This window comes from Fructilactobacillus sp. X8R1C1 (assembly GCF_059900945.1).
Window position 1 is genome coordinate 1 of sequence record NZ_JBWXVH010000005.1, and the last position, 57,671, is coordinate 57,671.

44 protein-coding genes (1 of these 44 running past the window's edge) are annotated in these 57,671 nt (G+C 38.5%); 15 read left to right on the top strand and 29 right to left on the bottom strand.

Translation table 11 applies throughout. The features are described from left to right. The 11 genes from AC6UD1_RS05385 to AC6UD1_RS05435 form a co-directional block, all read right to left on the bottom strand. A partial coding sequence (locus AC6UD1_RS05385) for a KxYKxGKxW signal peptide domain-containing protein (RefSeq protein WP_500707476.1) occupies positions 1-4,749 on the bottom strand: 4,749 nt, incomplete at its 3' end. Between the two features lie 181 nt (positions 4,750-4,930). After that, positions 4,931-5,887, bottom strand: a complete 957-nt coding sequence (locus AC6UD1_RS05390) for a helix-turn-helix domain-containing protein (protein WP_500707477.1) — start codon at positions 5,885-5,887, stop codon at positions 4,931-4,933. 5 nt (positions 5,888-5,892) lie between these two features. Further along, positions 5,893-6,081 (bottom strand): hypothetical protein, encoded by a 189-nt coding sequence (locus tag AC6UD1_RS05395; protein ID WP_500694576.1) that lies wholly within the window; start codon positions 6,079-6,081, stop codon positions 5,893-5,895. A 20-nt stretch (positions 6,082-6,101) separates the two neighbouring features. Next, entirely contained in the window at positions 6,102-6,956 is an 855-nt protein-coding gene (locus AC6UD1_RS05400; RefSeq protein ID WP_500707478.1) for a hypothetical protein, read from the bottom strand. Further along, complete coding sequence (locus AC6UD1_RS05405; protein ID WP_500706342.1) at positions 6,934-8,400, bottom strand: glycosyltransferase; 1,467 nt, start codon at positions 8,398-8,400, stop codon at positions 6,934-6,936. Before AC6UD1_RS05405 ends, AC6UD1_RS05400 begins: the two co-directional genes overlap by 23 nt. Before the next feature lie 34 nt (positions 8,401-8,434). Then, positions 8,435-9,163, bottom strand: a complete 729-nt coding sequence (gene asp3 / locus AC6UD1_RS05410) for an accessory Sec system protein Asp3 (RefSeq protein ID WP_500707573.1) — start codon at positions 9,161-9,163, stop codon at positions 8,435-8,437. Positions 9,164-9,176: 13 nt separating this feature from the next. Beyond that, a complete protein-coding gene (asp2, locus tag AC6UD1_RS05415) occupies positions 9,177-10,736 on the bottom strand; it encodes an accessory Sec system protein Asp2 (RefSeq protein WP_500707479.1) in 1,560 nt (519 codons plus the stop codon). Positions 10,737-10,741: 5 nt separating this feature from the next. Further along, positions 10,742-12,337: an accessory Sec system protein Asp1 gene (gene asp1 / locus AC6UD1_RS05420; RefSeq protein ID WP_500707480.1), complete on the bottom strand. Its 1,596-nt coding sequence runs from the start codon at positions 12,335-12,337 to the stop codon at positions 10,742-10,744. 15 nt (positions 12,338-12,352) lie between these two features. Beyond that, complete coding sequence (locus tag AC6UD1_RS05425; RefSeq protein WP_500707481.1) at positions 12,353-13,555, bottom strand: SecY family transport protein; 1,203 nt, start codon at positions 13,553-13,555, stop codon at positions 12,353-12,355. Positions 13,556-13,575: 20 nt separating this feature from the next. Beyond that, a complete protein-coding gene (gene secA2 / locus AC6UD1_RS05430) occupies positions 13,576-15,909 on the bottom strand; it encodes an accessory Sec system translocase SecA2 (protein ID WP_500707482.1) in 2,334 nt (777 codons plus the stop codon). Positions 15,910-15,968: 59 nt separating this feature from the next. Further along, complete coding sequence (locus AC6UD1_RS05435; RefSeq protein WP_500707483.1) at positions 15,969-19,289, bottom strand: BspA family leucine-rich repeat surface protein; 3,321 nt, start codon at positions 19,287-19,289, stop codon at positions 15,969-15,971. Between the two features lie 553 nt (positions 19,290-19,842). Between AC6UD1_RS05435 and AC6UD1_RS05440 the strand changes: the two genes are divergently transcribed. From AC6UD1_RS05440 to AC6UD1_RS05455, 4 genes are all read left to right on the top strand, one after another. Continuing rightward, positions 19,843-20,583, top strand: coding sequence for an ion channel (locus AC6UD1_RS05440; RefSeq protein ID WP_500707484.1), 741 nt, complete (start codon positions 19,843-19,845; stop codon positions 20,581-20,583). Between the two features lie 297 nt (positions 20,584-20,880). Then, complete coding sequence (locus AC6UD1_RS05445) at positions 20,881-21,015, top strand: hypothetical protein (RefSeq protein ID WP_500694145.1); 135 nt, start codon at positions 20,881-20,883, stop codon at positions 21,013-21,015. A gap of 168 nt (positions 21,016-21,183) precedes the next feature. Continuing rightward, positions 21,184-23,916: an LPXTG cell wall anchor domain-containing protein gene (locus AC6UD1_RS05450; RefSeq protein WP_500707485.1), complete on the top strand. Its 2,733-nt coding sequence runs from the start codon at positions 21,184-21,186 to the stop codon at positions 23,914-23,916. A gap of 160 nt (positions 23,917-24,076) precedes the next feature. Beyond that, the gene (locus tag AC6UD1_RS05455) at positions 24,077-24,751 is read left to right on the top strand and encodes a hypothetical protein (protein WP_500707486.1); all 675 of its coding nucleotides are present in this window, start codon (positions 24,077-24,079) and stop codon (positions 24,749-24,751) included. 1 nt (position 24,752) lies between these two features. Here AC6UD1_RS05455 and AC6UD1_RS05460 read toward each other — a convergent pair whose 3' ends face one another. Further along, positions 24,753-25,403 carry a hypothetical protein gene (locus AC6UD1_RS05460; protein ID WP_500707487.1) on the bottom strand — a complete coding sequence of 217 codons (651 nt, stop codon included), beginning with the start codon at positions 25,401-25,403 and terminating at the stop codon, positions 24,753-24,755. Positions 25,404-25,532: 129 nt separating this feature from the next. On the opposite strand from AC6UD1_RS05460, the gene mazE reads away from it, so the two are divergent. From mazE to AC6UD1_RS05480, 4 genes are all read left to right on the top strand, one after another. Continuing rightward, on the top strand, positions 25,533-25,772 hold the full coding sequence (gene mazE / locus AC6UD1_RS05465; protein WP_500707488.1) for a type II toxin-antitoxin system PemI/MazE family antitoxin: 240 nt from the start codon (positions 25,533-25,535) through the stop codon (positions 25,770-25,772). Positions 25,773-26,220: 448 nt separating this feature from the next. Beyond that, positions 26,221-27,069, top strand: a complete 849-nt coding sequence (locus AC6UD1_RS05470) for a MetQ/NlpA family ABC transporter substrate-binding protein (RefSeq protein ID WP_500707489.1) — start codon at positions 26,221-26,223, stop codon at positions 27,067-27,069. Positions 27,070-27,083: 14 nt separating this feature from the next. Next, entirely contained in the window at positions 27,084-28,298 is a 1,215-nt protein-coding gene (pepT, locus tag AC6UD1_RS05475; RefSeq protein WP_500707490.1) for a peptidase T, read from the top strand. Between the two features lie 355 nt (positions 28,299-28,653). Continuing rightward, positions 28,654-29,277 (top strand): hypothetical protein, encoded by a 624-nt coding sequence (locus tag AC6UD1_RS05480; protein ID WP_500694152.1) that lies wholly within the window; start codon positions 28,654-28,656, stop codon positions 29,275-29,277. A gap of 97 nt (positions 29,278-29,374) precedes the next feature. Here AC6UD1_RS05480 and AC6UD1_RS05485 read toward each other — a convergent pair whose 3' ends face one another. Both AC6UD1_RS05485 and AC6UD1_RS05490 read right to left on the bottom strand, forming a co-directional pair. Next, complete coding sequence (locus AC6UD1_RS05485) at positions 29,375-30,022, bottom strand: PD-(D/E)XK nuclease superfamily protein (RefSeq protein ID WP_500694153.1); 648 nt, start codon at positions 30,020-30,022, stop codon at positions 29,375-29,377. Positions 30,023-30,081: 59 nt separating this feature from the next. Beyond that, positions 30,082-31,107 carry a DNA adenine methylase gene (locus tag AC6UD1_RS05490; protein WP_500694154.1) on the bottom strand — a complete coding sequence of 342 codons (1,026 nt, stop codon included), beginning with the start codon at positions 31,105-31,107 and terminating at the stop codon, positions 30,082-30,084. A gap of 371 nt (positions 31,108-31,478) precedes the next feature. Between AC6UD1_RS05490 and tdc the strand changes: the two genes are divergently transcribed. The 3 genes from tdc to AC6UD1_RS05505 all read left to right on the top strand — a co-directional run bounded on the left by tdc (position 31,479) and on the right by AC6UD1_RS05505 (position 36,600). After that, entirely contained in the window at positions 31,479-33,380 is a 1,902-nt protein-coding gene (tdc, locus tag AC6UD1_RS05495; protein WP_500707491.1) for a tyrosine decarboxylase, read from the top strand. Between the two features lie 18 nt (positions 33,381-33,398). After that, on the top strand, positions 33,399-34,808 hold the full coding sequence (gene tyrP, locus AC6UD1_RS05500) for a tyrosine-tyramine antiporter (RefSeq protein ID WP_500694156.1): 1,410 nt from the start codon (positions 33,399-33,401) through the stop codon (positions 34,806-34,808). 403 nt (positions 34,809-35,211) lie between these two features. After that, positions 35,212-36,600: an SLC45 family MFS transporter gene (locus tag AC6UD1_RS05505; protein ID WP_500694157.1), complete on the top strand. Its 1,389-nt coding sequence runs from the start codon at positions 35,212-35,214 to the stop codon at positions 36,598-36,600. A gap of 146 nt (positions 36,601-36,746) precedes the next feature. Here AC6UD1_RS05505 and AC6UD1_RS05510 read toward each other — a convergent pair whose 3' ends face one another. The 4 genes from AC6UD1_RS05510 to tyrS all read right to left on the bottom strand — a co-directional run bounded on the left by AC6UD1_RS05510 (position 36,747) and on the right by tyrS (position 43,017). Beyond that, entirely contained in the window at positions 36,747-38,423 is a 1,677-nt protein-coding gene (locus tag AC6UD1_RS05510) for a glycoside hydrolase family 13 protein (RefSeq protein WP_500707492.1), read from the bottom strand. Between the two features lie 70 nt (positions 38,424-38,493). Further along, the gene (locus tag AC6UD1_RS05515) at positions 38,494-40,170 is read right to left on the bottom strand and encodes a glycoside hydrolase family 13 protein (protein WP_500707493.1); all 1,677 of its coding nucleotides are present in this window, start codon (positions 40,168-40,170) and stop codon (positions 38,494-38,496) included. 27 nt (positions 40,171-40,197) lie between these two features. Continuing rightward, positions 40,198-41,562 carry an SLC45 family MFS transporter gene (locus AC6UD1_RS05520; RefSeq protein ID WP_500707494.1) on the bottom strand — a complete coding sequence of 455 codons (1,365 nt, stop codon included), beginning with the start codon at positions 41,560-41,562 and terminating at the stop codon, positions 40,198-40,200. A gap of 201 nt (positions 41,563-41,763) precedes the next feature. Further along, a complete protein-coding gene (gene tyrS / locus AC6UD1_RS05525) occupies positions 41,764-43,017 on the bottom strand; it encodes a tyrosine--tRNA ligase (RefSeq protein ID WP_500707495.1) in 1,254 nt (417 codons plus the stop codon). 535 nt (positions 43,018-43,552) lie between these two features. Between tyrS and AC6UD1_RS05530 the strand changes: the two genes are divergently transcribed. From AC6UD1_RS05530 to rbsU, 3 genes are read left to right on the top strand one after another with little or no spacing between them, the layout of a single operon-like run. Continuing rightward, positions 43,553-44,746 (top strand): galactokinase, encoded by a 1,194-nt coding sequence (locus AC6UD1_RS05530; RefSeq protein WP_500707496.1) that lies wholly within the window; start codon positions 43,553-43,555, stop codon positions 44,744-44,746. Between the two features lie 14 nt (positions 44,747-44,760). Next, positions 44,761-46,230, top strand: a complete 1,470-nt coding sequence (gene galT, locus AC6UD1_RS05535) for a UDP-glucose--hexose-1-phosphate uridylyltransferase (RefSeq protein WP_500707497.1) — start codon at positions 44,761-44,763, stop codon at positions 46,228-46,230. A 12-nt stretch (positions 46,231-46,242) separates the two neighbouring features. After that, positions 46,243-47,160, top strand: a complete 918-nt coding sequence (rbsU, locus tag AC6UD1_RS05540; protein ID WP_500695984.1) for a ribose/proton symporter RbsU — start codon at positions 46,243-46,245, stop codon at positions 47,158-47,160. 561 nt (positions 47,161-47,721) lie between these two features. Here rbsU and AC6UD1_RS05545 read toward each other — a convergent pair. The 7 genes from AC6UD1_RS05545 to AC6UD1_RS05575 form a co-directional block, all read right to left on the bottom strand. Continuing rightward, complete coding sequence (locus AC6UD1_RS05545; RefSeq protein ID WP_500707498.1) at positions 47,722-47,964, bottom strand: type II toxin-antitoxin system Phd/YefM family antitoxin; 243 nt, start codon at positions 47,962-47,964, stop codon at positions 47,722-47,724. Positions 47,965-48,118: 154 nt separating this feature from the next. Next, the gene (locus AC6UD1_RS05550; protein ID WP_500707574.1) at positions 48,119-49,111 is read right to left on the bottom strand and encodes an NAD(P)-dependent oxidoreductase; all 993 of its coding nucleotides are present in this window, start codon (positions 49,109-49,111) and stop codon (positions 48,119-48,121) included. An 11-nt stretch (positions 49,112-49,122) separates the two neighbouring features. After that, complete coding sequence (locus AC6UD1_RS05555) at positions 49,123-50,196, bottom strand: AEC family transporter (protein ID WP_500707499.1); 1,074 nt, start codon at positions 50,194-50,196, stop codon at positions 49,123-49,125. 402 nt (positions 50,197-50,598) lie between these two features. Then, the gene (locus AC6UD1_RS05560; protein ID WP_500707500.1) at positions 50,599-51,240 is read right to left on the bottom strand and encodes a hypothetical protein; all 642 of its coding nucleotides are present in this window, start codon (positions 51,238-51,240) and stop codon (positions 50,599-50,601) included. Positions 51,241-51,307: 67 nt separating this feature from the next. Next, positions 51,308-51,793, bottom strand: coding sequence for a hypothetical protein (locus AC6UD1_RS05565; RefSeq protein ID WP_500707501.1), 486 nt, complete (start codon positions 51,791-51,793; stop codon positions 51,308-51,310). Between the two features lie 12 nt (positions 51,794-51,805). After that, a complete protein-coding gene (locus AC6UD1_RS05570; RefSeq protein ID WP_500694168.1) occupies positions 51,806-51,961 on the bottom strand; it encodes a hypothetical protein in 156 nt (51 codons plus the stop codon). Positions 51,962-52,102: 141 nt separating this feature from the next. Further along, entirely contained in the window at positions 52,103-54,010 is a 1,908-nt protein-coding gene (locus AC6UD1_RS05575) for a thiamine pyrophosphate-dependent enzyme (protein ID WP_500707502.1), read from the bottom strand. Positions 54,011-54,233: 223 nt separating this feature from the next. Here AC6UD1_RS05575 and AC6UD1_RS05580 point away from each other — a divergent pair, with 223 nt between their 5' ends. Further along, positions 54,234-54,431, top strand: coding sequence for a hypothetical protein (locus AC6UD1_RS05580; RefSeq protein WP_500694170.1), 198 nt, complete (start codon positions 54,234-54,236; stop codon positions 54,429-54,431). Positions 54,432-54,526: 95 nt separating this feature from the next. On the opposite strand, the gene AC6UD1_RS05585 is transcribed toward AC6UD1_RS05580, so the two are convergent. The 4 genes from AC6UD1_RS05585 to AC6UD1_RS05600 all read right to left on the bottom strand — a co-directional run. After that, the gene (locus tag AC6UD1_RS05585) at positions 54,527-54,964 is read right to left on the bottom strand and encodes a hypothetical protein (protein WP_500707503.1); all 438 of its coding nucleotides are present in this window, start codon (positions 54,962-54,964) and stop codon (positions 54,527-54,529) included. A gap of 80 nt (positions 54,965-55,044) precedes the next feature. Continuing rightward, on the bottom strand, positions 55,045-55,599 hold the full coding sequence (locus tag AC6UD1_RS05590; protein WP_500707504.1) for a hypothetical protein: 555 nt from the start codon (positions 55,597-55,599) through the stop codon (positions 55,045-55,047). Between the two features lie 194 nt (positions 55,600-55,793). Continuing rightward, entirely contained in the window at positions 55,794-56,630 is an 837-nt protein-coding gene (locus tag AC6UD1_RS05595; protein WP_500707505.1) for a MetQ/NlpA family ABC transporter substrate-binding protein, read from the bottom strand. 407 nt (positions 56,631-57,037) lie between these two features. Further along, positions 57,038-57,671, bottom strand: the 3' portion of a protein-coding gene (locus AC6UD1_RS05600) for a YibE/F family protein (RefSeq protein ID WP_500707506.1). 137 nt of this gene lie beyond the right edge of the window; 634 of the gene's 771 nt are visible here — the last part of the coding sequence; its start codon lies beyond the right edge, outside the window; the stop codon is at positions 57,038-57,040.

A 57,671-nucleotide genomic window follows, 5' to 3' on the forward strand; every position in this document is an offset into this window, starting at 1 on the left:
TGAGGTGCTAGTTGACTCACTGCCACTCAATGAAGTACTGCCGCTCTTGCTTGTAGATTCACTCAAGCTATCACTTGCACTTACAGAGTCACTCTTAGTAGAATCGCTTTCGCTCATTGAGGTGCTAGTTGACTCACTGCCACTCAATGAAGTACTGCCGCTCTTGCTTGTAGATTCACTCAAGCTATCACTTGTACTTAATGAATCGCTTTTAGTTGAATTACTTTCACTCATCGAAGTACTGGTAGATTCACTGCCACTTAAGGAAGCACTGTCGCTCTTACTATTAGAAGTACTTTGGCTATCGCTCGTGCTTAATGAGTCACTCTTAGTTGAGTTACTTTCGCTCATTGAGGTACTGGTTGATTCGCTACCACTTAGTGAAGCAGAGTCACTCTTGCTTGTGGATTCACTATCACTCAATGAAACAGAATCACTCTTACTTGTAGAAGCACTCAAGCTATCGCTCGTGCTTAATGAGTCACTCTTAGTGGAATCACTTTCACTAATTGAAGTACTGGTTGATTCACTATCACTTAAGGAAGCGCTGCCACTCTTGCTAGTAGAAGTGCTGTGGCTGTCACTCATACTTACAGAGTCACTCTTACTTGTAGAGTTTTCATCGCTAGTACTAGTGGATTTGCTTTCGCTTGTCGAGTTACTCAAGCTATCACTTGTGCTAATGGAGTCACTCTTAGTGGAGTCACTTTCACTGATTGAAGTGCTTGCTGATTCACTGTCGCTTAACGAAGTACTGCCACTCTTGCTAGTAGATTCGCTTAAGCTGTCACTAGTACTTACGGAATCACTATCACTCATCGAAGTACTAGTTGACTCACTACCACTCAATGAGGTACTGCCGCTCGTACTTGTAGAATTACTTAGTCTGTCACTAGTACTTACGGAATCACTCTCGCTCATTGAAGTGCTAGTAGATTCACTGCCACTCAATGAAGTACTGCCACTCTTGCTTGTGGATTCGCTTAGGCTGTCGCTAGTACTTAACGAATCACTCTTACTTGTGGAGTTTTCATCGCTAGTACTAGTGGATTTGCTTTCGCTTGTCGAGTTACTCAAGCTGTCGCTAGTGCTCAATGAAACAGAATCGCTCTTGCTTGTGGATTCACTTAAACTATCACTTGTGGAAGTACTTTGACTGCCACTTGTACTCATCGAGTTTCTCAGGCTATCACTGGTTGATTCACTACCACTTACTGATAAGCTGGCGCTGGTACTAATTGATTCACTGCCACTAGTACTCAATGAAGCACTATCACTATCGCTTGTTGAAATGCTTTGGCTATCACTGGTACTTAACGAATCACTCTTACTTGTGGAGTTTTCATCGCTAGTACTAGTCGATTCACTATCACTCAATGAAACAGAGTCGCTCTTACTTGTAGATTCACTCAAACTATCACTAGTACTTATGGAGTCACTCTTTGTAGAATCGCTTTCGCTCATTGAGGTGCTCTTTGATTCACTGTCGCTTAGTGAAGTACTACCGCTCTTGCTTGTGGATTCACTTGCGCTTAATGAATCACTCTTGGTTGAGTTGCTTTCGCTCACTGAAGTACTAGTTGATTCACTTTCACTTAAGGAAGTGCTATCACTCTTGCTAGTAGAAGTGCTCTGACTGTCACTAATACTTACGGAGTCACTCTTGGCTGAATTGCTTTCACTCATTGAAGTGCTATTTGATTTACTGTCGCTTAACGAAGTACTGCCGCTCTTGCTTGTAGATTCGCTTAAGCTATCACTGGTACTTAAGGAATCACTCTTACTTGTGGATTCACTTAAACTATTGCTTGTACTTATAGAGTCGCTCTTGCTTGTGGACTCACTCAAGCTATCACTAGTACTTACAGATTCACTCTTACTAGTTGAATTGCTTAGGCTGTCGCTTGTACTTACAGAGTCGCTGCCACTCTTACTGGTAGAGTTACTCAAACTGTCAATTGTTGAGTTACTTTCACTTACTGAAGTACTATCACTATTGCTAGTGGAGCCGCTTAAGCTACCACTAGTTGAGTTGCTCAAACTATCGATCTTGCTAGTTGAATTGCTTAAACTATTACTCTTACTGGTAATCTCACTTGTAGAAGTACTATTGCTTTCACTAGTACTTACCGAAGTACTATTACTTTCACTAGTCATTTCGGTAATAGATCCAAATTGAAGATAGTTTGGTTGATTTTGACCATTTAATAAATCATAAATTTCTTGTCGATCTTGATAATGATTAGTAATCGTCGCAACATTTTCAACCTTACCATCTTTACCAATGTCAAAAGTCATTGAATCAGCTGGTGAATCAAGAACTGAAGGAAAATATGAATTCCCAATTTTTACTGTGGCATTTAGAACACTAAACTTAGTTCCAGAACTAGCAATTAAACTTTTAGCATTGGTATTACCCGTTAAATCAAATACAGCATTCTCGGGATCGTCAATGTTAATTGTGCCATTTTTCCCACCATTATTTAATAATACGACTTGTTGGTTACCTGTTGCCACTAATGATAGTTGTCCATTACCTTGAACAGTTACATCTCCGCCATTGTTAAAGTACAGTAGACCTTGACCATAATTAACCGTTTTCCCAGATTGATTATAAGTAATATTGAAACTTGCACCATTACTGATTAAAACATTAGAGCCACTATCAAGGAAAACCAATCCTGACTTAGAAGAACTACCCGGATTAATATTTCCATTAGCAATAACGTTCATAGAGCCGTTATCATTAATTTCGGTATTTCCACGGGAATATATAGCACCAACTCGAGAATTAGAAGATGTATTACCGTTTAAAGTAATGTTTAAAGTGGCACCCTTGTCGATATTAATATTTCCGCCATTAGTGGTAATCCCATAAACCGTTCCATTAATACTGTTTTCATTGGAACCACCATTATTGTTAGGAATTAAGGTAACAGTTGCCCCATCTTCTAATGTGAAATCACCATTGGTGGAACTACCCTTACTTAATTCGATAACATTATCACTATAACTAGTTCCAGTGAAATTGGAGTTAGCGCCAAAGGTAATTGAACCAGCTTCAATTACCTGTTGACTACCAGCTTTCGTTTGAATTGGGGTATTAGAAAATTTATTAGTGTAAGAAGGAACCGACTGAGCGGTAACGTTACCGTAGATCGTAACGTCAGTAGGACCACCAGAACCATTTCTTCCGTAAATAAACTGAGCACCAGTGTAATTGACATTATTAACAATGTATGTGGTTGATTGACTCATAAAACCATACCAACATTGGCCATAAATGTCTAAATTGTCATATTCAACGGTCGTATTATTAACGTTACCGCTCCAATCATTAAAGGTATAACCCCTTAAATCAATCGTGTAATGGTGCCCGGCAGCTGAACCAATCTTTAAATTACGTGGGTTGTTGACCGTTACGACAACTTCTTGCCCACTACTAAAGTTCTTCAAATCAGCAAAATTAATATCATTATCAATGACAATGTTAGTAGCGGTACCATATCTTAAAGCATTGTATAATTCATCTGCAGTTGCCACATGAACCGTTGTGGTATCTTGTTGTGATGCTAGTACCACGTTCGGATTAGCGACTGGTTGCTTCTCATTGGTTGAATTTTGGGCACTAGTAGATTGTTGGTCAATCTGGCTAGTGGAAGTACTGTTGCTTTCTGACGTTGATGTCGAAACGTTTTGACTGGTTGATTCACTGTTGTTAGCCAAGACGTTTTCACTGTCAGATAGAACGTTATCAGCCAAAGTTGAAGTACTGTTAGCATCGCTATTCTTATTGCCACTTAAGTCCTTGATATTAACGGACATGTTGTTATTTTCACCAATGGTACTTAGGGCTGCCAAAGTACTATTATTAGGTGTCAAACCGTTGGCTAAACCAACACTAATGACTTGGTTTTGTGAATCAACGGTAACGGTAGCGTCGTTTGGCACAACGGCCTTAACTTGGTTATAAACATCTTGGTTAGTTGTCTCACTTGCTTTAGTGGAATCATTCATCTTACTAATGCTACTGCTGTCACTGTTAAGCTGCGGCGCAGCCGTGATTGACTGACTGTTGTCTAAGGCCTTGTTAATAGTTGACTCACTATTAAGCTGTGAGCCTGATTGTAAGACTGATGGCTTAAGTTGATCACTAATCGTTTGACTATCAGCTGAAGTTGAGTCAACTGAGCTAGTACTGGTAGAACCTACTGCTTTACCATTAGTATCAGCCTTAATTGACTCACTGTCAGAACTAGGAACAGCCTTAGTAGTGTTAGAGTTCTGTTCGGATTGATTCTCAGTCTTAGTCTGACTGTTGGCCGTCGTCGAACCAGAATCGGAACTAACCTTGTTTTCACTAGTGGAATTAGCAGCGGTCATGGAAGCTGACGTAGACGTTGACAAAGCTTCACTCATACTAGTGGAGATCTGGTCAATCTTAGCTTGCGAATCCACCTGACTCCCGGCTGCAGAAGACGTGGTTTGTGACGTTGATGAAATTGTTGCGGAGTTTTTATTCGGTAAAACATCCGCATCCTTATTTTCTTTACTAGTATTATTACCACTTGTCGTAACTGAATTAGCTGAAACAGAAGCAATTCCAATGTTAGCACCCAGTAATCCACCAATTAGTGAAATTCCGGCAACCATCCATTGTTTACCAGCTTTATACATTTTGTAATGCGTTCTAGCATCATCTCTTAGTGCTAGACGAATGTTTTGCTTTTTATTTCCTTTTCCTCTCATAAGATCTTTCCCCCTTAAATTTGTGAATAATCTAAATTGAGATGGTCTTACTATATATCCAAATGAAATTATTTAGCCCATATTCCCAATAATGGGACGATTTTTTCACTAAATAACCAAATTTTATTTAAATAAACAAAAACAGCTGAATTTGCCGTCAATCCAGTCGTTTTCGTCTCACTTAATATTCACTTTTAATGAACTTTTGGATTCCTTTCCAATAGTCATTTTCATAATTAAAAACGGACTTACTTTGTAAAATTTGTTGTGAAAATTCTGGACAAGTAACCTGATTGGTTATTAAACTATAAGTTTGCTCGTAACAGTTATACAGATGACCATCCATGGAACCAGATCCACTTGTATTAATTGCTTGATAAACCTGCTTTAAAAATTTAATTGCTTGATCTGATTGTCGGTTAAGGCAAAAATTAATCACAAAATCAATCGCAAAGCCCCAGTAAACGTATATTCGGTCTAAATCAGTGCTCTTTAATCCGCTTAAGACCTTCTGTAATACCAGAAAGTCACTATCAATTTTTTTCTTTGGAAATAGTGAGCGCTTCAAATTCAGGTCCAAAACGTTTAAATAAATATCAAAATCAGTTAGGTCATCACAATCTTTAAAGTACTTCTCGTTACTTTTAAAGAACGTGGACACATCCGGCTTTTGTCGCTCCGCAATTTGACTAATGATCTTAGTGTACGTATAGACCTTAAAAAAGGGCGATGCTAGCTGTAACCGGTACTTATCGAGATTATTTAAAATCACTTGAAGTTTACTAGGACTGTAGTCATAAGTATCATAAAAAGAAGCGAGGGCCAGTGTATCGATTAATTCATCCGTTGACGGAGTTAATAATGCCAGAAATTCTTCATCAGAAATTCCCAATAATTTTTTAATTCCAAAAATATATTCAAATGGGATATCAATCTCATAATTAATCCAACGATAGTAACGTGAAGTACTTAAACCCACTCGATCTAAAAATGAACTTATTTTCACTTTATGTTGCTGAATCAATTCAGCAATTTTCCCCCGGTCCATACTAACGGCAGCGACACTATTTTGTGGAATTTCTTTATTTCGACAATGCAGATCGACATAATATGCGACTCCTAATGAAGGAAGATTCATTTTTATTACCCCGCTAAAGCTATAAAACTATAGACCAGACTAAGAATCACCACGAATACCATAATCACTGAAACAATAATCATAATTACTTTCCCGGTGCTTTTAGTATCCGAAGCATCAACAACGTATTTTTTCTCTTCATCAAACCGTAATCTAATATCCTGCTGCAACTCTTTCAATTTAATTTTTGGCATTTTATCACCTGCTTTAAAAACTAATCCACTACTACTTTTTTCGTCGGAACACCTTTTTCCTTTAATTCCTCTAAGAATTTCTCGTTCATATGCACGTCTTGGATGTAGGAAATTTCATCCGTCAAAATATCCAACAAATTTTGCTTAACGTTGCCGTCATCATTAAGGGGCGATTCATCCAAATAGAGGGTGTTATGCGATTTAGACTGCGATAACGCCCACAATTCCACTCCCATGTAACTAATGCCGACTGAATCTTTTGGCGTTAAGTATTTTCCAACCGTATCGGCATAAAATTCATCCAAATTTCTAAACTGTTTTTGGGTCTTTAACGAACCAAAATCTTCAACGGTCACCCAATTTAGCTGCTTTTTGTAAAAATAGAAACACAACGCTGGGACGCCGGCATCATTATAAAAATCGATCCGTTGGGGCTGCCCTTTGGTGTAGATGATGTTGCTGAACTTCTTGCCGTCACTGGCGAATTCTTCGATGTAGTCTAATTCGTCATTTGGGAAAACGTAATCAACCTCTTTAACGTGGCGGCGCGTGTTCGGCCACAAGATGACGTGCCCAATTGGATTACCATTTACGATGATATTAATCGTGAAATCAGCGTTCATATAGATCTCGGCCCCATCAACCGTGGGCACCCGGTTAAAAAACAAAAACGCTTTGGGATCCATATCTAATGTTCGACCAGTAATATAATCGACAACGTTAAAACCACTGATTTGATTTGTTAGTAGGGAATCACGAAAATTAGAGGCTGGCGCTAGCGTAATCACCTGGCCCTTCCTCTTTTGAATTCGGTCTCGTTGGTGTTGCCAAATTGGATTTTGGTCGTTTATTTTATTGGTTAGTTCGTAATGCATCAACAAACTCCTTCCATTTATTCGCAATGACATGATTTTGAAAGGGAGCCATCGAACTGACGGTGGCCCTTTGGACTTTTCCATAATCGGACTTTAATAACCGGTTAATCCCCTTCGCCAAACTATTCACATCAAAATCCACGTTTTTATCGCCCCGTTTGAAATCTTGTAAAAATCCATTGACCCCATCTTTTATCATTTCCATCGCGCCAAAACGGGCTTTGTAGGCAATTACTGGTAATCCGGCACTTAACGCTTCCACCGTGGTTAACCCAAATCCTTCTGAAAATGATGCTGAGACAAAGGCATCATATTTGGGATAAATATCATCTAAATGATGGGATAGCCCCTTTAATTTAATGTAGTCTTCCGCTTTTTCTTTTTTGATGGTTTTCTCAATCAAACCCTTCTCACCACCGGCACCGTAGATATCTAAAGAAACTGCAGTCCCTTGTTTATGTACCTTAGCAACTGCAAGTACTAACATATCAATGTGCTTTTCCCCAGCTAATCGCGAAGCAGTAATTAATTTGAGCGAATGCAATTTTTTAGCTCGCTGTTTTGGTCTGGTTTTGCCAGTCCCTTTGTCATCCACGCCACCAACTGGGATGGTAGTAAATTTCTCTTTTTGATTCGGAAAATCCTTCACTAGATCATCAGTTTGCATTTTGGTGGCACTGATAATGCTGTCGATATTATCAAGGTGCGTTAACGAATATTCGTAGTAGTTATTCCACAGTGGGTAACGGGGATCGTTGCGATCGGACAAATGATCCGCATGGACCACTTCCACCACTTTACTTTGGGGCATCTTGGGATAGAGTAAGGCCGCTTCACTCTCTTCGCCACGATCCAAAAACCAATTGTTAGAGTGGTTGTAGGCCCGATCCACTTGTTCAAAAAAGTAGCGCTGCAATTGAACTTCATTTGCAAAATAGAACTGCTTGCCATCCTGATTGAAGAGGTGAATATTTTTGATCAGAGTCTCTTTATGACCGTTATCATAAAAGTCAAACGTGACCTTTTTCTCGCCCGTCTTACTGGAGTAAATTTCAATCTTAGACAGACTCATAATTAACAAGTCATGTTTTTTATTAGGAAACTTCACCATGGTTTCAATAATCTTCATCCCCGAAGTCGTCTGGATTTTCAGCATGCGGGTGGTGTTGGTACCATCAATCACCGTTTCGTGTTGATATGGATAGAACTTTTTGACCCCATGCCGTAAATAATCATTTCCTAGCACAAAATATTCGTACATATTGATAACTTGGTCATTTCTTAGATTCCAGGTATCCATGGCCTCGTGTAAATTGTTAATTAATTGCACAAAAATATACCGATATGGCAGTTCCATTTCATCAAAACGGCGTGCTCGATAAAACTGCGCATGTTCCACTCCAGAATTACCAATTCCCATGGCACGATTAATAAAAAAATTCATTGGTTGTTTCCTTTTTACTTGTTCTTTCATCATTTCATTCCTTTACTTGGTTAATTTTAGAAAGAGGATAGCCGTATGGTCTGACCTCGGTTGCCATTTTTTTCAGCTGCTCATCTTGATTAATGGCCTCAAACAACTTCTTCATCGCGGCATCAGCTTTATCTTGATCATTAATTTCACCAGTAGAAAGCCGACAAAAGATTTGGGCCCGATTCGTTTTAACGGGAACCGTCCAACTCCCGGAATCACGGCGTCCAAGGTAGATATCGAGCTTCTTAGCGTTCGGATATATAAACTTGGTTAACTTCAAATTGGGGCTCACTTTAAAATTCAGATCCTTAAAATTATCGGCTTCGCCTAATATGAGGTATCTAAACGTGATTGACTGATTTGCTTTCACCACCAACGAGATTTTGTACTCGGAAGCGTGTTCTGGATACTCAAAGTCGCCCTCATGTCCGTTGATGATAATTTCCTTCATAAAATCATGGGATTGATCGTAGATTGTGACTTTAAAATAAACCGAGTCAACTGGTTTCGCCGTATAATCACTAACGATGTGATATTTGTGATTTCCAAGTAAGATTGGCAACTCGCCTTGCATTCGCACGTCCTGAAAATTCATTTGTGAGTTCCAGGTATAAATGCTAGTGCCTGGAGACAATAATGGAGATGAATAAGTTACTTCAGTTGGTGAGTATGTGACTTGAGCTCCATATCGCTCCATTGGATTAAGATATCTTCCCCACGTTAAAACGGTCATTGCTTCCAATTTCTTAACTCCTATCAAACTTTTCCTGCATCAGATTATGGTATTGTCTGACAAACCAATTTACGATCCCGTTGGTGTCATCATTATGGCGCCCGATTAACCCCTTACTGATCACCTTTACGGCCTGCTCCTGCTGCTTGAAATAATTAAACAGCTCACCATAGGCCTCTTTGTCGTAATCATCCTGTTTCATATAAGCGACGGCAAAAATGGTTTTGGAAAAGTCACCGGTCTTAAAATGATTCCAAAAGTATTGATTAAAATGCTTTTGGGCCGTTTCATCGGTCTTGCCTTCGTGCGTTAGTAACAAATCCAGCGAGGTCAAAAAATCAAAGGGGCGGTGCAAGCAGGAGTTTTTAGCGATTGTCCCCAAATTTACGAGGGGTTTTCCCACAATCACGGCGGCAGGCTTTAGGTCAGTTGCGTAGTATAAAGCTGCCGTCGTCCCCATTGAGATTCCCGATAAAACCAGGTCATCGCTAGAAAAATGTAACTTTTCCAGGCACTTTTTAATTGTTATAATTAGTTGTTGTTCCAGTTCTTTACTGCCAATGTAGAAGGAACCACCCTCCATCCGCTCATCGGCAATCAACAAATAGGGCGAGGAGCTAATGTTACTCATCATCCGACCTCCTTCAAATCCCTCAGCGGTTCGGTATCCACTGAAGTAGACGTTTAGGGGCGGTTTTAAATCACCGGGATTAAAATAGGCGGCAATCTCGCCCTTATAATTCTGCTGGTCAGTCAACGTTTTTGAGCCCACCATGTAAGTTCCCAGATTTCGCCGGCGTCTTCTGACGTGAATTCTCCTTAGCGTAAACGACTCAATTGCACCCTTTAAAAACACCGAAACGTACAAATTAGAACGTTGTTTAGGCGTCTGATAGGTAAAGGGTTGGTCTAGGTCGGATCCGGAAACGGTGTACTGTTTAATAACGTTGTCGGTTCGAGCGTCTAAAAAATATAATTTAAACGTCACCTTCCCTGACCCTTGTAGTTTATATTCGGGCCAAAACTCCATTAAGGTGTTGGTATCTTGTTCGAGGGTCATTTGAAAATTAATGGCTTGAACCTGATGCGACAACGTCAAGTGGTCAAAACTGACCTGACCCGAACCGGTTTGGGTGGTGTGAGGCAGTAATTCGGACATAATCTCAACCTTGTCCTTATTCAATCGACTACCAAACTGACCACCAAAATAGACTTGTTCAATTAATTTAGTTACTTCATCAGAATCAGTTAAATTGACACTTTGTGCATTTTTATAGTTGAGGGTCTTCTCAATTTCATCAGAAAAATTATCGCCCTGCTGGTAAATAATGTTATTAGCGGGAAGCACCTTAATTAACTTCGGCATGATATAAACCAGCGATTGTTTGCCTAGGATAAAAAGCGTATTGCTGTACTTGGGATTCAACTTTTCGTCATCTAAGATGGTTTGTTGCATCTCAAAGACATCCTTAGGATCGTCCAGTGAAAAATACTGATACTTAAAGTTGTCATCTAACGTTTTATTTAAATTTAGCTTTTGACCACCTAGTTGGATGAGTCCCTTTTTAGCCATGAACTTCACCTCATTTCTTTAAAAATGGCCTTGATTCTGGCGACAATCTCCTCGCTAGAAAACCTTTCGATTTTGCTAATATTGGCAACCAATGACTGGTTCCAACGGTCCAAATTATCCAAAAAGTAATTAACCGCTTTGACGAGGCGTAAATCATCGTTAATGATGATTCCATTTTCATCATCAGTTACATAACCAGTTTGAACCGTGTTGATCTGAGGAATGCCAGCGCTAATCGCACTAATCTGCAGATAGGGACTTGGCAAGCGATCCAAATCAACCAGAATACGAGCCTTGTGAATATTTTGCTGGTAGAAGGCTGGGTCCTGATTAGAGTAAATCTGAATCCGATCTAAAGCTTCACTGGCACCAACTAATTTTTCCCAGTTAGCTTGCTGCTCCTTTGCCTTCGCCTTTTTTCGTAGTTTGGACGTTAATTCATGCTCTTTTTTTAGCTTCAGGTACTTTCTGACCCACAAAAACTCGGCTGATTTTAAGGAAACCCCAAAATACGTTTCAATTTCCGTCGTTATTTCTTGTTCGAGGGTCTTACGCATGTGTTCGTCATTCACGTCAAAAACAATGGCCTTGTCCTTACCTTCACTAACCACGCGCAACATCTTATTTGCTAAACGTCTCACGGTCCTTTCGGGCATTTCGTTAATTTTCCAAAAAATAATTTGTTGCGCCATGCTGTTACTAATCCCCAAGTTGAGGTGAGCAGCGTAGGGCGAAACGACCCTTACATTTAAAGGATGTTCCTGATCCTGCCAAGTGCGCTTGATTTTATCGGCAATTAGTTGATTGGGCACCAGAATGGCACTGTTCTTGCCAGCTAACTGGGCTAGAGCTGCTTGATTAATCAAGGTTTGATCGGTTAAAAAACTACTAACTTGATACTCACTTTGTAACTGGTGAGTCAGAGTCAGGCTATCACTAGTCGGATTGTCAATGATTTGAATCCCATCATTGGTTTTGACCTGATTAAAATAGTTTTTAGAAACTTCACTAATTAAATCCGTTAAATTGGGATAATGGGAATGCGCGAAGTGCTTTTGAAAGGGCTCTTCAATCTGGACGTAATCATCATGATTGTGAGCAATGGTTAAGACCACCTCCGAAAGCGGATTATACAATTGGGTTTGTTTTAGAACTCCCTGATCGTAGATGCCTCTTCGAGATAGAAAACCGCGCGAATCAAAATAATCCACCGCAGTCAACTGACCATCCTGATAGTATTCAATGGTACTTAAGACTTTCTCAGCAAAATAGTTGGCCTTCGCATACAACTGATCGTCTCTTAAGAACTGAATTCCACGTGGTGAGTAGACCCGTTCTAAATCACTTGGCAGTGGAATATCCTCAATCGCAAGTGGCTTGCCAATCTTGATGTGCACATCCTGAATTTCATCTAACGCCTGCCAGTACGGAGTGTTCAGCAACCCATACTCGTTTAATTGGTACGTCAGCATGGGCAAAAAACTGTTGGTGACTAACGTACAGTCTTCGTCATTATCCTGAAAAATCGCCAGCTGACTAATTATCGTGTTGTAGCCCAGTTGCAGCGTGTAGGGATGCCAATTAGGGATAAAATAAACCATACATCCTCCTAATAATTAAAAAATGCGATAACGATATTTATAGATTAGTGCCCGAACTTCCTGGGAAATGCTGTCTAAGATGGTAATTAAAATAAACAATGACCCAAATAAAAATGAGAAGTTAGTCACAATCGGAAAATACAAACCGATTACTAGTGGCACTAAGGCGATCAGCAGCACGTAAATGGTGCCTAAAAAGGACATAATGTTAACCTGTCCGGTCAGATACCGCTCCGTTTCTTTGCCGGGAGCAAGGTTAAAAATATAGTCGCCACTCTCTTTTAATGATTTGGCAATGATGTTGGGTTGAAAGTTCACAAACGCAAATAGATAACTTAAAATCACGATGATGAGCCCGTAAGAAACGATTCCCTCCCAGGTATGGTAGGAAAATAAAAGTGAAATTATTTTACTAATTTGAGCGTCGACCTTTAAATTCGACACCACTAACAACGGAATCGAAAATAACGATAGGGCAAACATGAAGGGCATGGCGCCTGAGACTAAGACCTTAATCGGAATATACGAATCGGTCAGAAAACTGTTCACTCCAATCCGTTCAACGGGAATACGGTATTCAGCCTCATTGACAAAGACCGTGACGTAGACAAAGCCTATGACAATGATGGCGATGACGATCCATCCCAGAACGGAAAAATTCAGTGGCTTTTTTAACCCCGAATCTAAAATCGTGGGGAGATTTTTGACCAGTCCCGGAATGATAAAGATACTGACTCCACCAATCCCTAAGTCCTTATTGACATCCGCCAGCCAGACAATCAGCATTGATCCGGCTAATAGGACGGTGAAGATGAACCAGAAGAAGGTTTCATCGTTAAATCCCAGGGTCTCTGGTTGATAACGAAGAAATAATTTGGCCATCGCTAACGACTGGAGCGCCGCTAGCACAAAGGTGATTCCCTTTTGCCAGTACCCCGTTGTCTTTTGCGACATTCGACTCGTAGTCTTGTCATCAACGGTTGTAACAACCTGCCACACGATTAGCGCCGTCATGTACGGCCCTAATCCCAAGGCAAATAAACTGGGAACGGTAATTTGACTACCAAAGTTACTAGAAATTAAATTGATATAGGCATTTTGATCTAACGCGCTAGCATAATTTTTTAATTGAAACCCTGGAATTAGGATTAATCCACCTAGTTCAAACAAAGCCAACAAAAAGATTGTAAATGATCCCCGTTTTAACAATTGCCTCACTAAAAAATCTCCTTTTAAACTTATACAAAAATCAAATCAATGGTTCCGTCGTCTTTTTGCACAATTTCCGATAATAATATGTTTCTGAGTACTAATAGATAGATTCGTTCGCGCATATTGTGAAAAGCCCGGCGCGCTTCGGTTTGATATTCATAAATGGGGTTATGTTGACCCCAGTTCCGGCTGCTAACCGCTAACTTCAACTGTTCCAACGCATCCACCTGGTCGATCCACATCGTATCGATTGATTTTAATAACACTAGTCGTTTGTACTCTAATAACTGATCATCATTTTTAAATTGCTGATAAACCTGCCGTTTTTTGTTATCAATCATCTTTAACAACTGGGCTTTTAAACGCTTTTTGTTTCGCCATTGATTCTTTAATTCGTTTTTATTCGGTAAAAACGAATAATCGATATTGTTATAAATGAAGTTGGTGATATCAAAGTAGTTTTTCCACTGCGGCAAATAATGATCGATGCACGAATTAATCGCCGTATCAATATAAGGATCCAAATCATTCGTTCGCATGGCTGCGTTCCGGGTCTTATAGAGACAATTGCGTTGGGCCTTGACCACTTCGTCAAATTTCAAAATGTTTTGGCGGTCGGAAATTTCACTATTCTTCTGGGTTCCCTGCGATTGATTAATGATGTTCTTAATCCGAGGCTTCTTTAAAGCGCTCGTAACGTGATGTTTCACTAATTTTTCCCGGTACTTTTTGACCCACTTGGGAGCATTTTCGGTCACGATTTTATCCTCTAGTGAGACGTAAAACTTCGTATCACCAGGTTCACCCTGCCGACCGGCACGACCACGCAACTGGTTGTCAATTCGTAAAGAAGACATTCGTTCAGTGCCGAGCACAAATAAACCACCATTTTTAATGGCCTGATCCGAGAGCTTAATGTCAGTTCCCCGACCTGCCATTGAAGTCGCTACGGTAATCGAGTCCGTCTTACCGGCAGCGGCAATGATCCGACTCTCCTTAGGAGCACTATTGGCGTTTAACACGTTGTGTGGAATTCCTAGTGACAATAAGATGTGTGAATATAACTTTGACATTGAGACCGACCCCGTCTCAATCAGGATGGGTCGATGCAACGCCCGCATCTTCTGGACCTCTTTTAGTGAAGCCGTGATCTTATCCTCGTTGGTCGCATAAATCTGATCAGGGTGGTCCTTTCGCATGATTTTCTCATTAGTCGGAATGACAAACGTGTTTAACCGATAAGTTTCACGAAATTCGTCAGCGTCGGTCTTGGCCGTTCCGGTCATCCCAGAAAGTCGGGTAAATAGCCGAAATAAGTTTTGGTAGGTAATACTAGCTAAGGCACGACTATCATCACTGATTTTGACGTGTTCTTTCGCTTCCAAAGCCTGGTGAAGGCCGGATTGTAGTTTGGTGCCGTACAATTTCCGTCCGTTCATCTTATCCAGTAGAACAATCTCGTTGTTTTCCACTACATAGTTACGATTTCTGACAAACAGGCACTTCGCCTTCAGTGCCAAATTCAGGTGCTGGTATAATTCATGGGCCTTGGGTGCAAGTAAATCGGAAACTCCGGCGTACTCTTCTAAGTTATCGATCCCCGTTTCAGTGAGCCAGACCTTTTTGCCATCCTCTGATTTTTGAAAGTCAACGTCTTCTTCGAGCTGCTGAATCATGTTTTCACACAGCTCATACAAGTTTGATTGCACGTTGGGTGCACCAGAGACAATCAAAGGCGTTTGGGCCTGGTCCAATAAAATGGAATCAATCTCATCAATTAAGGCAAATTCCAGGTGCTTAATGTGCTGGTTTTCGGGCTTAATCGCTAAATTGTCAAACAAGTAATCAAATCCCAAACTACTGTGGGTGGTGTAGACGATGTCTGAACTGTAGATCTTTTTTAAATTCCGACTGGCATCGTCATCATCTTCTTCTGGCACTCCACTAGCAATCGTCAAACCCAGCCAACGGTAGACTTGACCGATTTCTTTAGCGTCACGTCTGGCTAAGTACGAATTCGCCGTGATTAAAAAGACCCCTTTGCCCTCTAATCCATGTAGATACATGGGCATCGTCGCGGTTAACGTTTTCCCTTCACCGGTTTTCATTTCGGCAATGTTACCAAAGTTTAAAACGACGGCACCTAAAATTTGCGTATAATATGGCGCCAATCCTAAGACGCGGCGGTCCGCTTCACACACGGTCGCGTAAGCTTCCACAATCAAACTATCAAGCTTAGCGCCATTTTTTAATTGGGCCCTTAGGTACTTTGTCTGTTGCTTCAATCTCGCATCGGAAAAATACTTAAGTTCATTGACGCGCTTTTGCACCTTTAGAGCGATTTTTTTATATTTATGCATTAATTCTAGATGCGTACTCCCTTCGTCAAAAATCTTTTTCGTTCATTAATAAAAAGCTTTTATTTAACCCGATGTTTTAAATCGCGAAGAGCCAAAGCTAAAGCAGAACCAATGAAGCCCAGTCCAACGAGCCCTAAGAAAGTAGAAGTCTTTTGCCCAGTTTGTGGTAAAACGTGCTTGTTTTTCTTAACGCTCTTTTGGTTTGATTGATTAGTTGCTTGAGAAACTTGCTTACCTTGATGTTTCATAGTCATTTGGTGTCCAGCATTAGTGCTTGAAGGTTGATTTTGATGGCTTTGTAAAGCAGGAGTGATGGCTTGCTTGCCACTGTTATTAGGTTCATTAGCGTTATTCATTGGTTGATTTGGTTGATTAGGAGCAGTCGGGTTCTGACCTTCGTTACCAGGAACTGATGGAGTTTGATCCGAAGGCTTTGAAACGTTATCACCATGATTGTCTGGAGTTACCGATGATCCACCGTTATCTGACGGTTGATTTGGAGTAACTTGACTACCACCGTTCTCATTTCCACCTTGGTTGTCTGGTGTACTTGGGTTTTCACCATTGCCACTGTTGTTTCCACCATTATTATCATGATTTTCTGGATTAGATGGTTGGTTACCACTACCGTTGTTTCCGGGTTGGTCAGGGTTGGTAGCGTTCTTAGCCAAAACCGTTACAGGGACGTAGAACGTCTTGCCGTTTGAGGCAGAAATCGCTACTTGATACTGACCTGGCACTTGGTTATTAACTTTCGAAGTATCAATCTTAGTAATCGCGGCTTTAGTGCCGTCTTCGTTTGTGGCAGTAGCTCCATATGCTGCGGCGTCAGTAGGTACACTGTCGCCAGCGTAAATTGTGATTCCATGGGCCGTAATGTTAGCTTGGTTGGCTAAAACCGTCACGGGTACGAAGAAGGTTTTGCCATTAGAGGCAGAAATCGCAACTTGGTACTGACCGGGTACCTGATTATTAACTTTAGATGTGTCAATCTTGGTAATCGTTGCGGGTGTTCCATCTTCGTTTGTGGCACTAGCGCCATAAGCTGCGGCGTCGGTTGGAACGTCGTCGCCGGTATAGATTGAAATGCCGTGAGCGGTAATGTTGGCTTGGTTAGCTAGAACTGTTACTGGAACAAAGAAGGTTTTGCCATTAGAAGCAGAAATTGCGACTTGATACTGTCCGGGTACTTGGTTGTTAACCTTGGAAGTATCAATCTTAGTAATCGTTGCGGGTGTGCCGTCTTCGTTTGTGGCACTGGCACCGTAAGCAGCTGGGTCCGTTGGCACGTTGTCGCCAGCGTAAATGGAGATGCCGTGAGCCGTAATGTTGGCTTGGTTAGCTAGAACAGTGACCGTAACCGTCATACTTTGACCATTGGAGGCCGTGATGGTTACTGGATACTGACCCGGTACTTGGTTATTAACTTTGGAAATATCGATTTTGGTAATGGATGCTTTTGTGCCATCTTCGTTGGTAGCTCCAGCGTTATAAGCCGCAGCGTCGGTTGGGACAGCATCACCGGCATAGATCGTAGTTCCTTGAGCATGAATTGAGGATTCATCTTTTACTGGATTTCCCCAAATCCATGTTCCGGGATGAGCTTCACCGTTGGTTAATTCATCTGAAGATAAGGCATTCTGACCAGGAATCACGTGGCCATTGGCGTCGACTTGAACCCAACCAGCATATTGACTAGGAACCGCTGGCAAATGGGAATCCAGCAAACCAGTTTCATTGCCTAACTTGAGCTCACTTAAACTTTGATCGTTTGCAAGCATGTCAGTCGTGTTAGTGGTTTGGGTATCAAAGTTGGAAAGGTCCAAACTTTTAAGGTCATAGCAGTTGGCAAACATGTTACTCATCGACGTCACGTTACTAGTGTCCCAGTTGGTAATTCCACTTAGGTCCGTGATGCTTTGATCACCGTTAAACATGTAACTCATGTCAGTTGCTTTACTAGTATTTAAGTTTGAAAGACCTTTGATGTTGAAGCCGTCAGTTAAAACACCGGTTCCGCAGAACATGTAAGCCATATCAGTTACATGACTGGTATTAAAACTACTTACATCTAATCCTTCCAATCGATAAGTAGATTGGAACATGCTGTGCATTACTTGAGCACTATTAGTATTTAGCTTGTTTATACCGTAGATACGCTTCAAAAATTGATCATCTTTAAACATGTTATAGAATCTAGTTACCTTTGATGTATCAATGCCACCAAGGTTTACATATTCAAGTTTAGTTCCGGTCATTCCATCCAAACCAGCGTTGGTGTAAAACATAGCATCCATGTCGGTTACATTACTGGTATTCATTCCCGTCAAATCAACCGACTTAAGTGCATGGTTGTCTAAGAACATATTGGTCATTTTGGTACAGTTCGAGGTGTCAAGGTTGTACAAGTTTTGATAATCTTGAACACCACTCCAATAAGCGAAGAGACCGTTAGCGTCATCAACAATTACCTTGGAATTAAAGACAACGTGTTGAACTTGTTTATAATTTTCTTGCAACCAACTATCAAGTTGAAATTCATTGCCTAAATCTCCACCGTCATTAAAAGAGAGTGTTCTAGTTTGGGCATCATAAACGTACTTAGCAGAACCCCAGGTTCCCTGTTGCGTCTGGTCAGCCAACTGAACATTTTTGACTGGTTGAGCGTTAAATTGAACAGCTTGGTTATTTTGAACATTGTTAGCAACTGAATTAGCCTGATCATCAGTCGTTTTGGTTGGGTCTTGCTTCGAAATCGTTGGAGCAACGGCCGTTTTATTTTGGTCAACCTGTGGTTGGTCAATCTTGACTGGATTAGTTTGCTTCTTCACATCCTGGTTATCAGCGTTTTGATTGGTAGCTTTTTGATCGGTTACTTGTGATTTGTCAGGCTGAGCGTTTGAAGCATCAGTCGTTTGATTATTAGTCTGTGATTGGTCCTGTTTAGCAGGATTGGCAGTTGATTGACCATCATTTTGCTGGTCATTTGATTGCGCAACTGCTGGTTGATCGTTACCGTTTTGGTTTTGTGCTGATGGAGTAACGGTGTTCTTTTGAGTCGTTTGTGATTCCGCTTGCGCATTAGTTGCTGCAGGTTGACTTGATTGGTCATCTGGCTGCTGCTCGTTAGCAGTCGGTGCTTTATCAACCTGAGTTTGATTATTAGTTGTCGTTGGGTCAGCTTTAGTAGCATTTACAGGAACTGCGCTACCTGCTGCTTGTGCATCGGTTTTCACATTATTTGTAGCCGGTTGAGCGGTGGTATCAGCACTTACTCCGACGGCTAAACCAGACACGGTAGCAAAGGTCACCAGCCCAGCGACCATCCACCGCTTTCCAGCTTTATACATTTTGAAATGTTTCTTTGGATTACTTAACATAAAAACTCCTCCCACTCCATTTAAAAACACGCTTTGTGAAATAATAATAATTACAATCACGGCCGTTAAGGTCCATTGCCAATCAAGTAATTAATTAATACTTCACAAGAATAACGTGGTTTGAACAAAATTCACGAAGTATTTTATGAACAATTTATTAAAAATTAAAATAATAGACGGAACAATTCGTAGAGTGGCAATAATTTGAGTACATCATCACAATTTAGATGGCTTTAAAATATATGTTACATAATATAATATTTGTAACTTTTAGTGTTGCTTGTAGGTAATTTGTGAAAAATAATTATGTGATTTCCATAATAATTTAATAATCATTATTCGATTATAATCACCGTCTGGTGTGCAATTTCTCTGATTATAATTTTTATTCCATGATAAAAATTGATGTATCACAACATTATTAGCAATTCAAATATGAGAACAAAAACAAAAAGAGTTCACTATCATTTTTGGTAGTGAGCTCTTGAAGTTGTTATAAACGATCCTAAGGACTGGTAAAATAAATATATACTATGTGATGGGTGATGTGAACGTGACTAAACCAATTATCAGAAATACCTACGATGCATTGATTATCTTGTTAGCAATTATCTCCATTGTGCTGACCGTTCTTCAGTTCTTAAATAAGCTTAATCTTGGCGCTGAACCATACGTGGCAATTGACGATGCCATCTGGCTAATTTTCACCGTCGACTACTTCGGTAGTCTCTTGCTTTCCAAACAAAAATGGCAGTACGTAAAAACTCATCTGTTTGATTTACTCGCAATCATTCCATTTGGGTACGGCTTATCCTTCTTCAAAATCTCTCGGGTAACCCGATTAACCCGCATCTTCCGACTTTTCAGGGTCGCAGGCGTCCTTGGCAAATTCAAAGAACGAATAGAACGGTTTTTTAAAACCAACGGCTTCATTTACCTATTACTCATATGTACGATTATTATCTTGCTGTCAGCCGGCCTCTACTCCATCGTCGAAAACACGTCGCTCACTAACTCGATCTGGTGGGCCATTGCGACCACCACGACCGTCGGTTACGGAGACATTAGTCCTAAAACCAGGATTGGCAAGGGAATTGCCGTCGTTTTGATGTTGGTCGGGATTAGCTTTGTGGGGATGCTGACGAGTACCCTCACTACCTTCTTTTCCAAGGAAACAGACCACGGACCCGTTTCAGAGGCAGATGAAATCCGCAAGTTCAAAAAGTTGATGGATGATCACATCATTACTAGAGAAGAGTTTGAACGGAAAAAACGAGAATTGTTGAGAAAGTAAAGTACTTTTATCATCAGAAATAAATTAATTTAATATTATACACAATGAGATTGAAAAAGTATTTTAAATACTTTCATACTAGTGTATTGTAGTAAATGTAGTAAGGAGGTGATGACTATGGCCTCTAAAAACAACAAAAGACTTAGATTAACGGCATTTGAAATCAGCTTCAAATTGCCCTCTCTAAGTCTCACAATTGTTTTTAAATGGTAATTCATTTAGGGAGCGATTTGCGCTCGCTCCTTACTACATTTTTAGTATAACACACTATCACCAATTACATATGGGAGGTATGACATGAAAACGAGAGAATGGAAAATTGGAAAGCACATAACCATCACGATGACACCACATCGGCCAACGTATAAAGACTGGCTCGGATTAGCCTTAATCGTCTTCATCATCGCTTTGATTATTTGGTGGCTCGTTTAACTCCAAACTGAATATGATTAAACCAGCGCTTTACGCGCTGGTTTTTATTTATTGAAATAAGACCAACTCACATAATTATCATTTTTTACTTAAAACAATTGTATTATAAAAGTCCTTATAGTATTATCAATTATGCAAAATAATTTATAAGCAGAAAGGACTTATGTTATGAGTAAATTTATTAAATATGATAATTGTAAGGTATCAAAAGATGATAGTCATCAGTCGCACGTGAATCCAGTAAGGCTACATAAACGTTGGCTAAGGATTACTACTAGAAGCGCTTTGGTAGCGTCGGGAGTGTTTGCAGTGGGAGTATTCAACAATGCTGCTAGTGCAAACGTCCAGACGCAACCCACTAGTCAACAACAAAATGGCACGTCTAACGCCGTTTCAACTAATCAAAACCAAGTCAACCATGACCAGACGACAGTAACCACTGACCAAAAGAACGTCGACTCCGACTCTCAAGCCATAAGTAATCAACAGGGTGTGGTGAATAAAGACCAAGCTGCCGTTGATCAGGCCCAAAAAGAAGCGGCCGATGCCACTTCCGAAAACATCAAAAAGACTCAGGACCAAATTAATCAGACCGATAACGACATTAAAAAGGACCAAAGTCAAGTTGATAACGATCAAAAAGCCGAAAATGACGCCCAGGCAACCGTGGAAAAAGATGAGAAGAACGCTGATAATACTCAACAGGCTCAAAACCAAGCCCAAAATGACGTTAACAACGACCAGAATCAGTTAAACCACGATACTGACGCGCAAAATCAGGCGCAAAGTGCCGTTGACAACAACGAACAGAGCACCAAGGACGCCCAACAAAAACAAGACCAGGCTAAGCAACAAAAAGCGGATACCCAGACCACGCTCGACAACCTAGACAAGTGGCAAGCCGCCACCAAGAAAAAACATGACGAGGCTGAAAACAACGTTAAGCACGACCAAGATGCCGTCAACAAAACGAACCAGGACATTAGTAACGCACAAGATAACATTAGTTCGTGGAATTCGACCCTTAGTGACGCGCAAAGTACCTTAAACGACGAGAAACAGTCCGAGAGTGCCTTTGAGCAAAGTATTCACATTCCCGCTGGCATGACCTTACAGGGTTTTCAGCAGTGGAAGCAACAACATCCAAACGAAAACGCCTCCGACTGGTTCAACCAGTTTGATAATGCGGCAATGGCCGCCAACCACTATCAACCGAGCGACATTGCGAAACAGGATTATGTCTACGTCGAGTCTAACAGTAACGGTCAGGAAACCCCGCAATTCACCAATAATCAAAAACTCGAAATGGCAGAATACGTCCAATGGCTCATTAATCAAATCCACAAACAGTTTGGTACCACGGACATTGAAATCGGTGGTTGGAGCATGAACCAATTCATTAACGACTTGATGAACGCTTATAACCAAGATGATTGGAACATTAATAACAAAAATGGTTATGACGTCAACGCCATCAATAACTTGGCAGCCAAGTGGGGACTGAAAACTTACCCCGGAGCGGACGGTTATGAAATCGTTACCCCTGGTTACATGACCTTTGACAACTACACCACCATGGATACTATCTACTCCAAACTTTACAGTATAATTATGAACTTGCTGTTTAATGACAGTCAGGAATCGGATGCCCATGAGATGAGTCTTTTAGGTCTCGACCCGCATACCGGAAACGTCAATAATGACAAGTACCTTGGCATCGGCGTTGATAACTATGGTCAAGTTCACTTGGTCTTGATTAGCCCAAGTCAAATTCAGGATTCGACTAAGTTTAGTGTAACTGATACAGGTATCGTGACTCCCGAAACACTGGAACGCCAAATTGATGACACGCTCGAATTAATCTCAGATTGTAAAGGAGCAATAAAACGTGCCCAACAAACGCTAGAAAACTCACAAAACAAGCTGGGACGTCTGACCAATCAATTAGGTAACGATGAAAAGCAAGTTACCCAGTATAATCCAGATAAATGGTCCGCTAACATTCACAAAGCCAAGACCGAAATCAACGACTTAAACAAGCAGATTGCTCAGCAGCAACAAACCATCGACCATAACAACGCTGCCCTTCCTGGTCTACAGAACAAGTTAGCTCAGGCCAAACAACGGGTCGCAAACGACGCCAACCAACTCCATAACGATCAAAACAAGTTACAAAAGGCAACTACCGCAAATGAACAGGCCCAAAATAATTTAGACAAGGCCACCCAAGACCTCATCAATAAGCAAAAAGCCCTTGAACAAGCAGAAAAGCAACTTCAAGATGACCAAGCTAAACTGGCCGCCTTACAAAAACAACTGATTAATTACCAAAATGAAGCCAATAACTTAGCTAACGCCAAGGCCAAACTTGCCAACGATAAGGCGAAGTTAGCCGACCTTGAAAAACAAGCGGCTGCCGATCAATCCGCTCTGGATAAGGCTAAAAGTGATCTGGCAAAAGACCAAGCCGCATTGGCTCATGACGAACAGGCTGCTAACCAAGCTAGTGGTCAAAACACGATCAAAAAAGCGCACGCTCAAATCATTAACCACGCCATTGATCGCGCCCAACGGACCACGAAACCTCAGGCAGCTTACATCAACCACACGGAAACGGTTCGTCCTGAAAGCGTCCAGGCCAATACGTCCGATGTAACCCCGTTAACCGAAGTTAAGTACAGCATCAGTAATCAAGCTGGTTCTCATTTAACCACCTTACCGCTTGTTTATCGTCAATCTGTCAAGATTGATAATCTGACGAGTAAGAAGCAGGGAACTTCAAACGTGACCCTTCCACAAACCGGACAATCAAGTACCAGTTGGTTGTCAATCGTTGGACTTCTCACCGCTCTGATGGGCATCTTTGGATTGGCTGACAAGCGCAATAAATACCTTAAATAATCTTTCACACATTGATATCCTAATAAGCCCTAGTGATCATCACTAGGGTTTATTTTTTAATATTTTTAATAATAAATTACTTTAAATAATCAAAATCCATGAATAATATCTCCGCAAACTGCGTATCTATTTACAGCACGAATAAAAAAGGAGAAATATCATGGAACTAAATGAATTACCACTAAACCTATGTGAACCACTTAAAAGAAAGATGCGAAACGAATTTGCGGTCGACATTAACTCGATTCTGCCGTCACAGGTGAACCGCAAACTAGCTACTTACACCATCAACTGGGATTCCGTTCTGTTACTGATTGATTTAAAGGACGCCCACAGTCAATTTGATTCCCTCGTTGTCGATCGCATCTCCGGTTTTACGCTCGTGAAGCAAACCACCAACGTCTTGATGAAGGAATTATGGAAAAAGAATCGTCTGTCCCTTACGAAAATCAAAATGCTGGCGGGTTACTGTCAGATTAACAAGAACATTCCCTACATCCGAAAAGATGTCCAACTCTTGCGATTAAAACCCATTGACCACTGTAAACGCAACACGTCGTGGGTCGCCTACCACAACCTCAATCATGTGATTCGGATGGGCGACGACCGCCTGGAACTGTACTTCAACGACCTTGCCACTCCGATTTATCTAGACGGTGCTTATCCATTTATCAAGAAACAAGAGGAGTATTCCTACAAAATCAGGAGTTTGGAGGAAATGATATCCCGACTGGTAAATAACTTGTTTGGATGTCAAGATGGTGGTAATTCTAACTATCACGGTCCGATTTCAGGTGGATGCGGATGGGAAGATTTAAGTAATCTATTGAAATAATTTAGTAGTCTTTAACGTACCGAAACTCACGATGATATCTGCGACCAGCCAACTTCTGCGCCAGTTGTTTACTACGATAAAAGTGACCACCCTCGTTCATGTCAACGATCGGGTTTACCCCGTTATTCACGTATGTCAGCATGTCAACGTGATAATCGTCGACTTTTTGCCGCCGTTCCTGGAGGTAAATTCCATCACCAGTAGATTGAGTCCAACCATACAGATTAACGGTGTCCGCCCTTCCCTCTGGGCCTGATTGCCACGGAATGTAACTCATGTTGCGCAGCAACGACCAATTTTCGGTCTTTTTTATATAGCTATTGCTTAGTTTAGTGCGATTGCCAATTTCCTTAAAATGGGGCTGATACTTGGTTTGATGAATCGTGACCCGATATGTATCAGGTTTGGAGTCGGCTCCATAAATAGTCGCTGAACTCGTCCTTTTCGTGTTCCGGATAACGCTGTACCGATTGGTTTTATTCGAATACGAGTACCAGGTTCCTCGGAATTTCGCTGGAAAACTGGCCATACTCATGCCCTTACTGGTCTGTTTCTTGTGAGCATGGTGCAATGCGGCAAAACCCGTGCCAGCTAAGACGATCACTAACAGTACTAATGCTCCAGTAATGATGAAATACCTTTTCTTTTTCATGGACCCCTCCTGATTAAAGTTAAGTAATTAATGTTAATGAATAATCATTACAGTTTAAGCATAGCGCAATGAGTGGTAAGGTGCCAGGTAAAATCGTCATTGTACAAACTCTTGAAGGAGAAATTACTAATGAAACTTAGAAAAGTAGGAAATAAAAGTGTAATTACGATTCCAAAACGATTTAACTACCCAGAAGGAACAGACTTTGACATCGAAAAAGAAAGTGACGGGTCGTTAAAGTTAACGCCTAAACATCGCAATCCATTTGAAGGATCATGGTATCTAGATGGATTAGATGAAAAGCAAAAGAAAGATTTTAGACAAAGTGAAAAGTCTGGGAAAGTAATGGGAAGAGAGATAATTAAATAATGTGTATACCAAAAAAGTGAGATTATCTCCTTAGATTTTATTCCCAGTGCTGGAAAAAATTAGAAAAAAATAAATATAATAGTTGACAATGATTCAAATTAAAATTATAGTACTTGGCAACAATAACTAAACAAATAATATTTACCAGCTGAGTACAGATTGAAAATTTGTATAGAGAGTTCCCGGGTGATGAAAAGGAATCAAATTGAGATTTGGAATATGGACTGGATTCAAAATTATTAGTGAAATTGATTAGCTAATAACGGTCCTGTATCCGATATCAGTACAAAGTTATACTGGGTTTCCTGGTGCAACTTACTGAGGTTAGATCCAAGAGAATCTAGCAAATTAAGGTGGTAACACGATTAGCAGTCGTCCTTTTATTAGGACGGCTGCTTTTTTATTTGGTTATTGAAATATATTAATTCACATTTTGGGAGGTAGAATCATGAAGAGAAGAATCAAGTACATTATTTTAGGAATTATCGTTGTTTTAGTGGTGTTGGCAGCTTATTTTAGTTTTTTTCATAACACAAGTGCTACTAACAAAAAGAAAACCATTACAGTCGGCATCATGAATGGATCCAAAAAGGATGACCAGATTTATCAATCAGTTGCTAAAACAGCAAAAGAAAAATATGGCTTACATGTCGTTTATAAGAAGTTCACTGATTACTCGCAACCTAACCGTGCATTAGCTGAACATGAAGTTGATCTTAATTCATTTCAACACAGTGCTTTCCTTAATGCTTGGAATAAAGGCAATCACGGTAATATCGTTCCAATTGGAAAAACTTTTATTGGACAAGGTCGGATTTATTCTGACCATTTAAAAAATATCAATGATATAAAACCAGGATCAACCATCACGATTCCAAATGATGCAACTAACGAATCTCGTGGTCTCTACATTCTCCAAAGTGCTGGTCTAATCAAACTCGATCCAAATAAGAGTCTGGTCAATGTAAAAGATATCAAGAGTAATCCCAAAAAATTAAAAATTGAAGAAATCGATGCCAATCAGGCACCAAGAACATTACCTGATGTAGCTGCCTCATATGTCCTTGGTAATTTTGCTCAAAGTGCTGGATTAGATCCAAATAAGGCCATCTACGTTGAACCAATCAACAAAATTTCTGCCAAATGGATTAACATCATTGCAGCAAATAAAGATCAACGAAATAACAAGTACTATAAAGAATATGTAAAAGCTTATCAAACCCAAAAAACTAAAAAATTATTAAACAAACTATACGGAAAAGTTGAAATTCCAGCATGGGACATTAATTTAAAATAACGGAGGTTTAGGAAATGCAAAAATATCCAGAATTATTAAATGATTTTCTCAATTATGTAAAAATTAATACGAGATCTGATTCTTCTAAAAATAGCATTCCCACTACCATTGGCCAAACAGAGTTCCTTAAAAAACTCGCAAAACAACTAAATAACAAAAAGCTAACCAACGTTCATTTTAGTGATGGAAGTTACTTATTTGCTACTCTACCTAGAAATACTACCAAAGCTGTTCCAAAAATCGGCTTCATTGCTCACGTTGACACAGCTGACTTCAATGGCGAAAATATTCATCCGCGCATACAAAAAAATTATCAAGGTAAAAACATTCAGCTTAACTCAAAATATCAACTAAACCCAGACGAATTTCCGAACCTAAAAAATTACATTGGCGATACCATCATTACTACTGATGGTTCAACGTTGTTAGGTGCCGACGATAAAGCTGGCATTGCAGAAATCATAAGCATGATCGATTACCTTCAAAAGAACCCAGAAATTAAACATGGTGACATTTTAGTTGGATTTGGACCAGACGAAGAAATTGGTAAAGGCGCCGATCATTTCAATCCAACGGATTTTGGGGCTAATATTGCTTATACTCTTGATACAGGAGCTGCTGGTGAAATTAATGATGAAACTTTTAACGCGGCAGAAGCTAATATCACAATTAACGGAACCAGTGTCCATCCCTCACATGCCAAGGGAAAAATGGTCAGTGCAATCCAATTATCAATCGAATTTGACAATCAAATTCCTCTATCACAACGCCCTGATGTTACTGACGGAAGACAAGGATTCTATTTTGCAACCGATTTTAAAGCCAGTCCTGACGTCGCCCATATCAACTACATTATTAGGGATTTCGATAAAATTGCCTTTGAGAACAAGAAAAATCATCTAAAAAAAATTGCCAATATGTTGAATAACAAATACGGAAGAAAACGAGTACAAATCACTTTTCACGACCAGTACTACAATATGAAGAAACTAATTGATCCAGAAATCGTTAAAAGAGCTGAAGAAGCAGCCAAAGATGCTGGTCTTAAGTCGAAAGTTATTCCGTTTCGTGGTGGAACAGACGGATCTAAAATCACTTTTAAGGGTTTGCCTACTCCTAACTTAACTAATGGAAGTGAAAACGCACATGGTAGGTACGAATTTGCAGTATTAGAATCAATGAAGAAAGTTACTGACGTATTAGTTAATATTTCAAAAATTAGTTTATAGTTAATCTGATTTCATCATCTTTGATAGCATAAATGATTTTACACTCGTAAAACAAACCAACAGTGTATTAATGAAAGAATTATGTAAAAACAACCAATTGTTCCTTATTAAGGAATATCAACATTGCCGCCAATACAACGAATCAAGGTTCTATAATTATAAAATTATAGAAATGTTTTAACAATTTATGAAGAGTATATATTGATTTTCTAATATCTTCTTTCAATAAATTTTTTACTTCACTAATTGTATATTATAAATGAGGGGGTAATTGGAAAAAATTGTTGAAATAAATTTAATCAACAATTATACGTTCATAATTTAATAATTATTTATTAACAAAGGAGATAATAAAATGAAACTTAATGATTTAAGAAATATTCAATACGTTATCGATTTAATACTTCAAACCCAGAGTGATAGAAATGAAGTTAATTCGGAAAACAGTAATGAAAAGCAATTTGAGTTATCAAGTTATGCTTTAGTAGTATATTCACCGGCAATGGGCATCATTCAGTTTGACCCATTTCTTGAAAAACATAATCAAAAGTATGATAAAAATAATTATTCTCCAAAATATTATGATATTCATATTAACTGGGGACTTAATTATAAACTTTATTCAATCGAACACATTAACATAAGTAATGAAAATAAATTTAAATTTATAAATGAACAATTTAAAAGTAATTATGCGCTTAATGATAAAAACACTATCAATAATTTTAGAGAAATAACAAAAAATCCAGAGGTGCTTCTTAGGTTTGCTATCAACTTCATGGAAGAAATTAATAAATTAAAAGATAATAAAGAGAAGTCGTTAATATCCAACTATGATAATGCTATACCAAATCCTGTGGTGTACAATGTAACTCACTTTAGAGACAATATTACTCTAGAATTTGAGATTATGAACAAAGATGAAAATTTTAAAATCATTAGTCTTCAACCAAGGACAAGATTACCTAAAATTAAATAGTTATAGAATAAAGACCCATTCCATTGATATGAAATGGGTCTTTATTAATTCATAAAATAATAACATGATTATGATAGGCAAGTCTCATTACGAATAATTATAATCCAAACCACCAATATTCATAATCATCAAAAAATATTTTTATAGCATCATCACGTAAATTATTAAAATAATCTTCGTATTCAACTCTTGAATTTGTTCGCTTAGTTACATTGCCATTCTTATCTTTTCCAATTCCATTAATAAACCAATCCTTATTAAACAAAGCAGCAAATTGTACAGTAGGTTTAGGCTCTCCATTTAAGTGATTTAAAATATCTTGATATAATTTCCTTTTATTAACAAAGCCAAACATTTTTTCATCCACAGATCCTGGTGTTTGCTGCCACTTCTTTTCGACGATAAATATAGTATTTACTTCTTCATTAAAAAATACTTCGTCTGGTTTCCATCGTTTATTATTTGTGTTATCTAAACCATATATTTCATGAAGAGCGTTATAAAAAGCATATTGTTTAGTTAAAATTCCAACATACTTTTCTTCATGTTTATCATTAGATTTTCTATAAAGATCATAAGAAAGTGTTTTAGTATTTACTATTTTGTCTTTATCATCATATTTATGTAGCTTTAAAATATACTTATTAGATAAATCACGATTAATTCTTGATACCAAATCTGTACTATTTTCAAATTTTAATCCCGAAGCATTAGTATGTGATCCTCCTACACCGTTTTCCTTCAAAAATAACCACTCCCTTTATAAAACAATTATAAAGGAAATGGTTATTTTTATAAAGATTATTAATAATTCGTTATTACGACTTCTCCAACAACCCCTCTCTTCTTACCATTACTATTAATAGATCTTTTAGCTTTTACACTGTTTATCTTAAAGTCTTTATACAAATCCCTAGTTAATTCTGTGTCAGAATTAGAAAGCATTACTTTAACTCCTCTTTTAGACAATTGTTTTGCAAGATTAGCTAACTCTTCCTGCTGGATTAAACCAAAGCCATCTTTCGTGTAACTTGTAAAATTAGAGATTTGATTAATTGGAATGTAAGGAGGATCAAAATAAATAAAATCATTTGCATTTGCATTTGCAACAGCAGCTTTATAATCACCACTTGTTATTTTTACATGTTTTTTTAGATAATCGCTAGTTGAATTAAGTGTATCCGGTAATAAATTTAACGTTTTATGATTTCCAAAGGGAACATTGTTTTGCCCTTTTTGATTAACCCGCCAAAGACCATTATATCCAGCTTTATTTAAATATATAAATCTTGCTGCTCTTTCCGTATCTGACATAGAAGTAATCTTGCCATTTCTATCTACCGATCTTAATTTATAATAAAATTCCTTATTATCTTGCTCTTGATAAATATCCAGAAGAGCTTTTAACTCGATAATATTATTTTTAACTACCTTCCAAGTATTAATTAATTCCTCATTAAAGTCGTTTATATACGCCCTATTTGGAGTTAAAGATAACAAAAGTGCTCCACCCCCAACAAAGGGCTCATAGTAATCTTTAAAATTATCTGGACAATAATATTTTAACTTAGATAAAAGTTGTCTTTTTCCACCTACCCATTTTATGAAAGGGCTTGGACTAGGGTGAATCAAATATTTTTCAAAATTATCATACGACATATTAAGGCTCTCAGAAATCTTAATTAATGTATCTTTATAATTTCTTATTACAGAATCATAAGGTCTATCTATTTGACTAATTAAAGTTGTATAAGGAACATTAATCATTTTGGAAATTTGCTTAAAAGTAAGATTATGTTCTTTCAAAATGTCATTTAAATTATTTTTCATACCATTCTCCCTGTTTCGTATTACGTAACCTAATCATATCATAGAATACGAAACGAATTCATTTTTTATTAAAATAATATTTAATATTATTAAGAATGATATATTTATTAAATATTATTATCTAAACATTGTGCATGATTATACATGTATAAAATACACTTGTATCCAATTATTATCATTTAATAAATAAACATTATGCATATAATCGTTGACATGTTAGTACATAGTCACACAAATGCCACTTTCACTAAATTTTATCAAAAAACATTTTTACTGATATGTTTAAAAATTGTGTTATGTTGAACAAAGGTTTAATATAATCAGCGTAACATGCAATTACAATATTAATGTTTTTTATGGAGGCGTTTTTTATGAATACAAGTAGTGATGACGAATATAATTATAAAAATTTGGATTTGAACGCTTTATTTATCGGTGACAAATCTGAGAATGGACAACTCTACAAAGATCTTCTAAATAAATTTGTAGACGAACATCTTGGATGGCGTAAAAACTATATGCCCGCAGATAAACATATGATTACTCCTGAAGATCAATCATCCTCAGAATTTCAAGGAACAGTAAATCATTTAAGAAGTGTAATGGATGTTGTTTCACGAAAACTCCGTTCCCAATCAGTCCCTTGGCAATCAGCCGGAAGATATTGGGGCCACATGAATTCTGAAACCCTTATGCCAGCAATTCTTGCTTATGATCTTGCAATGTTATGGAATGGAAATAATGTTGCTTATGAATCTTCTCCTGCAACTTCTCAAATGGAAGAAGAAGTTGGTAATGATTTTGCCAAATTAATGGGATATACACATGGCTGGGGACATATCGCGGCTGATGGCTCCTTGGCAAATCTAGAGGGATTATGGTACGCAAGAAACATTAAGTCCCTACCTCTAGCAATGAAAGAAATAATCCCTGAACAAGTTAAAGGAAAAACTGATTGGGAACTCCTTAATATGTCAACCAAGGAAATTATGGATATTCTCGAAAATCATCCTGATAAAATTGATGCACTTAAAGCTCATTCAGCACGCAGTGGTAAAAACATTCAAAAACTTGGTAAATTATTAGTTCCACAAACAAAGCATTACTCTTGGCTAAAGGCAGCCGACATTATTGGGGTAGGTCTTGATAACGTTGTCTCTGTTCCCGTTGATAGTAATTACAGAATGGATACTAATGAACTAGAAAAAATCATAAATAAATTAGTGAAAGATAAGACTCCTATTTTGGGTGTGGTTGCTGTAGTAGCATCTACTGAAGAAGGGGCAGTGGATCCCGTAGACAAAATCGTAGATCTCCGTAAAAAGTTTGCTAAACAAGGTGTAAATTTTTATTTCCATGTTGATGCAGCATATGGTGGATATGGGAGAGCGATGTTCTTAAATAAGGATAATGAATTTATTCCTTATAATGAATTAAGCAAAGTTCAATATGATAATAACGATTTTACTGAAGATAAACAATTCTTTAAAGAAGAAGTTTACAACGCGTACAAAGCAATTGAAGATGCCGATTCAGTAACAATCGATCCACACAAAATGGGATATGTTCCATATGCAGCTGGTGGAATTACAATAAAAGATATTAGAATGCGAGATACAATTTCATATTTTGCAACTTATGTATTTGAAAAAGGAGCACATATTCCCGCATTATTAGGTGCATATATTCTTGAGGGATCAAAAGCTGGGGCAACTGCAGCATCAGTATGGGCTGCTCACCACACCTTACCATTAAACGTCGAAGGATACGGAAAACTAGTAGGAGCTTCGATCGAGGGTGCCAATCGTTATTATAATTTCTTGAAAAACCTAGAATTTAAAATTGGAGATAAAACAATTGAAGTCTATCCTCTCACGAAACCGGACTTTAACATGGTTGACTACGTATTAAAGGAAAAAGGAAACAATAGTTTAAGTGATATGAATAAACTAAACCATGATATGTATGACGAAGCATCATATGTGTCTGGCAATTTATATAGTAAAGGATATATCGTATCTCACACAGATTTCCCAAAGAGTGATTATGGAGACAGTCCATTAAAATTCGTCAAATCAACGGGAATTAGCGAAGATGACTGGAATAAAGTAAGGACTGTTACAATCATTCGTGCTTCTGTCATGACGACTTATATGAATAAAAAAGAAAATTTTGAATATTTTGCTCCAAAAATTAAATCAGAAATGCAAGAAGATTTAGAAAAAATATTTGAAAATAAAATTGTGAAAAAATTAGAAAAAGAACATAAATAAGAGAGTTGGTGAATAACAATGGCTAAAAATGCCAAAAAGATTAGCTTAATTACTTTTGTAGGTATGACAATGGCATTATGTGCAACCGTCCGTTCGATTCCTTCCATTGCTGCTAGTGGTTGGACGCAAATAACATATATGTTATTTGCGGTATTATTCTTTGCTCTTCCTATTGCTTTAATATCGGGGGAACTGGGTACTATGATGCAAGCTGAAGGAGGTCCTCAACTTTGGGTAAAGTCAGGACTAGGAGATCGCTGGGGATTTGTTACAGCATGGCTTTTATGGGTTCAAATGTTCCCAGGAATGGTCATGGTTGCTTCAACACTAGGCCCTTTATGGGGAAATACCTTTGGATTCATAGCACTTGGAAATAATCATTGGTTTATATTAGCTAATATATTAATTTTTTATTGGATTATTACCATTCTAAATTTAAAGTTCGACATGGCTAAAGTTGGGGGATCCATAGGCGTCTGGCTTGGAGTATATATTCCAATCGTTGTAATGCTAATAATGGGTGTTTGTGCATTAACAAAAGTAGGAATTATGCCTAATGGATATCTAGGTTCATTTTCATGGAGTAAACTACTTCCCAGCCTGAGCAATGTGTCTTCACTTCAGTACTTTGCTGCTATTGCCTTTGTATTTGTTGGATTAGAAATGTCATCAGTATTTATTCCAAGATTAAAGAAGCCTGAAAAAACATATACTCGTGGTATTTTTATAGCTTTAATTGGTTTAGTATTAATGAATATCATTAATTCATTACTTGTTGCAAATGTTATTCCTAATGGACAAATTCAATTAGCAAATATTACTCAACCAATTCTTTTATGGTGTAAAATTCTTGGCTGGCCAACAATAATCGCTAACATTTTTAGCTTTATGGTGGTTATTGGCGTGATTCTTCAATTATCGGCCTGGGTAACTGGACCATCTCAAACAATTGTACAAGTTGCTCGAGATGGTGAATTGCCACCTAAATTTGGATTCCAAAAAGTAAACAAATTTGGAGTTTCAAAAAATGTTGTTTTAACACAGTCAATTATGATTACGTTGTTTGCTCTTTTATATGGATTAATGAAAAATGTTAATGGTGTATTTTTAATACTAACAAATGCAACCACAATTATATATTCAATCGTATACGTATTAATAGCAATCACATTAATTGTACTGAGAATTAAAAAACCTGAAGCACCTCGTCCTTATAGAATTGGAAAAAAAGGAAATTTCTTAGGATTCTTCACAGCAGCTATTCTTCTCTTTGGAATTGCCGTTATCATAATATCAACTCTCTTAGCTAATAGTTTAATGACAGCAATCTTAGTTATTGTTATCACTGCTGTATTGTTTGTTATTCCGCTTATTATTGATAAATATAAAAATCCAGCTTGGAAATCTAAAGCTGACAAAAACATGTGATTAAGAAGTCCCAAGATATTCATTAATCATTAAATAAATGATGACTCCCAAAGAATTAGTTATAACTAACCTCTTGGGAGTTTTTCAGTTAAACAAATCTTTTTTATATCTAATCAAAATATACTTTTCATAAATACCATTGTTTTAATTAATTTTTAAATTTTGTGTTCTTACTCTCATCTATTTTTCAACTAACATTGAAATTTACATTTAATGTAACCGCTTGCAAAAAAATATTTGAAGGACTATAAATATCTATGTTGGAATATTTATTCTGATTGAAATGAAACCACATTATTAAAAATATAAAATGATAGCTACATTGTTATTTATGTAATTGTTTTCTAAAAATTGTTTATTGATCAATTTCTAAAAAACATTCATAAATAAAGGAGGAAATCTCATGGACACAAAAGCAAAAAACAGTAATTCTAATGATAAAACTGAACCAAAAAGTTTTGCATCACATCTACCAAGTTTAAAAGTAAGTATGATATTTGCAATGACATTCGGATTTTTTGGTGTTAACATGGCATTTTCATTGCAGCAGTCACAAATGGGCCGGATTTTTCAGACCATTGGTGCTAACCCAAACAACTTAGGATTTTTCTTCATCCTTCCACCATTGGCAGGAATGATTATCCAACCTTTAATTGGTAAATATTCAGATCGGACTTGGAACCGTTTTGGCAGAAGGATGCCTTACTTACTTATTGGTGCGCCAGTTGCAGCCATTGTCTTAGTATTGCTTCCCAATGCCGGTTCATTCGGTTTTGGATATGGTTCATCTGCTGCTCTTTGGTTTGCAGCCATTGCTACTCTATTCATGGATCTATCATCTAATGTATGTATGCAACCATTCAAGATGATCATTGGTGATATGGTTAATGAAGATCAAAAGGATATGGCCTGGTCGTGGCAACAAGCATTCTCTAACCTTGGTGGTGTTCTAGCGAGCTTGGTACCATTCTTTTTAGCATTCATCGGTTTACCTAATATTGCCAAAAGAGGGGATGTTCCAATTACAGTTAAATTGGCTTACTATTTAGCTGCAGCGGTATTGTTACTAACTTCCTTTTATACTATTGCCAAAGTTCGTGAATATAATCCTGAAGAATATGCTTTTTATCATAATATTGATTTGACTAAACAAAAGAAGCAACCCAGTCTTTGGACTCTAACCAAAAAAGCTCCTCGAGTATTCTGGGAGATTTCAATTGTTCAATTTTTTACCTGGTTTGCCATTCTTTATTCTTGGACTTACGCTACTGGTGCCATTTCATTAAACGTGTATCATACCACTAACCCATCATCTGCAGGTTATCAAGCTGCTGGTAATTGGTATGGTGTTCTTACCTGTATCCAAGCAGTTGCATCAGTTATCTTTGGTTTCTTAGTACAAGCTAAGACAAAGCCAAAAAACAGAAAGGGCTGGTATGTCTTTGGCTTACTTGCTGGAGCCCTTGGATTTATTCTAATTTTCTTTATCCACAGTAAGTTACTCCTAATATTACCATTCTGTTTGATTGGAATTACTTACATTACGATGAATACGCAACCATTTTCATTATTAACTGAAGCGTTAAACGGTGAAAATGAAGGAGCATACCTTGGATTATTCAATTGCGCAATCTGTTTACCACAAATTGCCGCATCACTTTGCAGTTTCTTTATCTTTCCAATGGTCGGACACTCAATGCCAGCAATGTTCTTGGTAGGCGGCGTTTCACTGATAATTGCTGCACTCTCAGTAAGATTTATCCATTCTAAATTGAGTAATCAAGTAATTTAATATAATTATTGATGATAAAATTCCCTAAACAATTAATATATTATATAAAATTTATGTTTTCATGGATTCAAAAAAGGAGGACCAATACCGATTGAATATCGGTATTGGTCCTCCTTTTTTCTCAAAATTCTTTTAATATATTTTTATTATTTCATTCTATACACTTTACTCTCATACGCCCTCAACTTTTTACCAGTATCATCATTATAATTTCCAATTAACTCTTCAGCCCCATCAGGTACCTCATAATCACGTTCCACCTCGTGGTCAGTGAAATTACTGATAACTAATAAAGTTTCGTCTTGATAGTGACGCTTATACGCAAAGACTTCCTCATCGTCTGGGTCCAATAGTTCAAAGTCCCCTTCAATAATGATTGGATTATTCTTACGTAATTCAATTAACTTCTGGTAGTAAGCAAAGACCGAGTTTAGATCATCAACCTCATCTTTCGCGTTAATTTCTTTATAGTTCTTGTTTACCGCAAACCACGGTGTACCAGTGGTAAAGCCAGCGTTTTTTGAATCATCCCACTGCATCGGTGTTCTGGCATTATCACGAGACATATTGGCAAGATATTTCATCATTTTTGTTGGCGAAACAATCTTTTCTTTTTTGACAAATTGGTCGTAGGCATTAATTGTTTCAATGTCTTCATACTGACTCAAGTCCTCTTTATGGGCATTCGTCATTCCGAGTTCTTCACCCTCAAAGATGTACGGCGTTCCTTGCATCATATGAAGCGTGGTGCCAAGCATTTTAGCAGCCAAAACACGATACTTGGGATCATCCGTCGCAAATCGACTCACGGCACGAGGTTGGTCATGATTACTCCAGTAAAGTGAATTCCAACCCTTACCATTTAGCTTCGTTTGCCAGTTATTAAAGACTTGTTTTAATTCAGTTAACTTCACTGGTTGATCGTTCCACTTTCCTAAACGTTTATCTGAATTAGATGATAAAGTAACATGATCAAACTGAAATACCATATTCAATTCATGAGCATCAAATCCAGTGTATTCAATGGCTTGTTTGGGGTTAATGCTCGACATTTCGCCGACAGTCATCACGTCATAATGAGAGAGAACATCTTGATTTAATTCTCTTAAGTATTGATTCAGCTTCGGACCATTAAAGACATCTTGGCCTGGTGCACCATACATGGCGTTTTTAGCCTTATCTACATCAGGCAATCCCACTGGTTTTGAAATCAGGTTAATGGCGTCCATCCGGAAGCCGTCAACCCCCTTATCTAACCAAAATTTCATCAAACTCTTAACTTCTTCTCTGACTTTTGGATTCTCCCAGTTCAAATCGGGTTGACCGTCCGCGAAAAGGTGCAAATAGTATTGACCAGTGGTTTCATCGTATTTCCACGCTGGCCCACTAAAGAACGAACCCCAATTATTCGGTTCGTGGCCATCGACAGGGTCCTTCCAGTAGTAATAATCACGATACGGATTGTCTTTTGATTTCCGACTTTCTTGAAACCACTTGTTTTGATCAGACGTGTGATTAACAACTAAATCCATCACAATTTTAATGCCCAATTCATGAGCCCGGTCTAACAATTTTTGAAATGACTCCATGTCGCCGTACTTCGGATTAATTTTGCGATAATCGGCGATATCATAACCATTATCTTCTTCTGGTGATTCATAGATTGGATTCAACCAAATCACGTTGGCACCTAATTTTTTAATGTACGGCAACCGTTCTCTAATACCATTTAAATCACCGACTCCATCACCATTACTATCCTGAAAGCTCTGTGGATAAACCTGATATACCACTGCATTTTTCCACCATTGCTTGTTTTTCATAATTTCCACCTCTCAACTAAACTTCCGTTAAAAACAGGCCCATCAAGGTATGGTTTGATGAGCCCGGTTTTTATTTACTTAAATAAACTTTTGTTTCGTAAGGACGTAACTGGCCTTCAATGTCATCATTGTAGTTTCCAATCAGTTCCTTAACGCCAACTGGAACCTCATAATTACGACTCAATTTTTGACCAGTAAAGTTACTTTCAACGAGTAATGTCTGTCCATTGTAGTGTCGCTTGTACGCAAAAACCTGGTCGTCGTCAGGATCCAACAATTCAAAGTCTCCTTCGATAATAATTGGATTATCCTTCCGTAACTTAATTAGGTCATGGTAATAAGTGAAGACTGAATCTGGATCATCAACTTCATCGGCTGCGTTAATTTCATGGTAATTCTCGTTAACAGCAAACCAAGGTTTCCCCGTAGTAAATCCAGCGTTCTTAGAAGTATCCCATTGCATTGGTGTTCTAGCATTATCACGCGAGATGTTAGCTAAGTAACTCATCATTTTCGTTGGCGATACCAACTTATCCTTGTTGACGAACTGATCGTAAGCGTTCAGTGATTCAATATCTTCATACTGACTCAAATCTTCTTTGTGAGCGTTCGTCATCCCGAGTTCTTCACCTTCAAAAATATAAGGAGTTCCTTGCATCATATGAAGCGTGGTACCAAGCATTTTGGCAGCCAAGATCCGATACTTGGGATCATCGGTCGCAAACCGACTAACAGCACGAGGTTGGTCATGGTTACTCCAGTAAAGACTATTCCAACCCTTACCGTTTAGCTTGGTTTCCCAGTTATTAAAGACTTGCTTCAACTCAGTTAGTTTAACGGGTTGATCGTTCCATTTGTCCAGGCGTTTATCTGGATTAGGTGATAGCCCAACGTGATCGAATTGAAAGACCATGTTTAATTCATGAGAATTAAAACCAGTGTATTCCAACGCTTCATCAGGCGTTGATGAAGGCATTTCACCAACAGTCATCACGTCATAATGAGAGAGCACGTCGCGATTTAATTCTTTTAAGTATTGATTCAGGTTAGGTCCATTTAACACGTCTTTGGCCGGTTCAGCATATTTAGCATTTTTAAGTTTGGGTGCATCTGGTAAGCCCTTTGGTTTAGAAATCATGTTGATAACGTCCATTCGGAAGCCATCGACTCCTTTATCAAGCCAAAAACGCATGATGTTTTTGACCTCGCCTCTAACCTTGGGATTATCCCAATTCAAATCCGCTTGTTCATCGGCAAAGAAGTGCAGGTAGTACTGGCCAGTTTTAGGATCGTATTTCCAAGCCGAACCCGTAAAGAAGGAGCCCCAATCGTTAGGTTCATGACTATTAACTGGATCACGCCAGAAATAATAATCACGGTATGGATTATCTTTAGACTTTTCACTTTCCTTAAACCATTCATTATCGGTCGAAGTATGGTTAACCACCAAATCCATCACGATCTTAATGTCTAAGTCATGGGCAGCATCAAGTAACTTATTAAACGATTCCATATCACCGTATTTAGGATTGATTTTCCGATAATCAGCAATGTCATAACCGTTGTCAACTTCGGGTGAGACGTAAATTGGGTTCAACCAAATCACGTTGGCGCCTAATTTTTTAATGTACGGAAGCCGTTCTCTAATCCCGTCTAAATCTCCAACTCCGTCTCCATTACTGTCCTGAAAGCTTTGGGGATAGACTTGATAAACGACTGCATTTTTCCACCATTGTTTATTTTTCATAACTAACTCCTCAACTAAAATTTAAAATTATTTTTTACTTTCAATTGGTTTAACGTGAATAGCACTAACGGCTATCACTCCTAATAACATCATAATTCCAGCAACCAAAATCATGCCAGGCATTGATTTTCCAATAAGCGGGAAAATGGCGAAACTAACTAGTGAAGCAATGATCTGAGGCATGCAAATACTGATATTAAAGAGGCCTAAGTAGGCACCCTCATCCTCACCGTTCAAAGCCTCAGTCACGATTGACAGTGATTCAGACTGCATGGCCAGAAAGGCAATTCCAATTAAAACAAAAGCAACAACTGAAAGAGCTTGAGAATGAATAAATGCCAACCAAACAAAGCCAACCCCACCAGCAAACAATCCAATCCGATACCACATTTTACGTGAATTGGGTTTCGTCCGTGACAAGACTAAGAATCCGAAGATAGCGGCAGCTAATGCTTCAACTCCTGACAGAATTCCAAACCAGTTTCCAGCTGCTTGATATGCGGCTGACGATGGATCGGTAACGTGCCAAATAGTCTTAGCAATTGAACCAGTTCCATAGGTCCATAAGTATTGAAAAGCAAACCAACTAAAGAATTGGACAAACGAGACTTCCCAGAACGGACGAGGCGCCGTCTTTAATAATTTAATTAAACTACTCTTCGTCTTTTGGGCATTAACATCAATGCCATGGTACTTAGCGTAGACGGTCGGACTGTACTCATGAACTGACATAACGGTGTATAAAGCAGTGATTAGTAGAACGGCTGCAGCAGTGTAAAACGCAATCTTAACCGATAATGGAACCACTCCTTTAGGTGCTACATTTGAAATTCCAAGCGCCGTTAAGACGAATGGAAGTAAAGTTGCAAATACTCCACCTAAGTTTGAGAAGGACTGTTGCCATGACCATGCCAAATCCTTTTGGTCTTCATTAACCATATCACCAACGATCATCTTAAATGGCTGCATACATGCATTTGATGAAACGTCCATCATGGCAATCGTAATTGCACCAAAAAGTAAAGCGGCAAGCGATCCGTAACCAAACCCAAATGAACCAGCATTGGGTAACAATATCAGTACAATTGCTGCAATTGGAGCACCTACTAATAGATATGGCATTCGTCTACCAAAACGATTCCAGGTGACATCCGAATACTTACCAATCAAAGGTTGAACAATCATTCCTGCCAAAGGTGGCAAAAGGAAGAAGAAGCCTAACTTTGTTGGATCCGCACCAATGGTCTGAAAGATTCGCCCCATTTGTGAGCTTTGAAGCGAGAATGCCATATTGACCCCAAAAAAGCCAAACGTCATCGCAAAAATCGTATACAAACTCAACTTAGGAAGTGTATTCTTCTTAGGTTTATCAGCAGATTTAGAACTATCCATAACGATCCTCCTATTAATTAATTTATTACTTTTTAACGAATATATATATTGTGATCACAGTTTTAGTATAGCTAGTTCTTTTATAATGTAAAGCGCTTACATTTAAAATAACAAATAAATTCAATTAATTATGAATATAAAAGTGCATAAAAATAGTCATTGACTAGGCAGTCAATGACTATTAGTTATTTAAATAATTAGTTATTTTACTTTTGCTAAAAAGTAATGTTTTTTTCCTCGACGAATAATAACAAATTTTCCTTCAAAATTATCATTAGGATCAATTTGATCATCGACTGAAACTACCTTTTTACCGTTAATCGTGATGGCACTATTATTTACATCTTCTCTAGCTTGTCGTTTGGATTTATCAACTCCAGTTTCAATAAGTAAATCAATAATATTCACAGGATTATTTTCAATCTCTGAAGTAGGAACATTGTTAAATGCCTGACTAACTTCCTCAACAGATAATTTTTCTACATCACCGTTAAATAATATATTACTTATATCTTCAGCTTGTTTGGTTGCTTTTTCACCATGAACAAAATTAGTTACTTCTTCTGCTAATACCTTTTGTGCTTCCCGTTTTTGTGGTTCTTTTTTAACTTTCTCAGCTAGTTCATCTATTTGATCCTTATTTAAAAATGTGAAGTACTTAAGATACTTTATGACATCTCTATCGTCTTGATTAAGCCAAAACTGATAGAATTCAAATGGTGATGTTTTATTTGGATCTAACCAGATCGCACCACCAGCAGTTTTACCAAATTTAGTTCCATCTGCCTTTAACATCAGTGGAATAGTTAGTCCATAAACTTTAGTTTCAGGACCATCGATTTTGTGTATTAAATCAATTCCAGCTGTTATATTACCCCATTGATCGGCACCACCGATTTCTAATTGAATATTATATTTATTGTGTAATGTCAGAAAATCAACAGACTGTAATATTTGATAAGTAAATTCAGTAAATGAAATTCCTTGATCTAGACGACTAGCAACTATGTCTTTAGCAAGCATTGAATTAATATTAACTAATTTTCCGTAATCTCTAAGAAAATCTAAAAGAGAAATTTTTGATAACCAATCATAATTATTTACAAAAGTTATATTTGAATCCTTACCAAATAATTTTTTCATTTGTTTAGTTAAAGAATCAACATTATGTTGCACTTTATCCATTGTTTGAAGAGGACGTTCTGTTTTACGACCACTTGGATCTCCAATGGAACCAGTTGCTCCACCAATCAAAATGTATGGATGATGACCTGCACGCGAAAATCTTTCCATCATCATAAATGGTATAAGATGTCCGATATGCATGCTGTCTCCAGTAGGGTCAACCCCACAGTATAATGAAATCTTATTATTTTCTGTTAAATCTTCAAGAGCTTTCTCATCTGTTTCTTGATTGATCGCCCCTCGCCACTTTAATTCATCAATAATGTTCATTACAATAACCCCCTTTGAAAGAAATAACTTAATGTTTTATATTAAAAGTTTACTTAATACTAAATAAAAAACGTCCCTGTAGAAAAACTACAGGGACGCAATTTGCGCGGTACCACCCAAATTTGGATAATAAATATATCCACACTCATTAATGTAAGAATTGACTAGTATTTCTTACATTTATTATTTAATTTAAGTAATTCATTTAACTGTCCTGCATGACTCACACCAACCGTCAATTCTCTGATCTCACAAACAGCAAACTAATATAACTTTTAATATGATAAGAATACCACATTAATTTCTTTAAAACAACAATAATGTAAATTCTTTCACATTATTGTTGTTTTTCTATCTTTATTAACAAACAAATTATAATTCGCAATTATCTACAAATTCCACCTGTTCACCCTTCTATCACAATTAAGTCAAACAATTATTTTACAGAATAAAAATCTTGACTTACCATATGAAAACGCTTACTCTCAAAATAGAAATCACTACAAATGAAATGATTTCTAAGGAGATGTTTTAAATGACCGAGAAAATAACTTCAACTAACAAAATTATTAGTAATTTAAAGGATAAATTTAAAGACTTGTATTCACAAGAACCGACCAAGGCGTATTTCGCGCCCGGCCGAATCAACCTGATCGGTGAACACACCGATTACAACGGTGGTCATGTCTTTCCGTGTGCCATTAGCCTCGGAACGTACGCCGTGGTGACTCCGAGTAACGACAAACAAGTCAACATCTATTCGGAGAACTTCCCAGATACGGGAGTCAACTCGTTTCAAATCGACGACCTAACCATTAACCACGATGATGGCTGGATTAACTACCCCAAGGGGATGTTTAAGGCCTTTGCCGACAAGGGTCACAAGCTGGATCATGGCTTCAACATTCTAATTTACGGCACTTTACCGGACGAGTCGGGGCTATCATCCTCTGCTTCCATTGAGATGCTGTTTAGCAAGATTTTAAACGACCAGTTTAACGACGTCTTCTCGGGACCAGAACTAGCCAAACTCGGACAGCACGTTGAAAACACTGACATTGGCGTTAACTCTGGCATCATGGACCAGTACGCCGTTGAGATGGGCAAAAAAGACACGGCCATTCTGCTTGATACCAACACGATGAAGAGCGAGTTCGTTCCGATTAAACTCGGAAACGATAAAATCGTCATCATGAACACCAACAAGAAACGGGGCCTCAAAGATTCCAAGTACAACGAGCGCCGCCAACAGTGTGAGGACGCCTTAAAACTCGTCAACAAGGTGGCCGATTTTTCATCGTTTGGTGCCATGTCAAATGATGAATTCGACGAGTACACCTACACCATTAATGACGCAACGTTGTTGAAACGAGCCCGTCATGCCGTTTCCGAAAATCAACGAACCTTAAGAGCTGTGAAGGCTTTACGCAACAATGCTATTGCTGAATTTGGTCGACTGGTGAACGCTTCTCACATTTCCCTTGAATACGACTACGAAGTCACTGGTCCGAACTTGGATACGCTAGTTCATGAAGCTTGGAAGAACGGCGCCGTTGGATCGCGAATGATCGGTGCTGGCTTCGGTGGGTGTGCGATTGCAATCGTTCCATCTGACCAAGTCGCAAACTTCACCAAAAACGTTGGTGACACCTACAACTACCGCTTCGGCTACGACGCTGACTTCTACATCGCCAACATCTCGGATGGCCCTAAAGAAATCCAGATTTAGGTGAGGTGAACAACATGGAAAATCTCGTTGAACATTACGCGGACCAGGTCATTGATACCGGACAAACGTACCGACCCACGGATCGCACGTATCTCATAAATTATCTTTACCATTTGGTTGGTGAAAAGAACGTGTCCAATCCGAACTTATCTGACCAATTATTGGTAACGGTCGACCAGTTAATCGACGTGGCCATTAAGAATAGTCAAATTGACGATACCCTCAAAAACCGTGAACTGTTAGAGGCGGAACTGACTAATCTCTACACCCCGCTTCCAAGTGCAGTCAATGACAAGTTCTGGAACCTGTATCAGCAAGCTCCCGACCGGGCTACGGACTATTTTTACAATTTAAGCCAACAAAATAACTACATTAAAACCGCTCGCATCAAGAAGAACCTGCTCTGGGACATTGAAACCAAGTTTGGGGATCTGGAAATCACGATTAACCTGTCGAAACCGGAGAAGGACCCCAAGGACATTGCCAAGGCCGGTCAAAACACCCACTTTGGTTATCCCGAGTGCAACCTGTGCGCTCAAACCGAGGGTTACTACGGTAATTCGCAAATTCCGGTGCGGGTCAATCATCGCATCATTGATGTTTTAGTCGGCGGGAAACCGTGGGGCTTTCAGTATTCACCGTATTCCTACTTTGATCAGCACTGCATCTTTTTGGATGATGTTCACGAGCCGATGAAAATTAGTGCGCAGACGTTTTTCAATTTAACTGAAATTGTTTCGATGTTCCCTGCGTACTTTATGGGGAGTAATGCGGACCTACCAATCGTGGGTGGTTCAATTCTGAGCCACGAACACTACCAGGGCGGCTATCACACCTTCCCAATGATGAAAGCACAGACCCGGTTCACCTTTGACCTGGACCAGTATCCAGACGTTAAGGCCGAGGTTTTAAACTGGCCGATGTCGACGATTCGGCTGACCGGGACCGATAAACAGGAACTAATTGATTTTGCGACCCATATCTTAAATGAATGGCGTAAGTATTCGGACCCGTCCGTTGACGTGCGTGCCGAAACGAACGACACACCGCATCACACGGTCACACCAATCGTCCGCATGAACAAACAGGAGCAGTTTGAGGTCTACGTGGTTCTGCGTGATAACCAGACGTCAAAGAAGTATCCCGATGGCATTTTTCATCCCCACGCCGAATACCAACACATCAAAAAGGAAAACATTGGCCTGATTGAGGTGATGGGACGGGCTATCTTACCTGCGCGTCTGAAACCAGAATTGGCCGAGGTCAAGAAGTATCTACTTGGTCAGCCCAACGACATCGCGGATTATCACGTTGCCTGGGCCAACCAGATCAAACAAAGTTACCAACTCAATCCCGACAACGTCCAGGACGTGATTGACAAAGAAGTCGGGATTACCTTTATGCACGTCTTGGAAAACGCCGGGGTCTTCAAGCTTGATGACCAGGGGACCGCAGCGTTTCAAAAATTCATTCACACACTTTAGGAGGTTATTATTATGAATTGGCTAGCGATATTAATTGGTTTAGGACCAATGGTCGGTTGGGGACTTTTCCCCACAATTGCTTCGAAGGTTGGTGGAAAACCCGCCAACCAAATCTTAGGTGCCACCCTTGGAACCTTAGTCTTTGCGGTCGTCCTGTTTTTCATTGAAGGATTAGCCCTTCCTGGTTGGATCAGTACCACTTTTGGAATTATTTCTGGACTTGGCTGGGGCTTTGGTCAGATCATGCAGTTCAAGGGTTTTAAGTTAGTTGGATCATCACGAGTAATGCCGATTACCACGGCCTTTCAGCTGATCCTGACGTCGCTTTGGGGAGTCTTTGTTCTAGGCGACTGGACTGGCATTATCGGAAAAGTCTTAGGATTTACTGCCCTAGTTATCGTAATTCTTGGTGCGACTCTCACCGCTTGGGTCCAAAACCCAGAATCCACCAATAAGGGTGCTTTAAAGAAAGCTACGATCTTTCAGCTGATTGGTGCCCTTGGATACTTAGTTTACTCAGCCGCTCCACAGGTGGTCATCATGCCATCAATGAAAGCTTTATTGCCAAACATGCAAGCCATGGACGGGAACCATGCGTTTCTTCCCCAGGCCATCGGAATGGTACTATGTGCCGTGATTTACGATTTGTGGAACCTAAAAGACGAAAATGTCTTCATTCAATCCGTTTCATACAAGAACATTCTTGCCGGCTTATCGCAAGGCTTTGGTATGTTAATGTACTTAATCTCAGCTCAACCTGACATGAACGGATTGGCCACTGCCAACGTTCTGGGTCAATTAGCCGTCTTGGTTTCCACTCTGACCGGGATTTACTTCTTACACCAGAAGAAGACACCAAAGGAAATGACTCTGACCTACCTTGGGTTAGTTCTCATTGTCTTTGCTTCGGCCATTACGGCATTTATTTAATTAAATTGAAATGGTATCATAGAAGTAACGAGGCTCCCTGCGTTAGTGGGAATGGCACCATCTTGTCAATGTCTCCACATTAGCGAGACCTATAGTACCAAAAAGGCTGGAACCAATTGGGGTTTCAGCCTTTTTATGTGTTTTTATGGATAAAAAAAGAGCTCATCAGCGACAAGCCGATGAACTCTCGATCATCAATCCTACTAAAAATCGATGATCCCATGAACTATTTACATCTATTATTATAACTTAATTTAATCATTCGATTAATAGATATGTTATTTGACCGTTTAAACAGACACGATAATAAAAAAGAGCTCATCAGCGACAGGCCGATGAGCTCTCGATCATCAATTCTACCGAAAATAGGTGACCATGTATTACTTGTTATAAGTATATTATAACTTAATTAAACAGTAATTCAATTATACGGTATAACAACTAAAAAAGAGTTCATCAACTTTTAGCTGATAAACTCAGTCCCATAACCCTATTAAATCGATGAGTAGATTGCATAATCTTCATTTGTTATTATACAGCATAATTATGTTAAATTAACTATTATTTCAAATAATTCGTTTTTCCATTTTTCAATTGCTTCTTCGAATGTTCCAAGAACCTCAAATTCTCACCATTTCCTAAGACATACAGATTCTCGATCATGTTATCATATTTCTTTTTTGAAACAAGCACCGCCGAATCACCATTCTCACAATGAATGGTAACTTCTTCATCGTCCTTCATAACCTGATCCATGTATGTTTCAAAGTTCACTTTGAAATTATTACAATTAACCACTTTCATGTAATATCATCTCTCTTCATACGTAAAAAATGAAATTTTTTATAGTGATGATTATACCATATAGAATAAAAAGTAAAACTAAAAAGAATGTCTTTAAAAAAGACACTCTCAATAATTGTTAAATGCTGACTAAAATTAATATTCTCTTTTAATCTTAAATCTCGTTCTTAGACTTACCCGTCGTCAACATTTCATGAAAATTGTCGTAACTAACGGTAATCATGTCCGTCAAAGCCGGTTCCGTAAACGAACCAACGTGTGGCGTCACAATTGCGTTAGGATACTTTTTCATTAGGTTAACGACTTCCTGGTTCTTAATATTGTCGATCCCTTTGAATTCGTGACCAAAAATGTTAGCTTCATCAATTAACACGTCAGAACCATATCCACCTAATGTGCTGGACGCAAGAGCATTATCGACGGCTTTTAAGTCAACCACTTGACCACGAGCCGTATTAACCAAAATGGCATCGTCTTTCATTAAATTGATTTGGGCGGTACTGATTAAGTTATCAGTTTCACCTTTAATGTAGGGAACGTGCAGTGAAACAATGTCAGACCGCTTCAATAATTCATCAATGGGGACGTATTCATCGATTTCAGGAGCGTCAACCTTGTGACCGTCGTTAGCGAGCACGGTTGCACCCATTCCACTGTACAAACTAGCTTCAGCACGACCAATGCGGCCCGCACCGATAATTCCAACGGTACTAGAATGAATCTCACGACTAAAGTACGAATCATTGACGATAAAATTGCCAGCGTGAGTGGCGTTGATTTCAGAAGCAACTTTTCGAAACAGACTCATTCCGAGGGTCATCGCCAGCTCAGCCACAGCGTATGGCGAATATCCGGGAACGCGAGCGACCTTGATGCCAAGTTCTTTGGCAGCCTTCAAGTCAATGTGGTCGTAACCAACCGTACGCGTGAAGACATACTTAATACCCCAGTCGGCAAATTTCTGTAAATTTTCCCTGTCAGCCAGACAGTTTCCACGAACTAACACTCCGTCTGACCCCTTGGAATCGATGGCGTTGTCGCGATTTAACATTTCAGAAACTAAGTTCAATTCATAATCGTATTTATTTAAATCTTTGAAGTAACTGACTTCAACGGGACGCACCCCATACGCAGTAATTTTGAACATTTTATCACCCATTATTTGATAATCCCCGAGTTATTGATGACTTCAAGCAGCGCAATCCAAATCGGCATCATGATCACTGACAGAATGGTCGACAAGAACGACGCGTTGGAAGCCGAAACTGGATCACGATTGAAGCTAATTGCGTATGCTGAAGCAACCGTGGCTGTTGGGGTTGCCATCATGATGACAATCGTTGCGATGGCCACGTAGCTCATTGGCATGATGCCCAGCATTGAAAGAGCAGTCAACGCAATCAGATTGAACAACGGCACAATGATAACCTTGTTCCAACTGTAGTACCAAGAAAGTTTGTTGGAAGCAGCTTGCTTGAACGAAATCGAACCTAGAGTGACACCAATTGATAACCAAGCCAGTGGAGACGATAGTTGAGCCAGGTAGTTCAACGGCTTCCATAGCCACAAAGCGGTTTGGTCAATTCGGTAGAAGGCCACACTGTTGGTACCTTTGCCAGGAATGCCATTTAACATCGTTTGGACTGTTACATGTGGAACATAATTTTGTCCTAACCATAAGAAAAGTCCTAAGAAGGTGGCGATAACAACTGGATTCAAAAACATTTTCTTGATGTTCTTCATTTCCATCTTCAAACCTGACATTCTAATATAGGCGTATGAATAAAGAAAAACCCGGTAACCAATGTTGAAAATGGAACTGTACATAATTCCTTTGGGTCCAAAAACCGCACCAACAATCGGAATTCCAAAGAAAGTCGTGGAGCCAAACGTGGTTAAAATTCCCATCACTTCTTTTTTATCTTTGTCTTGTTTGGGATAAAGCAGTGGCGCAACGAAAATCAAGATGATGTAAATGATGAAACCCCACAGGAGGACATTCATCCCCTCTTTTAGGGTATCATCATTGATTGGCTGCATGAATGAGTTTAGTGCTAAAGCCGGAATTGCGACGGTCAGTACAACCCTTGACAACATCTTCCCGAATTTATCGGTAAAAATGTTCTTCTTACGTAAAAAGAAACCAAGTAAAATAATGAAAATCGTTGAGGTGATCGAACTAATGATTCCCGCATTAGTGACGGTCTTCTCAATTGCTTGCATAACGTTCATGAACGTTAACCTCCAAGTAGAATATTATCGTACGCACAGTGAAGTACGTAAAAAATGAAATTTTTCACGATAATAATCTTACCATAGGGAATAAATGGAGAACAAGGAGGATTTAATTATTATTTCTACTTAGTATTTTTTTCGCCACTTCTAAACTATTGTGATCTAATTTGTTAACTTTATTTATCTGTTTTTTACTTATGGAAATTGTATTTTTAGATTTCTCCTCAGTAGAGATTACTTTCACACTAGAATAATATCGATACTTTAATGATGATATATATTCAAGAATATTTGCTAATTCTGTATTATTTATACAACTAGAATTAAGATAGATATGGAAAATTTCTGAATGATTGTTTTTTTCAAAGCAAGCTCCTTTAATAAATTTATAGTGAAGAGTTATTTTTTTAATTCTTTTTCAAAAAAACAATTATAATCATTTCTAGAAATCCATTTTGTTTTAAATAGAGTAGGATAAGATGGTTTTAATTCAAAAAAATCATGACTATTTGATAGTAAACTATCAAAAGTTTGCCCAATATAGTTACCGTTTGGTAAAACTCCAATAATATACATCTTGGGATAATCGGAACTATAATTGATCACTGGAAATTGATAACCGGGATTACCTATTCTATCTAAATAAATTGGCATAAAAACTGCTATTAAAACACTCAAAACAGCAATTATGGAAATCGAAATCTCGATACTTTCATGATGATCACTTATATAACGTTGTAGAAACAATAGAACAACAACAATTATCAGAAATAATATACTTATGACTTTTACGACTCTATCAACGCAATTCACAAATGAATAACTTCTATAGGTATGGAAATTCAACGTATTAAAAGAAGATTTAGAATTAAATACACTAACTTTATGTTCCTTAACTTTCTTTCTATTTTCTGGTAAAAAGGCTGCATCAGGAAAAATAAATTGTATAAAATTCAAAAAAATATTTCCTTTAGAAGTTAATGTTATAATAGCGTTTACTAATATAACTAATATAACTAAAAAGCTTATGATGTCTTTCATATTATGATTTATCCCCTATCTAATTTTTTATGTACACAAAAAGCCCCACCACAGGGCTCCTCAACAACTATTTCATTTCCACTTTCTTATCCTTCTTCTCCATCCTCATCTTTTCCTTGTGCGTCTTCTTGTGTTTCATCTGGAGATGTGACGTGATCTCTCGATGATGCAACATATCCAACTGGTTGTTTGATGAACAGTAGAACGCAATGAAGAAGATTAGGGTTGCAAGCAGCGCGTACACAGCTCTTCTAAAGTATTTCAGAAAAACGGTCTGATCCCAGCTGTATCCCTTACCTAAAGCAGCCATAAAGTAACGAACCAAGTAGTAAACAAACAGGACGAAGGCAATCACAAAACCAGCAACTGACAAAATGTTTCTGGTGGCGACGGCAAAAGTTACAACAGCAACCAAAATACATAGCATGAAGACAAAGTATTTAAAGCTCTTGATATAACTTTTATCGTCAGCCCGACCGCGATTCGTCCAATACAAATAACAGGCAATGATTAAGGCAATCACTGCGATAATCAATAAAATTGGTTTAAACATCTAATTCCTCCTTTAAATTTTATCTCCCAGGACACAATTTAAACTGTGAATCAGCATTCCGATCACCATCATATACATTGAGACCATACTGAAACCCATGGCTAACACCACGAAAGTCACGATCCAAAAAACAACTAAAAACCAATTAACAAATCCTTTAAAACTCATTATATTTCATCTCCGATATCCTCTTGTGATTACTTTCATCATACCATTAAATCGCCGTGAGCTGAGGAATTTGCTCAAGTTTTTACATCCTCTATTTGCCCACAAAAAAGAGCTCTCAATGAGAGCTCTTTTTCTTACTTATTAAAGTTGAACATCGTATTTATCGAAGAAGTCCTTAAGTGGTAACAAGCCTTCACCACCATATTCTGCGAAGAATTCTGGTAATGTGTAAGTCTTGTTGTCATTCTTGTCCTTCTTATAGTTTGGACTGATGGTTTCAACGATTTGACCATTTTCAATTTTAACGATCAAGTCTTCAACTGGAAGTCCACGGTCTTGGTTAATCTTTGCGTCAATCAAGAATGGGTGACCAGCTTTTGTAACCTTAACGGCTTTGTCAAATGCAGCAGGAAGTTCAGAAACGTTGTGAACAGTTGTAGCGTCAATTCCCATTCCCTTAGCGATTAATTCAAAGCTTTGACCTTGAAGTTGAAGGCCGAAGAATTGCATTGGTAAGTCTTCTTGTTCACCTTCGATGAAGCCTAAGTCTTCGTTTGAAGTAACCACGTTAATAACTGGAAGTTGATACTTCGTCAAAGTTACTAAATCTTGGATAACCATTGAAAGGGCACCGTCACCAGCAATGTTGAAGACTTGACGATCTGGGTAAGCTTTCTTAGCAGCAATGGCACCAGGAAGTCCGGAACCCATCGTTGCGAACAATGCGGAGATGACCCACTTGTTAGTTGGTTGAATGTCCAAGTATCTGAAACTGTTGATGATGTTGTCACCAACGTCGATTGAGAAGACAGCATCTTTGTCGGCTACTCGGTTAATTTGTTTGTAGATTGGGGCAACTGGCATGGTTGAGTTAGCGTTAGTCATGGTGTCCTTCAAGTGCTTACCAAAGTCCTTGAATTCTTCCATGAAGCTACCATTACTCTCATCGGTTTCGTCACTACCAATGTTTAACATCTTGTGAATGTACTCCATCCAGTTAGCTTGGTCAGCAACGGCAGCCTTGTAGAATGGACTTGGAGCAACTTTTTCACTTTGAGCCAATGCCTTGTCAACAAATGAGCCCGCGTCAGACCAGATTGGGAGGTCAACTTCGTGGTGACGACCAAGTTGGATTTGAGAGTCATCAACTTGGATGTAAGCGAATTTGTGACTTGCATAAACTGATTTAGCGAATGGGAAGTCACCACCAATGGCGATAACTAGGTCGGCAGTACTTAAGATTTCGTCAGCGGCCTTTGATGCGGCACGGTTGGCGGTTCCTAGGTTAGCTTCGTAGTTAGCGTCAACGTAGCCTAAAGCTAATCCGTCCATAATAACTGGAATCTGGAGTTTCTTTGAAAGTTCGATTAACTTGTCGCCATTGCCCTTGATTCCACGACCAACGTGGAGAACAGGACGTTTAGCGTTCTTAATCATCTTAAGGGCTTGACTTACTTCGTCATCGGTTGCAACTGGTTCTGGAGCTGGCTTGTCGTAAGTCTTTGATGCAGAACTGTACGGAACATCTGGGATTTCGTCAAAGCCAAAGTCATTTGGAATAACAACTACGGCAACACCCTTCTTTGCGTATGCTTCGTGAATCGCACGGTCAACAACGTGTGGCAAACTTTCAGGAGTCATTACGATACGGTCGTAAACCGAAACGTCAGAGAACATTGGGGTCTCTGGAAATTCTTGGAAGTAATTGTAGTTCATGTTGTCATGACCAACTTGACCAACGATGGCAAGCACTGGAGCGTGGTCTTCTTTAGCGTCATACAAACCGTTTAGTAAGTTGACCGCACCAGGACCAGCTGATCCAAAGGCAACTCCGATTTTACCAGTTAATTTAGCGTGAGCAGCGGCCGTTAGTGCCCCAACCTGTTCGTGTCGAATTTGTACGTAATTAATGTTATCTTTTTCTTGATCGAGCGCAGCAAGCGTTGAGTTAATGGAACCACCAGGGTATCCATAAATGTCCTTAACGCCATATGATTCAATAACTTTAAGCATTGCTACTGCTGCAGGAATTTTCTTTACATCTGTCATAATTTCTTCCTCCCAAAAGTACTTAATTCTTTTGTTGACCCTAATATACTCCCATATGAAAACGGTTGCAATAAAAACGCTTACTAAATTTACTAAGTCTTTTTAATGTAAATCATGAAATTAACAAAATGTAATAAATTCCCAATTTAACGGCAATTTGAGCGTGTTATTAGTTATCTTTTGGCGCGTCATATGTAATAATACTAGTAAGGAGGTGAAAAACATGAACTTTTCTGGATTAGTAGAAACTGGTGACGGTCGTTTGATTAACGTGAACAACGTGAACTCAATCCATCCCCGCGAATCAGAAGGTAACATCATTTCATACCAAGTTACTTTCAACAACAATACTACTGAAGAAATCGACATCGATGCTTTTGAAGCACTTAAGAACATTGCTTTAAACAAAGATAACAAGTAGGATTGGCAATACTTAGTAAAAAAAACAGGTCAACTGTGAGGTTGACCTGTTTTTGTGTGTAGACTTAATTATATTAGCAAAACATAGTTATGCATTTAATAATTATTATTATCATCTTCTTTTTTGCTTTCTACATCGCCTTCATGATTAACGGAGTATCCGGTAAGAGTTTTTGTCTCACCATCTTTTGTTTCTACAATTTTAACCTTGTTCGGGGTATTGAGTAACTGTAAATACCATTTAGTTACACCTTCTGGATAATCATCTTTATATACTTTTAACTTATTTCCAAACCTTTTGTAATGAACCGGCATTTCTTCTCCATAATCAAATACATCGCCTAGTTCCATTTCATTTTTGTCAAGATTATAGTCATCATCTTCAAACGTAAGAATCTCATCCTTATCCTGTCCTGATGAAGTTCTATCAACAAATTGATCTTTAGAAACTTCCTTTGCAATTTTTGCATAATCATCAGTTGAATTAGCACCAGATACGCTGGTACTATTTCCACATCCTGAAATAAAAATCATCCCAAATGATAATAATGATATCAATAATACCTTACGAATTAATTTACGTTTAATAAAAATCTCCTCCAAAAAATTACTTATTATCTAGTAGTAGAATAGTCTTTAGGTGGCATATAATCGAGTGGTTTATAACTTCCGCCATCCAAAGTGCCGAACTCTTCATGAATATTGACATTATTTCCATTGGTTGTAAAAGTTAGATGGTCTTCACCTTTAGCGCCCACATAGCCTGAAACTGTTGTTGTATTCCCATTACTACTTGTAACAACAGCATCACTTGGCCACTCTCCACCTACTTTACTAACTAATTGTTCTGCTTCAGATAATGTTATGGGAGAACTATTACTAGTTTCTTTAGTACTAGAATCAGATGAATTTCTATTTTTAGGAGTATCTTCAGATGTCTTATTATTAGAAGCACTTTCATCAGATTTTGACGATTCCTGCATATTCTCTGAACTATCTTTTTTAGAATTATTTTTGTTTTTCTTTACTACAACTTCTTTTCTAACTTCCTTAGGTTTTACACTACGACTGCTCATAGTACCAATAATATAGGCGGCTCCCATTAAAATTATTACTACTAAAATAATAATTATTATCCATAAGCCCATTCTGCCCTTACTTTTCTTCATCCTTAATACTCCTTAATTAATTTATATATTAATTATATTACTATGTTAATCAACGCACAATTTAAATTTATGACTTATATCAAGCAAATATCTATAGTAAATTTTTAATTTAAAATGAAAATAAGTTTCACGTGAAACAAAAAATCCTCCGCACATTTGGAGGATTTGATCGTATTTTTAGACACAGTGTTCAATTATTTCTCAGGAATTTCCCACTCGTGGTCCTGATTGTGTTTCTTCATGTAGTTCATGAACTGCTTGGAGTTGTAAGCTTTCTTGACGTCCTGGGCCCACTTGGTGTGCTCATTCTTCTTGTTTACAACGGCTAGTAGCATGTACTGACTTTGTGGATTTTCGCGCAGAAGCATTGAACTTGCCGGAATCTTAGCCCCATAAGTATCAGAACCAGGGATAATGGCGTAGTCCACGCTGTTTCTGGAACGTGGTTCGTTGGCCGAATCCATTTCATCGAACTTCAGGTCGTACTTGTTATCGATGATGTCATTTTTAGTGGCCTTGATGGGGTCAACACCCTTCTTCAACTTAATCCAACCGGCTTTTTCCATTACCAAGAAAGCTCGTGACATATTGGATGGATCGTTTGGAATGGCAACCGTGTCACCCTTCTTAACGTCCTTTAAGCTGTGCTTTTTGGCCGGATAAATCCCAGTTGGAATGGTTGGCACCTTAGTCAAGGCAACCAAATTACCATGATTTTCCTTGTTAAAGTTATTCATGTAGGCGCCGTGTTGTTCAACGTTTAAGTCAACCTGACCCTGGTTTAATGCCATGTCAGCATTCAGTAAGACGGAGAATGATTTATTTTTTACCTTGTACCCGTCTTTTTCAAGAATGGGTTTGATGCCCTTCATAAACAGGTCACTGTAAGGACCGGGTGAACTTGCTAAAGTGATCGTCTTTTTGTTTGACTGTGGTGCATGTGCCTTCTGATACGGCCGATACACAAACGTATATCCAAATAAAATCACGATAATTGCGACTAATGCGGTAATCCAATATCTTTTCTTCATCCTATTTCTCCCTTTCAACTAAATAATCCTGTTTCTGCCAAAACCTCGTTAAACGAAACAATTAAAAAAATCAGTTAGACTATCCATCAAGTTAGCCTAACTGATCCTTTTTCTCCACGTAAATAGAGTAGATTAGTATATTCGATTGAGTTAGAATCAACCAATCTCAGTTAGACTAACAAAATGTTGTATCTAACTGAGCACAAAAATTACTACACTTAGATACAGGCGTTTGATCAACACCCGCATCTAAAACTACGAACGCTGACCTACATGTAACAAGTACAGCAACAGTAAGTATTTTGATAGTTCGTAGTAATCGTTGTCATTGGTTTCATCCCTTTCTTATTTTGCATTAATTTAACCACAGAAACCGCGAGTTGTAAAGGATAAAGTTCACAAATCACTTAATCCTGTTTTGCTTTCTTCAACTTGCGATGCTTCAAATACAACATCACCGCGATGGTCACGGGAATGGTCAGAACCACTCCAATTGCCGAAATCAACGTCATGATTAACTCCGACGCAAAGATTTTGTCGTTCATGACCATGCCGATACTGTAGTGCAGGCGCGCAAACCAGATGAACAAACCAACTAGCTCCCCGTAGAAACTAAAGAACAGGGTGTTAAAGGCCGTTCCAACAATTTCTTTTCCAATTGAAACTCCGATATAACTGAAATCCTTATCAGAAATCTTGATGTTATGGTCCTGAATCTCGACTAAACCAGTGGCCATGGCAACGGCCGCTTCGGCCACTGCTCCCAGACAACTCAGAATCGTCATCGCACACGAAACGTTTAGGAATTTCACGCCAATTAAGAGTGACATTCCCTCCAAGTCTTCGGTATTCTCGGGTCCAAAGCCTTGCACCTGCGCCCAGTGTTCCACTGGAATGATCAACGCAATTACGATTGCCACCACGATTAACGAGGTCACAAACGCCACGTCGGCGTTTCGTCCTTGCTCATTACCGAAGTAAATTGTAATGACGAGGATAATGACGGCGTTAACCAGTGTGACCCAGAGGTACGGAATGCCA

What these genes read in the sequence shown, in the direction of transcription:
- AC6UD1_RS05390 (WP_500707477.1), bottom strand. Translation starts at nt 5,887, where the DNA reads ATGAATCTTCCTTCATTAGGAGTCGCATATTATGTCGATCTGCATTGT.
- AC6UD1_RS05395 (WP_500694576.1), bottom strand. Translation starts at nt 6,081, where the DNA reads ATGCCAAAAATTAAATTGAAAGAGTTGCAGCAGGATATTAGATTACGG.
- AC6UD1_RS05400 (WP_500707478.1), bottom strand. Translation starts at nt 6,956, where the DNA reads ATGCATTACGAACTAACCAATAAAATAAACGACCAAAATCCAATTTGG.
- AC6UD1_RS05405 (WP_500706342.1), bottom strand. Translation starts at nt 8,400, where the DNA reads ATGAATTTTTTTATTAATCGTGCCATGGGAATTGGTAATTCTGGAGTG.
- asp3 (WP_500707573.1), bottom strand. Translation starts at nt 9,163, where the DNA reads ATGACCGTTTTAACGTGGGGAAGATATCTTAATCCAATGGAGCGATAT.
- asp2 (WP_500707479.1), bottom strand. Translation starts at nt 10,736, where the DNA reads ATGGCTAAAAAGGGACTCATCCAACTAGGTGGTCAAAAGCTAAATTTA.
- asp1 (WP_500707480.1), bottom strand. Translation starts at nt 12,337, where the DNA reads ATGGTTTATTTTATCCCTAATTGGCATCCCTACACGCTGCAACTGGGC.
- secA2 (WP_500707482.1), bottom strand. Translation starts at nt 15,909, where the DNA reads ATGCATAAATATAAAAAAATCGCTCTAAAGGTGCAAAAGCGCGTCAAT.
- AC6UD1_RS05435 (WP_500707483.1), bottom strand. Translation starts at nt 19,289, where the DNA reads ATGTTAAGTAATCCAAAGAAACATTTCAAAATGTATAAAGCTGGAAAG.
- AC6UD1_RS05445 (WP_500694145.1), top strand. Translation starts at nt 20,881, where the DNA reads ATGAAAACGAGAGAATGGAAAATTGGAAAGCACATAACCATCACGATG.
- AC6UD1_RS05450 (WP_500707485.1), top strand. Translation starts at nt 21,184, where the DNA reads ATGAGTAAATTTATTAAATATGATAATTGTAAGGTATCAAAAGATGAT.
- AC6UD1_RS05455 (WP_500707486.1), top strand. Translation starts at nt 24,077, where the DNA reads ATGGAACTAAATGAATTACCACTAAACCTATGTGAACCACTTAAAAGA.
- AC6UD1_RS05460 (WP_500707487.1), bottom strand. Translation starts at nt 25,403, where the DNA reads ATGAAAAAGAAAAGGTATTTCATCATTACTGGAGCATTAGTACTGTTA.
- mazE (WP_500707488.1), top strand. Translation starts at nt 25,533, where the DNA reads ATGAAACTTAGAAAAGTAGGAAATAAAAGTGTAATTACGATTCCAAAA.
- AC6UD1_RS05470 (WP_500707489.1), top strand. Translation starts at nt 26,221, where the DNA reads ATGAAGAGAAGAATCAAGTACATTATTTTAGGAATTATCGTTGTTTTA.
- pepT (WP_500707490.1), top strand. Translation starts at nt 27,084, where the DNA reads ATGCAAAAATATCCAGAATTATTAAATGATTTTCTCAATTATGTAAAA.
- AC6UD1_RS05480 (WP_500694152.1), top strand. Translation starts at nt 28,654, where the DNA reads ATGAAACTTAATGATTTAAGAAATATTCAATACGTTATCGATTTAATA.
- AC6UD1_RS05490 (WP_500694154.1), bottom strand. Translation starts at nt 31,107, where the DNA reads ATGAAAAATAATTTAAATGACATTTTGAAAGAACATAATCTTACTTTT.
- tdc (WP_500707491.1), top strand. Translation starts at nt 31,479, where the DNA reads ATGAATACAAGTAGTGATGACGAATATAATTATAAAAATTTGGATTTG.
- tyrP (WP_500694156.1), top strand. Translation starts at nt 33,399, where the DNA reads ATGGCTAAAAATGCCAAAAAGATTAGCTTAATTACTTTTGTAGGTATG.
- AC6UD1_RS05505 (WP_500694157.1), top strand. Translation starts at nt 35,212, where the DNA reads ATGGACACAAAAGCAAAAAACAGTAATTCTAATGATAAAACTGAACCA.
- AC6UD1_RS05510 (WP_500707492.1), bottom strand. Translation starts at nt 38,423, where the DNA reads ATGAAAAACAAGCAATGGTGGAAAAATGCAGTGGTATATCAGGTTTAT.
- AC6UD1_RS05515 (WP_500707493.1), bottom strand. Translation starts at nt 40,170, where the DNA reads ATGAAAAATAAACAATGGTGGAAAAATGCAGTCGTTTATCAAGTCTAT.
- AC6UD1_RS05520 (WP_500707494.1), bottom strand. Translation starts at nt 41,562, where the DNA reads ATGGATAGTTCTAAATCTGCTGATAAACCTAAGAAGAATACACTTCCT.
- tyrS (WP_500707495.1), bottom strand. Translation starts at nt 43,017, where the DNA reads ATGAACATTATTGATGAATTAAAGTGGCGAGGGGCGATCAATCAAGAA.
- AC6UD1_RS05530 (WP_500707496.1), top strand. Translation starts at nt 43,553, where the DNA reads ATGACCGAGAAAATAACTTCAACTAACAAAATTATTAGTAATTTAAAG.
- galT (WP_500707497.1), top strand. Translation starts at nt 44,761, where the DNA reads ATGGAAAATCTCGTTGAACATTACGCGGACCAGGTCATTGATACCGGA.
- rbsU (WP_500695984.1), top strand. Translation starts at nt 46,243, where the DNA reads ATGAATTGGCTAGCGATATTAATTGGTTTAGGACCAATGGTCGGTTGG.
- AC6UD1_RS05545 (WP_500707498.1), bottom strand. Translation starts at nt 47,964, where the DNA reads ATGAAAGTGGTTAATTGTAATAATTTCAAAGTGAACTTTGAAACATAC.
- AC6UD1_RS05550 (WP_500707574.1), bottom strand. Translation starts at nt 49,111, where the DNA reads ATGTTCAAAATTACTGCGTATGGGGTGCGTCCCGTTGAAGTCAGTTAC.
- AC6UD1_RS05555 (WP_500707499.1), bottom strand. Translation starts at nt 50,196, where the DNA reads ATGAACGTTATGCAAGCAATTGAGAAGACCGTCACTAATGCGGGAATC.
- AC6UD1_RS05560 (WP_500707500.1), bottom strand. Translation starts at nt 51,240, where the DNA reads ATGAAAGACATCATAAGCTTTTTAGTTATATTAGTTATATTAGTAAAC.
- AC6UD1_RS05565 (WP_500707501.1), bottom strand. Translation starts at nt 51,793, where the DNA reads ATGTTTAAACCAATTTTATTGATTATCGCAGTGATTGCCTTAATCATT.
- AC6UD1_RS05570 (WP_500694168.1), bottom strand. Translation starts at nt 51,961, where the DNA reads ATGAGTTTTAAAGGATTTGTTAATTGGTTTTTAGTTGTTTTTTGGATC.
- AC6UD1_RS05575 (WP_500707502.1), bottom strand. Translation starts at nt 54,010, where the DNA reads ATGACAGATGTAAAGAAAATTCCTGCAGCAGTAGCAATGCTTAAAGTT.
- AC6UD1_RS05580 (WP_500694170.1), top strand. Translation starts at nt 54,234, where the DNA reads ATGAACTTTTCTGGATTAGTAGAAACTGGTGACGGTCGTTTGATTAAC.
- AC6UD1_RS05585 (WP_500707503.1), bottom strand. Translation starts at nt 54,964, where the DNA reads ATGATTTTTATTTCAGGATGTGGAAATAGTACCAGCGTATCTGGTGCT.
- AC6UD1_RS05590 (WP_500707504.1), bottom strand. Translation starts at nt 55,599, where the DNA reads ATGAAGAAAAGTAAGGGCAGAATGGGCTTATGGATAATAATTATTATT.
- AC6UD1_RS05595 (WP_500707505.1), bottom strand. Translation starts at nt 56,630, where the DNA reads ATGAAGAAAAGATATTGGATTACCGCATTAGTCGCAATTATCGTGATT.